At 65.9% G+C, this 56,007-nt stretch carries 55 protein-coding genes, 1 tRNA gene and 2 pseudogenes (2 of these 58 cut by a window edge); 28 read left to right on the forward strand and 30 right to left on the reverse strand.

From position 1 onward, the window contains the following. The 7 genes from KUH32_RS01960 to KUH32_RS01990 form a co-directional block, all read left to right on the forward strand. Positions 1-514, forward strand: partial view of a 2Fe-2S iron-sulfur cluster-binding protein gene (locus tag KUH32_RS01960; protein ID WP_217776383.1) — the 3' portion only. Its footprint begins 551 nt before the window's first position; the window shows 514 of its 1,065 coding nt (coding positions 552-1,065); the start codon falls outside the window, past its left edge; its stop codon occupies positions 512-514. Between the two features lie 67 nt (positions 515-581). After that, positions 582-1,751, forward strand: a complete 1,170-nt coding sequence (gene pobA, locus KUH32_RS01965) for a 4-hydroxybenzoate 3-monooxygenase (RefSeq protein ID WP_217776384.1) — start codon at positions 582-584, stop codon at positions 1,749-1,751. 10 nt (positions 1,752-1,761) lie between these two features. After that, the gene (gene pcaC, locus KUH32_RS01970) at positions 1,762-2,148 is read left to right on the forward strand and encodes a 4-carboxymuconolactone decarboxylase (protein ID WP_217776385.1); all 387 of its coding nucleotides are present in this window, start codon (positions 1,762-1,764) and stop codon (positions 2,146-2,148) included. Then, entirely contained in the window at positions 2,141-2,866 is a 726-nt protein-coding gene (gene pcaH / locus KUH32_RS01975) for a protocatechuate 3,4-dioxygenase subunit beta (protein ID WP_217776386.1), read from the forward strand. Before pcaC ends, pcaH begins: the two co-directional genes overlap by 8 nt. Beyond that, complete coding sequence (gene pcaG / locus KUH32_RS01980) at positions 2,866-3,465, forward strand: protocatechuate 3,4-dioxygenase subunit alpha (protein WP_217776387.1); 600 nt, start codon at positions 2,866-2,868, stop codon at positions 3,463-3,465. The genes pcaH and pcaG overlap by 1 nt, the downstream gene beginning before the upstream one ends. Positions 3,466-3,490: 25 nt before the next feature. Continuing rightward, positions 3,491-4,696 (forward strand): cytochrome P450, encoded by a 1,206-nt coding sequence (locus tag KUH32_RS01985; protein ID WP_217776388.1) that lies wholly within the window; start codon positions 3,491-3,493, stop codon positions 4,694-4,696. Between the two features lie 83 nt (positions 4,697-4,779). Next, positions 4,780-5,049: a DUF6455 family protein gene (locus tag KUH32_RS01990; RefSeq protein ID WP_217776389.1), complete on the forward strand. Its 270-nt coding sequence runs from the start codon at positions 4,780-4,782 to the stop codon at positions 5,047-5,049. On the opposite strand, the gene KUH32_RS01995 is transcribed toward KUH32_RS01990, so the two are convergent. From KUH32_RS01995 to paaZ, 5 genes are all read right to left on the reverse strand, one after another. Continuing rightward, positions 5,036-6,484 carry a TRAP transporter large permease gene (locus KUH32_RS01995; RefSeq protein ID WP_431358185.1) on the reverse strand — a complete coding sequence of 483 codons (1,449 nt, stop codon included), beginning with the start codon at positions 6,482-6,484 and terminating at the stop codon, positions 5,036-5,038. The two genes, KUH32_RS01990 and KUH32_RS01995, sit on opposite strands and share 14 nt — an antisense overlap. A 44-nt stretch (positions 6,485-6,528) precedes the next feature. After that, a complete protein-coding gene (locus KUH32_RS02000; protein ID WP_217776391.1) occupies positions 6,529-7,113 on the reverse strand; it encodes a TRAP transporter small permease in 585 nt (194 codons plus the stop codon). Positions 7,114-7,177: 64 nt separating this feature from the next. Continuing rightward, entirely contained in the window at positions 7,178-8,230 is a 1,053-nt protein-coding gene (locus tag KUH32_RS02005; protein WP_217776393.1) for a TRAP transporter substrate-binding protein, read from the reverse strand. A gap of 121 nt (positions 8,231-8,351) precedes the next feature. Beyond that, positions 8,352-9,152 (reverse strand): hypothetical protein, encoded by an 801-nt coding sequence (locus KUH32_RS02010; protein ID WP_217776394.1) that lies wholly within the window; start codon positions 9,150-9,152, stop codon positions 8,352-8,354. Between the two features lies 1 nt (position 9,153). After that, a complete protein-coding gene (gene paaZ, locus KUH32_RS02015; RefSeq protein WP_217776395.1) occupies positions 9,154-11,172 on the reverse strand; it encodes a phenylacetic acid degradation bifunctional protein PaaZ in 2,019 nt (672 codons plus the stop codon). Between the two features lie 132 nt (positions 11,173-11,304). Here paaZ and paaI point away from each other — a divergent pair, with 132 nt between their 5' ends. The 9 genes from paaI to KUH32_RS02060 all read left to right on the forward strand — a co-directional run bounded on the left by paaI (position 11,305) and on the right by KUH32_RS02060 (position 19,726). Beyond that, positions 11,305-11,739, forward strand: coding sequence for a hydroxyphenylacetyl-CoA thioesterase PaaI (paaI, locus tag KUH32_RS02020; protein WP_217776396.1), 435 nt, complete (start codon positions 11,305-11,307; stop codon positions 11,737-11,739). Then, positions 11,736-13,046, forward strand: a complete 1,311-nt coding sequence (gene paaK, locus KUH32_RS02025) for a phenylacetate--CoA ligase PaaK (RefSeq protein ID WP_217776397.1) — start codon at positions 11,736-11,738, stop codon at positions 13,044-13,046. Before paaI ends, paaK begins: the two co-directional genes overlap by 4 nt. Positions 13,047-13,050: 4 nt before the next feature. Then, positions 13,051-13,644 carry a TetR/AcrR family transcriptional regulator gene (locus tag KUH32_RS02030; protein ID WP_217776399.1) on the forward strand — a complete coding sequence of 198 codons (594 nt, stop codon included), beginning with the start codon at positions 13,051-13,053 and terminating at the stop codon, positions 13,642-13,644. A gap of 171 nt (positions 13,645-13,815) precedes the next feature. Beyond that, entirely contained in the window at positions 13,816-16,677 is a 2,862-nt protein-coding gene (locus KUH32_RS02035; RefSeq protein ID WP_348541069.1) for a monovalent cation/H+ antiporter subunit A, read from the forward strand. Position 16,678: 1 nt separating this feature from the next. After that, on the forward strand, positions 16,679-17,032 hold the full coding sequence (locus tag KUH32_RS02040; protein WP_217776400.1) for a Na+/H+ antiporter subunit C: 354 nt from the start codon (positions 16,679-16,681) through the stop codon (positions 17,030-17,032). After that, a complete protein-coding gene (locus tag KUH32_RS02045) occupies positions 17,029-18,579 on the forward strand; it encodes a monovalent cation/H+ antiporter subunit D (protein ID WP_217776401.1) in 1,551 nt (516 codons plus the stop codon). The genes KUH32_RS02040 and KUH32_RS02045 overlap by 4 nt, the downstream gene beginning before the upstream one ends. Positions 18,580-18,583: 4 nt before the next feature. Further along, a complete protein-coding gene (locus tag KUH32_RS02050; RefSeq protein ID WP_217776403.1) occupies positions 18,584-19,075 on the forward strand; it encodes a Na+/H+ antiporter subunit E in 492 nt (163 codons plus the stop codon). Next, positions 19,072-19,341, forward strand: a complete 270-nt coding sequence (locus tag KUH32_RS02055; protein WP_217776404.1) for a K+/H+ antiporter subunit F — start codon at positions 19,072-19,074, stop codon at positions 19,339-19,341. The genes KUH32_RS02050 and KUH32_RS02055 overlap by 4 nt, the downstream gene beginning before the upstream one ends. A gap of 10 nt (positions 19,342-19,351) precedes the next feature. Further along, complete coding sequence (locus KUH32_RS02060; protein WP_217776405.1) at positions 19,352-19,726, forward strand: Na+/H+ antiporter subunit G; 375 nt, start codon at positions 19,352-19,354, stop codon at positions 19,724-19,726. 495 nt (positions 19,727-20,221) lie between these two features. On the opposite strand, the gene KUH32_RS02065 is transcribed toward KUH32_RS02060, so the two are convergent. From KUH32_RS02065 to KUH32_RS02075, 3 genes are all read right to left on the reverse strand, one after another. Then, entirely contained in the window at positions 20,222-20,803 is a 582-nt protein-coding gene (locus KUH32_RS02065; RefSeq protein ID WP_217776407.1) for a ferric reductase-like transmembrane domain-containing protein, read from the reverse strand. After that, on the reverse strand, positions 20,803-21,303 hold the full coding sequence (locus KUH32_RS02070; RefSeq protein ID WP_217776408.1) for a twin-arginine translocation pathway signal: 501 nt from the start codon (positions 21,301-21,303) through the stop codon (positions 20,803-20,805). Before KUH32_RS02070 ends, KUH32_RS02065 begins: the two co-directional genes overlap by 1 nt. A 428-nt stretch (positions 21,304-21,731) precedes the next feature. Beyond that, the gene (locus tag KUH32_RS02075; protein ID WP_254899049.1) at positions 21,732-23,342 is read right to left on the reverse strand and encodes an inorganic phosphate transporter; all 1,611 of its coding nucleotides are present in this window, start codon (positions 23,340-23,342) and stop codon (positions 21,732-21,734) included. Positions 23,343-23,668: 326 nt separating this feature from the next. On the opposite strand from KUH32_RS02075, the gene KUH32_RS02080 reads away from it, so the two are divergent. After that, on the forward strand, positions 23,669-25,528 hold the full coding sequence (locus KUH32_RS02080) for a Na/Pi cotransporter family protein (RefSeq protein ID WP_217778239.1): 1,860 nt from the start codon (positions 23,669-23,671) through the stop codon (positions 25,526-25,528). 36 nt (positions 25,529-25,564) lie between these two features. Then, complete coding sequence (locus KUH32_RS02085; protein WP_217776411.1) at positions 25,565-25,813, forward strand: hypothetical protein; 249 nt, start codon at positions 25,565-25,567, stop codon at positions 25,811-25,813. A gap of 159 nt (positions 25,814-25,972) precedes the next feature. Here the strand turns inward: KUH32_RS02085 and KUH32_RS02090 are convergent, their stop codons facing one another. From KUH32_RS02090 to KUH32_RS02105, 4 genes are all read right to left on the reverse strand, one after another. After that, positions 25,973-26,527, reverse strand: coding sequence for a hypothetical protein (locus tag KUH32_RS02090; protein ID WP_217776412.1), 555 nt, complete (start codon positions 26,525-26,527; stop codon positions 25,973-25,975). 204 nt (positions 26,528-26,731) lie between these two features. Further along, positions 26,732-27,523, reverse strand: a complete 792-nt coding sequence (locus KUH32_RS02095; protein ID WP_217776414.1) for an outer membrane lipoprotein-sorting protein — start codon at positions 27,521-27,523, stop codon at positions 26,732-26,734. A 41-nt stretch (positions 27,524-27,564) separates the two neighbouring features. Beyond that, entirely contained in the window at positions 27,565-28,947 is a 1,383-nt protein-coding gene (locus KUH32_RS02100) for an ABC transporter permease (protein WP_217776415.1), read from the reverse strand. Next, complete coding sequence (locus KUH32_RS02105) at positions 28,944-29,687, reverse strand: ABC transporter ATP-binding protein (RefSeq protein WP_217776416.1); 744 nt, start codon at positions 29,685-29,687, stop codon at positions 28,944-28,946. The genes KUH32_RS02100 and KUH32_RS02105 overlap by 4 nt, the downstream gene beginning before the upstream one ends. 389 nt (positions 29,688-30,076) lie before the next feature. Here KUH32_RS02105 and KUH32_RS18610 point away from each other — a divergent pair, with 389 nt between their 5' ends. Then, complete coding sequence (locus KUH32_RS18610; RefSeq protein WP_348541070.1) at positions 30,077-30,277, forward strand: TniB family NTP-binding protein; 201 nt, start codon at positions 30,077-30,079, stop codon at positions 30,275-30,277. A 96-nt stretch (positions 30,278-30,373) separates the two neighbouring features. Here KUH32_RS18610 and KUH32_RS02115 read toward each other — a convergent pair whose 3' ends face one another. After that, complete coding sequence (locus KUH32_RS02115; protein WP_217776417.1) at positions 30,374-32,509, reverse strand: choice-of-anchor Q domain-containing protein; 2,136 nt, start codon at positions 32,507-32,509, stop codon at positions 30,374-30,376. A gap of 416 nt (positions 32,510-32,925) precedes the next feature. On the opposite strand from KUH32_RS02115, the gene KUH32_RS02120 reads away from it, so the two are divergent. Further along, complete coding sequence (locus tag KUH32_RS02120) at positions 32,926-33,768, forward strand: sulfotransferase family protein (RefSeq protein WP_217776418.1); 843 nt, start codon at positions 32,926-32,928, stop codon at positions 33,766-33,768. A gap of 93 nt (positions 33,769-33,861) precedes the next feature. Further along, a pseudogene (locus KUH32_RS18410) lies at positions 33,862-33,972 on the forward strand (IS5/IS1182 family transposase); the annotation flags it as partial. Positions 33,973-34,014: 42 nt separating this feature from the next. Here KUH32_RS18410 and KUH32_RS02125 read toward each other — a convergent pair. Continuing rightward, positions 34,015-34,869: a DUF6544 family protein gene (locus KUH32_RS02125; protein WP_217776419.1), complete on the reverse strand. Its 855-nt coding sequence runs from the start codon at positions 34,867-34,869 to the stop codon at positions 34,015-34,017. 843 nt (positions 34,870-35,712) lie between these two features. Here KUH32_RS02125 and KUH32_RS02130 point away from each other — a divergent pair. Further along, positions 35,713-35,866 (forward strand): annotated as a pseudogene (locus KUH32_RS02130) (IS3 family transposase); the annotation flags it as partial. A 102-nt stretch (positions 35,867-35,968) separates the two neighbouring features. On the opposite strand, the gene KUH32_RS18415 reads toward KUH32_RS02130, so the two are convergent. Genes KUH32_RS18415 through KUH32_RS02150 form a run of 4 tightly spaced genes read right to left on the reverse strand, consistent with a single transcriptional unit; the run spans position 35,969 to position 40,905 of the window. After that, a complete protein-coding gene (locus KUH32_RS18415) occupies positions 35,969-36,283 on the reverse strand; it encodes a SulP family inorganic anion transporter (protein ID WP_348541071.1) in 315 nt (104 codons plus the stop codon). 4 nt (positions 36,284-36,287) lie between these two features. Then, complete coding sequence (locus KUH32_RS02140) at positions 36,288-37,931, reverse strand: alkaline phosphatase family protein (RefSeq protein WP_217776421.1); 1,644 nt, start codon at positions 37,929-37,931, stop codon at positions 36,288-36,290. Positions 37,932-37,988: 57 nt separating this feature from the next. Then, positions 37,989-39,020, reverse strand: a complete 1,032-nt coding sequence (locus tag KUH32_RS02145) for a TAXI family TRAP transporter solute-binding subunit (RefSeq protein WP_217776422.1) — start codon at positions 39,018-39,020, stop codon at positions 37,989-37,991. 22 nt (positions 39,021-39,042) lie between these two features. Continuing rightward, positions 39,043-40,905 (reverse strand): TRAP transporter permease, encoded by a 1,863-nt coding sequence (locus KUH32_RS02150; RefSeq protein WP_217776423.1) that lies wholly within the window; start codon positions 40,903-40,905, stop codon positions 39,043-39,045. Between the two features lie 134 nt (positions 40,906-41,039). On the opposite strand from KUH32_RS02150, the gene KUH32_RS02155 reads away from it, so the two are divergent. Continuing rightward, the gene (locus tag KUH32_RS02155; RefSeq protein ID WP_217776424.1) at positions 41,040-41,819 is read left to right on the forward strand and encodes an IclR family transcriptional regulator; all 780 of its coding nucleotides are present in this window, start codon (positions 41,040-41,042) and stop codon (positions 41,817-41,819) included. Positions 41,820-41,922: 103 nt separating this feature from the next. Here the strand turns inward: KUH32_RS02155 and fahA are convergent, their stop codons facing one another. Continuing rightward, on the reverse strand, positions 41,923-43,167 hold the full coding sequence (gene fahA / locus KUH32_RS02160) for a fumarylacetoacetase (RefSeq protein WP_217776425.1): 1,245 nt from the start codon (positions 43,165-43,167) through the stop codon (positions 41,923-41,925). Between the two features lie 14 nt (positions 43,168-43,181). Then, positions 43,182-43,811, reverse strand: coding sequence for a maleylacetoacetate isomerase (gene maiA, locus KUH32_RS02165; RefSeq protein ID WP_217776426.1), 630 nt, complete (start codon positions 43,809-43,811; stop codon positions 43,182-43,184). A 258-nt stretch (positions 43,812-44,069) separates the two neighbouring features. Here maiA and KUH32_RS02170 point away from each other — a divergent pair, with 258 nt between their 5' ends. Continuing rightward, a complete protein-coding gene (locus tag KUH32_RS02170; protein ID WP_217776428.1) occupies positions 44,070-44,354 on the forward strand; it encodes a hypothetical protein in 285 nt (94 codons plus the stop codon). A 117-nt stretch (positions 44,355-44,471) separates the two neighbouring features. Next, positions 44,472-45,194 (forward strand): HNH endonuclease, encoded by a 723-nt coding sequence (locus tag KUH32_RS02175; protein WP_217776429.1) that lies wholly within the window; start codon positions 44,472-44,474, stop codon positions 45,192-45,194. Between the two features lie 160 nt (positions 45,195-45,354). On the opposite strand, the gene KUH32_RS02180 is transcribed toward KUH32_RS02175, so the two are convergent. The 5 genes from KUH32_RS02180 to KUH32_RS02200 all read right to left on the reverse strand — a co-directional run bounded on the left by KUH32_RS02180 (position 45,355) and on the right by KUH32_RS02200 (position 50,136). Continuing rightward, positions 45,355-45,429 (reverse strand) — tRNA-Glu (locus KUH32_RS02180). 135 nt (positions 45,430-45,564) lie between these two features. Then, complete coding sequence (gene recJ / locus KUH32_RS02185; RefSeq protein ID WP_217776430.1) at positions 45,565-47,316, reverse strand: single-stranded-DNA-specific exonuclease RecJ; 1,752 nt, start codon at positions 47,314-47,316, stop codon at positions 45,565-45,567. Between the two features lie 89 nt (positions 47,317-47,405). After that, positions 47,406-48,380, reverse strand: a complete 975-nt coding sequence (glpX, locus tag KUH32_RS02190; RefSeq protein WP_217776431.1) for a class II fructose-bisphosphatase — start codon at positions 48,378-48,380, stop codon at positions 47,406-47,408. An 83-nt stretch (positions 48,381-48,463) separates the two neighbouring features. Beyond that, positions 48,464-49,750, reverse strand: a complete 1,287-nt coding sequence (locus KUH32_RS02195; RefSeq protein ID WP_217776433.1) for a homoserine dehydrogenase — start codon at positions 49,748-49,750, stop codon at positions 48,464-48,466. Positions 49,751-49,830: 80 nt separating this feature from the next. Then, positions 49,831-50,136, reverse strand: coding sequence for a hypothetical protein (locus tag KUH32_RS02200; protein WP_217776434.1), 306 nt, complete (start codon positions 50,134-50,136; stop codon positions 49,831-49,833). Between the two features lie 110 nt (positions 50,137-50,246). On the opposite strand from KUH32_RS02200, the gene KUH32_RS02205 reads away from it, so the two are divergent. Then, complete coding sequence (locus tag KUH32_RS02205) at positions 50,247-50,828, forward strand: TetR/AcrR family transcriptional regulator (RefSeq protein ID WP_217776436.1); 582 nt, start codon at positions 50,247-50,249, stop codon at positions 50,826-50,828. A 266-nt stretch (positions 50,829-51,094) separates the two neighbouring features. Here KUH32_RS02205 and KUH32_RS02210 read toward each other — a convergent pair whose 3' ends face one another. Together KUH32_RS02210 and KUH32_RS02215 are read right to left on the reverse strand one after the other, a co-directional pair. Beyond that, positions 51,095-51,514: a c-type cytochrome gene (locus KUH32_RS02210; protein ID WP_217776438.1), complete on the reverse strand. Its 420-nt coding sequence runs from the start codon at positions 51,512-51,514 to the stop codon at positions 51,095-51,097. A gap of 51 nt (positions 51,515-51,565) precedes the next feature. After that, positions 51,566-51,961 (reverse strand): c-type cytochrome, encoded by a 396-nt coding sequence (locus tag KUH32_RS02215; RefSeq protein WP_217776440.1) that lies wholly within the window; start codon positions 51,959-51,961, stop codon positions 51,566-51,568. A 123-nt stretch (positions 51,962-52,084) separates the two neighbouring features. On the opposite strand from KUH32_RS02215, the gene KUH32_RS02220 reads away from it, so the two are divergent. After that, the gene (locus tag KUH32_RS02220; RefSeq protein ID WP_217776441.1) at positions 52,085-52,519 is read left to right on the forward strand and encodes a DMT family transporter; all 435 of its coding nucleotides are present in this window, start codon (positions 52,085-52,087) and stop codon (positions 52,517-52,519) included. Positions 52,520-52,590: 71 nt separating this feature from the next. After that, positions 52,591-53,535, forward strand: coding sequence for a hypothetical protein (locus tag KUH32_RS02225; RefSeq protein ID WP_217776443.1), 945 nt, complete (start codon positions 52,591-52,593; stop codon positions 53,533-53,535). A gap of 6 nt (positions 53,536-53,541) precedes the next feature. On the opposite strand, the gene KUH32_RS02230 is transcribed toward KUH32_RS02225, so the two are convergent. The 3 genes from KUH32_RS02230 to KUH32_RS02240 form a co-directional block, all read right to left on the reverse strand. Further along, positions 53,542-54,348, reverse strand: a complete 807-nt coding sequence (locus KUH32_RS02230; RefSeq protein WP_217776444.1) for a hypothetical protein — start codon at positions 54,346-54,348, stop codon at positions 53,542-53,544. A gap of 93 nt (positions 54,349-54,441) precedes the next feature. After that, a complete protein-coding gene (locus tag KUH32_RS02235; protein ID WP_217776445.1) occupies positions 54,442-55,125 on the reverse strand; it encodes an ABC transporter ATP-binding protein in 684 nt (227 codons plus the stop codon). Next, positions 55,118-56,007, reverse strand: the 3' portion of a protein-coding gene (locus KUH32_RS02240) for a lipoprotein-releasing ABC transporter permease subunit (protein WP_217776446.1). The gene runs 397 nt beyond the window's last position; 890 of the gene's 1,287 nt are visible here — the last part of the coding sequence; the start codon falls outside the window, past its right edge — the gene reads right to left on this strand; it ends in the stop codon at positions 55,118-55,120. Before KUH32_RS02240 ends, KUH32_RS02235 begins: the two co-directional genes overlap by 8 nt.

Here is a 56,007-nt window from a genome sequence, read left to right on the forward strand (position 1 = left end):
CCTGTTCACCGGGCTGGTCACGCAGGACAAGGTGGCGCAGCTATTCGAGCACTGGATCGCGCCGGACAGCATCGACACCGCCTTCATCTGCGGGCCCGAACCGATGATGAAGGGCATCCAGGCGGCCCTGCGCGCGGCCGGCATTCCCGACGACCGGATCAAGTTCGAACTGTTCGCCTCGGCCCAGACCGGACGGGCGAAAAAGCGCGCGGCAAGCAGGCGCGTGGATGCCTCGGACCGGACCGAACTGCGTGTCACGCTCGAAGGCACGACGCGCACGGTCAGCATGGCGCGCGATGTGACGCTGCTGGACGCCGCGCTGGAAAACGACCTCGAGGCACCGCATGCCTGCCGCGCCGGGGTCTGTTCGACCTGCGTCTGCAAGGTGATCGAAGGCGAGGTCGAGATGCAGACCAACCACGCGCTCGAGGATCACGAGGTCGCCGACGGGCTGGTGCTGTCCTGCCAATCCTACCCGGTCTCGGCGCGGGTGGTGATCGACTACGACCGCTGAGCGGACCGGCACGGATTTGCTTGGGCGCGCGATCGGGGTATCAAGACCACGGGGAGGACGGGACGCGGTGAAAACCCAGGTCGCCATCATCGGCGGCGGGCCATCGGGCCTGCTGTTGTCGCAATTGCTGCACCGCCACGGCATCGGCAGCGTCGTGCTGGAACGCCGCACCAAGGCGTATGTGCTGGGTCGCATCCGCGCGGGCGTGTTGGAACAGGGTCTGGTACACCTGTTGGAAGAGGCGGGTTGCGCCGACCGGCTGCACGCCGAGGGGTTCACCCATGACGGCGCGATCCTGGCCTGCGGCAAAGACGCGTTCCGGATCGATTTCCACCAGCGCGCGGGGGTTCCGGTGGTGGTCTATGGCCAGACCGAAGTCACCCGCGATCTCTATGCCGCGCGCGAGGCAACCGGCGGGTCGATCGAATACGAGGTCTCGGACGTCGCGATCCACGACGCGCAGACCGATGCACCCCATGTGACCTTCACGCAAAACGGCCAAAGCCGCCGCATCGACTGCGATTTCATCGCCGGCTGCGACGGCTTTCACGGCGTGTCCCGCCGGGCCATCCCGACCGATATCCGGCTGGAATACGAACGGGTCTACCCGTTCGGATGGCTGGGCATTCTCAGCGAAACGCCCCCCGTCAACCACGAACTGATCTACGCCAATTCGCCGCGCGGCTTTGCCTTGTGCTCGATGCGCAACGCCACGCTCAGCCGCTACTACATCCAGTGCCCGCTGTCGGACCGACCCGAAGACTGGTCCGACACCGCCTTCTGGGACGAGTTGCGCCGCCGCATTCCGCCCGCACAGGCCGAGACGCTGACAACCGGCCCGTCGATCGAGAAATCCATCGCGCCGCTGCGGTCCTTCGTCTGCGAACCGATGCAATGGGGCCGGCTGTTCCTGTGCGGCGACGCGGCTCATATCGTGCCGCCCACCGGCGCCAAGGGGCTGAACCTGGCCGCCTCGGACGTGTATTATCTCTACCACGCACTGCGGCGCTGGTATCATGATGACGACCGGACCGGAATCGACGGCTATTCCGAGAAGGCGCTTGCGCGGGTCTGGAAGGCCGAACGCTTCAGCTGGTGGTTCACCTCGCTGATGCACCGCTTTCCCGACCAGACCGATTTCGACCGCAAGATGCAGCAGGCCGAACTGGATTTCCTGCGCGATAACGAGGCCGCGCAGGTGGCGATGGCGCAGAATTACGTGGGCCTGCCCTATTGAGGAGAATGCGATGACCGACCGCTACGAAAAGGGTATGCGCATTCGTCGCGCGGTGCTGGGGGATGCCCATGTCGACCGTGCCGAGGCCGCGCGCGACGATCTCGACGACGCGTTCCAGACGCTGATCGCCGAAAGCGCCTGGGGCACGGTCTGGGCCTCGGACGGTATTTCCCTGCGCGAGAGGTCGATGCTGACCCTGGCGCTGCTGGCCGCGACCGGGAATTTCGACGAGATCCCGATGCATATCCGCGCCACCGCCCGCACCGGCGCCAGCAAGCGCGACGTGATCGAGGCGTTCCAGCACGTCGCCATCTATGCCGGCGTTCCGCGCGCCAACCAGGCTTTGAGGCTGGCCCGCGAGACCTTTGCCGAGATGGAGGAGTCGGGGCATGAATGACGGCCCGTTCCTGCCCCGTGACAGGTCGCGCCATCCGCCCGCCCTGGCGCCGGCCTACAAGACCAGCGTGGCGCGGTCGCCGCAGCGCGCGCTGCTGTCGATGCCGCAGACCCCGAGCGAACTGACCGGCCCGGTGTTCGGCCACGGGATGCTGGGCGCGCAGGACGACGACCTGATCCATAACTTCGCCGCCCCGGACCAGGCCGCGCTCGGCCCGCGGATCATCGTGCAGGGCCGCGTGCTGGACGAGGCCGGGCGCGGCGTGCCGGGCGCGTTGATCGAGGTCTGGCAAGCCAATGCCGGCGGGCGCTACCGCCACAAGAAGGACGGCTATCTTGCCCCGCTCGACCCCAATTTCGGCGGTTGCGGGCGGACGATCTCAGGCGCGGACGGCGCCTATCGCTTTCTCTCGATCCAGCCCGGCCCCTATCCCTGGCCCAACGGCCCCAACAGCTGGCGGCCCGCGCATATCCATTTCTCGGTTTTCGGACATGCCTTCGCGCAGCGACTGATCACCCAGATGTATTTCGAAGGCGACCCGCTGATCCCGCTTTGCCCCATCGTCAACGCCGTCCCGACGCCCCAAGGGATCGCCGCGCTGACCGCCCGGCTGGACATGGGCAAGACGGTCCCGATGGACGCCTGCGCCTGGCGCTTTGACATCGTGCTGCGCGGGCGCCGGTCGACACCGTTCGAAAACCGCCCGGAGGGCAACTGATGCCGCGTCGCCCGTACCAGGAAAGCCCCAGCCAGACCGCCGGACCCTATGTGCATATCGGCTGCATGCCCAACCTTTGCGGGATCGGCGGGATCTACCCGCACGATCTCGGCCACCGGATGTGCGGGCCCAAGGCCAGGGGCACGCCCATTACCGTGACCGGCCGCGTCATCGACGGCAGCGGCGCGCTGCTGCACGACGCGCTGGTCGAGGCCTGGCAAGCCGATGCCGCTGGACGCTACCCCGGAAACCCGGGCAGCGACCCCGATGTCACCGGTTTCGGCCGCGCCGCGGCGGATGACGACTCCGGTGACTGGCGGTTCGAGACGATCAAACCCGGCGCCGTGCCCTGCGGCGACGGTCAGGTGATGGCGCCGCATCTCACGCTATGGATCGTCGCGCGCGGCATCAACCTGGGCCTGCACACCCGGATGTATTTCCCCGAGGATACCGGCTTTCATGCCGCCGACCCCTGGCTGACCCGGATCGAGCCGCACGACCGGGTGTCGACCCTGATCGCCGAAAGAACCGGCGACGGCGTCTATCAATTCGATATCCACCTGCAGGGCGCCCTTGAGACGGTGTTCTTCGACGTCTGACCCGCGCCGGATGAGGAGCAGAAAAATGGCCGGAATCGCGGATTTCGACCTGAACCGGATCGGGCCGGAGTTCATCGAAAACCCGCACCCGACCCTGCATGCGCTACGCGAAAAGGCACCGGTTCACCGGAACCCGGACGGCTCGGTCTTCCTGACCCGCCACGCCGATTGCCGCGCGGTCTATCGCAGCGCCGCGATGTCGTCGGACAAGACCCGTGAATTCGGCGAGAAATTCGGCGCCTGCCCGCTGGGTCATCACCACACCACCAGTCTGGTGTTCAACGACCCGCCCTATCATACCACCGTGCGGCGTCTGATCGCCGGCGCCTTCACCCCGCGCAAGCTGGCCGAGATCGCGCCGTTGATCGGCACCATCGTCGATCGCCTGCTGGACGATATCGCCGGGGCCGGTGCGGTCGACCTGATCGATGCCTATGCGCGTGTCCTGCCGACCGAGATCATCAGCGCCATGCTGGGCGTTCCGCCGGCCCATCGCGCCAGGCTGCGTGGGTATTCGCTGGCCATTCTCGGCGCGCTCGACCCGGTGGTATCCGACGACCGGCTGGACGCGGGCAATCGGGCCGTGACCGAATTCGGCGCGCTGCTGGCCGACCTGATCGATTTCCGCCGCCGCCACCCCGACAAGGCGGGCCCGGGCGAGGTGCTCGACAGCCTGATCTTCGGCGAAGACGATGGCCGGCGGCTGACCGACGACGAACTGGTGCAGAACGGCATCTTCCTGCTCAATGCCGGGCACGAGACCACGACCAGCCTGGTCGGCAACTCCGTCGGACTGCTGCTGGCCAATCCGGGACAGCACCGCCTGTTGCTGGACGACCCTTCCCTGATCGCCGGCTGCATCGAGGAAAGCCTGCGGATGGACAGCCCGCTGCAGATCGGCAACCGCCGGGCGACGGCGGATGTGGCGCTAGGCGACACCGTGCTGCCCGGTGGCACCTATGTGCACACCTCCATCGCCGGGGCCAATCGCGACCCAAGCGTTTTCGACGACCCCGACCGCTTCGACATCACCCGCGATCCCAACCGGCACCTGGCTTTCATCACCGGCATCCATGTCTGCCTGGGCGCGTCGCTGGCGCGGATCGAGGGGCAGATCGCCGTGGGCCGGCTGGTGCGCCGGTTTCCAAGACTGCGCGCCGATGGCGCCGCCAAACGCCTGCCGCTGGCCCGGTTCCGCGGCTACGCCAGCCTGCCGGTGTCGCCAGGCTGAGCGAAGGCTTACTTGATACATATCAATTCCGACCTGCCCGGAATCCGACATATTGGTTGCAGTTGCAACCAATGAGGCCCGCCATGGACCTGTTCCGAACCCTGTCCCGCAGCGCCGGGCTGGCCACCGAGATGGCCGGCCGGATGGGAGACGATCCGGCGGGCGCGGTGGCCGCCGATCCCGAAACCCAGGCCGCGCACTATCGCAGCCTGGTGATGCGCTGTGCGTTCTGCACCCACCAGGCGGATTGCGCCGAAACCCTGTCCTCGGGCCGCGTTGTCAGCGCGGCACCGGATTATTGCCGCAACCGCCACCTCTGGCCCGACGGACGCCGCGCCACTACCACGGGATGAACATCAGCGTGATGACCGGGAACGCGACCAGCAGCGCCACGCGGACCAGGTCGGAGGCGACGAAGTAAAGCACCGCCTTGTAGGTCTCGACCATCGGCGTTTCGCGGTCCATCGCGTTGATGACGAACAGGTTCATCCCCACCGGCGGCGTGATCAAACCGACCTCGACCACGATCAGCACCAGGATACCGAACCAGATGGCGACCTGTTCGGTGTTCACCCGGTTCAACGCGCCCTGGTTGACCTGCCGCAGACCCAGTTCGCGGATCTGCTCGCGCGTCAGTTCGACCCCCGCCGCCAGTGCCGTGCGCGCCTCGTCCAGCGCCGCCTGCGACAGCTCGGCCCCGCTGGCCACCAGCGCGTCCAGCCGCGCGGTCTGCAATTCCACCATCGTGACCAGCCCGAAATCCAGTTCCAGCATCACCGGCCAGAAGATCGGGATCGTCAGCAGGATCATCGACAGGCTGTCCATCAGGCAGCCCAGAACCAGGTAGAAGGCCAGGATGAAGATCAGCACCAGCCAGGGGCTGAGGCCCTGGTCGACCACCCAGGCGGCGATTTCCTGCGGCACCTGTGTCAGCGCCAGGAATCCGTTGTAGAAGGCCGCGCCCAGCACGATGAAAAAGATCATCGCCGACGATCGCGCGGTGACCATGAAGCTTTCGCCCAGCGTCGCCCAGGTCAGCCCGCCGGCGAACCAGGCGATCACCCCGGTGCCGAGTGCACCGACCGCAGCGCCTTCGGTCGGCGTGAACCAGCCGCCATAGATGCCGCCCACCACCAGACCGAAGACCAGAAGCACCGGCCAGACCGCCAGCAGAGCACGCAGCCGGTCGCCATAGGACACGCGCGGCCGGATGCCCGCCGAGCCCGGGTTCAGACGGACATAGATGCCGATGGCGATCATGTAGCCGATGGCCGCGAGAATGCCGGGGATGAAGGCCGCGAGGAACAGCTTGGCGATGTTCTGCTCGGTCAGGATCGCGTAGATCACAAGCACCACCGAGGGCGGGATCAGGATGCCCAGAGTGCCTCCCGCCGCCAGCGTGGCGGTGGAAAAACCGCCGGCATAGCCATAGGCGCGCAGTTCCGGCAGGGCGACGCGGCTCATCGTGGCGGCGGTGGCCAGGGACGATCCGCAGATCGCGCCGAACCCCGCGCAGGCCCCCACGGCGGCCATCGCCACCCCGCCCTTGCGGTGGCCCAGCCAGCCCTCGGCGGCCTTGAACAGCGCCTGGCTCATCCCGCCCAGCGTCGCGAAATGGCCCATCAGCAGGAACATCGGCACGATCGACAGCGAGTAGTTGGAAAAGGTCGTGTAGGTTTCGGATTTCAGCCGCGCAAAGGGCACCGTGGTGTCGCCGGTGACGATCAGCAGCCCCGCCAGGCCGGCCAGGAACATCGCCAGCCCGATCGGCACCCGAAGGAAGATCATCAACAGCAGCGCCGGAAAGGACAGCACGCCGATCTGGATATCGGTCAATGCCCGGCCCCCTGAACATGCGGCAGCAGATCGCGCCCGGTCGCCATCTCGACGCTGCGCATCGCGGCCATGTAGACCGCGACGGCAGCGGCCGAAACCGCGCCGGACAGGCTCAGCGCGTAGGCCCACCAGACCGGGAATTCCAGCAGGAAGGTGGTTTGCCCGGTGCGCAGCTTGCCCATCATCCCGGCACCCAGCTGAACCGCGATCAGCACGAGAACGCCCGCGAACAGCATCTCGCTGATCCACAGCAGCACCCGGTTGGCGCGACGACCCAGCCGGGCGGTGAAGATGTCGACCGATGCGTGCGCGCCGCTGATCTGGCACAGCGGCAGAAAGGCGAAGATGGCAAAGGCCATGCCGGCCTCGACCAGTTCGAAATCCCCGTTCACCGGCCCGATGCCCAGGTCCAGCAGCGCCGCTGCAAGCGCAGGCGCGACAGACTCGGCCAGGTCTGAATGCAGCAATCCGTTCAGCGACCGGCCCGCGATGGACAGGCAGGTCAGCACGACCAGGGTCGCCAAAACCGCACCGCCCAGATAGGCCATCAGCCGCGACAGGCCGACAAAGAAGCCATGCATCGTCAGGGGTATCCGTTGCTTGGGTGGTCGCGACGCCGCTTCGGACGTCGCGACCGGGCCCGGCTCACATCCGGGCGTCGGCGCCCTTGCATTCGCCGCCCATCAGCCCGCGGGCCTGATCGATCAGCGCCTGGCCATCGGTGCCGCGGCCGTTCATCTCGGCGACCCAGTCGGCATAGATCGGCTGCACGACCTCGAGCCACTGGGCTGCGTCGGCCTCGGACACCGTGATGATGTTGTTGCCGGCATCCAGGGCCAGCTGCCGCGCCGGTCCGTCGGCATCGGCCTGGGTGCCGCCCGCGAAGATCGAAAACTCCAGCCCCGACTTGCTGTCAACGACCGCCTTCAGGTCATCCGGCAGGCTGTCATACTTGGCCTTGTTCATGGCCAGCACGAAGGTCAGCGTATAAAGCGCCGTGCCCGTGAACTCGGTGTGGTTCTCGACGAGTTCCGGCACCTTGAGCGCGGCGGTCACTTCCCAGGGAATGGTGGTGCCGTCGATCACGCCCTTGGACAGCGACTCCGGGATGGCGGGCACCGGCATGCCGACCGGCGTCGCACCCGTCAGTTCGAGCAGCTTGTTGACCAGGCGCGACCCGCCGCGGATCTTCATGCCTTCCAGGTCTCCGGGGGTCTCGACCGGATCGGCGGTGTGGAACATGCCCGGACCATGCACCCAGGTACCCAGGATCTTGACGTCCCGGAACTCGCCCTCTGCCATGTGCTCCTCGAACATCTTCCAATAGGCGCACGATGCCGCGCGGGCGTCATCGACCATGAAGGGCAGTTCGAAAACCTCGGTCGTCGGGAACCGGCCCGGGGTATAGCCGACCACCGTCCAGACCACGTCGGCCACCCCGTCGATGGCCTGATCGATCAGTTCCGGCGGCGTTCCGCCCAGTTGCATCGACGGATAGCGTTCGACCTTGATCCGGCCGCCCGACGCCTCTTCGACGCCGTCGGCCCAGACATCCAGAATGAGTTTCGGCACGTTTGCCTGGGCCGGCAGGAACTGGTGCAGCTTCAGCGTCACCTCCTGCGCACCGGCGCCCGCCGCGCCCAGTGCCGCCAGCGCCGCACCGCACAGCAGTGCCTTCATAGAAGCACGAAGTGTCATGGTTTGATCTCCCTTGGTTCGTTGCATCGGGCTTGTTCGCCCGCCTTTTTTCCGGCCCATCATCGGTCAAAGCCGGGAATGCGCAAGTCAACAATGCGACTTGACCGTTCGCCGGCAAGTCTCATGGCCAGGCCTCGTCGGTCTCCAGGACGCCGGGTGCAGGGCGCGGGTAGCGTTGCAGCAGGTCCGCGACCACCGCCCGGCACCGGACGGATTGCGCCGCGGGGCCAATCAGTGCCTCGGCGACGGGGTTGGCGCGCAGGACCAGCCGCCGCCAGCCATGCAGCGTCATCAGGCGCAGGGCCGCCGCCTCTCCGTCTGGGATCGATCCCGGCAGCGACCGCAACGGCTGCAAGGCGTTCGACAGTCGCGCGAATTGCGCCTCGCCGGCTTCGCGTGCCAGCAGGTCCGTCACCCAACCCGGCTGCGCAAGGGTGGCGTCGAACACCATCCAGTCGTCAGGCAAATCCGGTGCGGGCGCGGTCAGGATCATCGCGCCGCGCCCCAGCGAAAGCGCCTCGCCAGCCTCGAGCAGGGTCGCCGCCGATCCGTCGCCGGCCTGCGGGGCGATGGCCAGAACCAGACCCGACGGTGCCACCGGCGCGGCGCCGAACACCCGGTCGGCGACCCGAGCGGTCTGCGCACGTCCGGTCGCCGACAGCCGAAGATAGCCGGTGCGGCCAGCCTTGCGGCTGTCGATCCAGCCATCGCGGCGCAGCCGGTGCAGGGCCACCCGGATCGCCTCGGGCTGGATACCCAGCCGCGCCAGAAGCCGGGTCAGGACCGGGCCGGGCATCTCGGCCTTGGGGTCGCCCTGCGCCAGGTCGCCCAGGGCGGTGACGATCACCGACCAGACCTTGAGCCCGCCATCCTCGGCCAGCATGCGGGACAGTTCGGCCAGGGGGTCGGACGCGGGCGCCATGTCAGCACGCCACCATCGTCAGCAGTTCGTATTCCGCGACGGTTTCGTCGTCCTGGTTGGCCAGCCGGACATGCCAGCGCACCTCGCCATAGGCGTCGTTTCGCGGGGTCTTCTGCTTGACGGTCAGCGTCACGGCGATGCTGTCGCCCGGCACGACCGGCTTCATGAAGCGCAGGTTGTCCAGCCCGGTATTGGCCAGAACCGGGCCTTCGTTCGGTTCCACGAACAGCCCCGCGGCGAAGGACAGCAACAGGTAGCCATGCGCCACCCGGCCCGGAAAGAACGGGTTCCGCGCCGCCGCGTCCTCGTCCATATGGGCATAGAAGGTATCGCCGGTGAATTCGGCGAAATGCTCGATATCGGCCAGCGTGATTTCCCGCGCCGGGGTCTGCAGCGTCTCGCCCAAGTGCAACGCGCCGAAGCGGCGGGTGAACGGATGGGCGGGCACGGGCACCGGCGTGCCGCCGGGCTGCCAGGCCTCGCCGATGGCGCTCAGCAGGTCGGGGCTGCCCTGTACCGCGCTGCGCTGCATGAAATGCCTGACCGCGCGGATGCCGCCCAGTTCCTCGCCGCCGCCCGCCCGGCCCGGTCCGCCATGCACCATATGCGGCATCGGCGCGCCGTGGCCCGTGGCCTCGGCGGCGCTGTCGGCATTGTTGAAATAGAGCCGCCCGTGCCAGGCCCCGGCCCCCAGAACCACGTCGCGGGCAAAGGCCGGATCGCGGGTGACGACCGAAGCCACCAGGCTGCCGCGCCCGCGATTGGCCAGCGCGATGGCGTGACCGGCATCGCGGCAGGGAAGGATGGTCGCGACCGGACCGAAGGCCTCGGTCTCGTGCACCGCCCGGGCCGCGTCCGGGTCGGCGCACAGAAACAGCATCGGCGCGACAAAGGCGCCGTTCTCGACACCGTCGCCCAAAGGCGCGGCCGGCCCGGCGAACACCCGCTCGGCCTCGGCGCCGATCGCGGCCGCCTTGGCCAGCACGTCGGCCCTCTGTTCGGCCGAGACCAGCGCGCCCATGCGCACGTCCTCGCGCCGCGGATCGCCCACCGTCACCTTGGCCAGACCCGCCGATACCGCCTGGAGCACGGCCTGAACCTGCGGCTGCGGCACGATGATGCGGCGGATCGCGGTGCATTTCTGCCCCGCCTTGACGGTCATCTCGCGCAGCACTTCCTTGACGAACAGGTCGAACTCGGCCGAACCCGGCGCCACGTCCGGCCCCAGGATCGTGGCGTTTAGGCTGTCCTGCTCGGCGGTAAAGGACACGCCGCGCCGGATCAGGCCGGGGTCGGTGCGCAATTTCAGCGCGGTCGCCTCGGACCCGGTGAAGGTCACGCTGTCCTGGCAGTCCAGCAAATCCAGCGTGTCGCCCAGGCCGCCGGTGACCAGTTGCAGCGCGCCGTCGGGCAGATGCCCGCTGTCGATCATCAGCCGCACGCACAGTTCGGTCACATAACAGGTGGCGGTGGCCGGTTTCACCACCGACGGCACGCCCGCCAGCAGGCAGGGTGCGAGTTTCTCCAGCATCCCCCAGACCGGGAAATTGAAGGCGTTGATATGCACCGCCACGCCGCGCTTGGGCGTATAGACATGCTGGCCCAGGAACGTGCCGGTCTTGCCCAGTTGTTCCGCAGGCCCGTCGCGCAGCACATGCGCGTCGGGCAGTTCGCGCCGGCCTTTCGAGGCGTAGACGAACAGCGTGCCGATGCCGCCATCGACGTCGAACAGGTGATCCCTGGCGGTGGCCCCGGTGTCGAAAGACGCCTGATACAGCGCGTCCTTGTGCGCGTTGAGATGTTGCGCCAGCGCCTTGAGCATCTTGGCGCGCTGGTGAAAGGTCATCGCCCGCAGCGCAGCGCCGCCGCGTGACCGCGCGAAATCCAGCATGCCCGCGACGTCCAGCGCATCGTTGCCCGCCTGTGCGATCACCGCGCCGGTCACCGCGCTGGCGATCGGGCGCGCGCCCGCGCCGGGGCCGACCCACCGGCCGCAGACAAAGCTCTGGACATCTTGCATGGCCGCCCTCCCCAAGGACCCGGCTGAGTCCATTTCATTTATTGACCGTCCGGTTGGTTTATGCAAGCGTAACCCATCATCTGGCGGGGGAGGCAGGATGACCAGCACCCGGATTCGCGGCAGGGCCCGGCGATGACGCCGCAGGATCGCGCCAAACGCGCCGCACAGGCCATGTGGGACGGCGATGCGGCGTCCAAGTGGTTCGGCTTCGAAATCGCCGAGGTGACCGAAGGTCGCGCGGTGCTGACTCTCACCGTGCAGTCGCACCATTGCAACGGCCACGGCATGTGCCACGGCGGCGTGACCTTTGCGCTGGCCGACAGCGCCTTTGCCTTCGCCTGTAATTCCCGCAACCAGCGCACCGTCGCTCAGGCCAACACCATCCACTATCTGTCCCCGGCCCATACCGGCGACACCCTGACCGCCACCGCGCGCGAGGTGCGGCTGACCGGAAGGACCGGGCTTTACGACGTCACCGTCACCCGCGGCGACGGTACCGTGATCGCCGAGTTCCGGGGTCAGTCCCGCGCCATTTCGGGCCATCTGTTTGAGGAAGACGCGCCATGAAGGACCGCACCCCGCCACGATCCAGCCTCGACCCGATCGAAATCGCCAGCCGCGACGAGATCGCGGCGCTGCAATTGCAGCGGCTGAAATGGTCTCTGCGTCACGCCTATGACAACGTGCCGTTCTACCGGACGCAATTCGACAAGGCCGGCGTGCATCCCGACGACCTGCACGGCCTCGCCGACCTGGCGAGATTTCCCTTCACGGCCAAGGCCGATCTGCGCGACAACTACCCGTTCGGCCTGTTCGCCGTGCCGCAGGACCGGATTGCCCGGCTGCACGCGTCGTCGGGCACCACCGGCAAGCCCACCGTTGTGGGCTACACCGCCAAGGACATCGACACCTGGGCCGACCTGGTGGCGCGCTCGATGCGGGCCAGCGGCACCCGTCCCGGCGACAAGGTGCACGTGGCCTATGGCTACGGCCTGTTCACCGGCGGGCTGGGGGCGCATTACGGCGCCGAACGGCTGGGCTGCACGGTGATCCCGATCTCGGGCGGGATGACCGAACGCCAGGTCATGCTGATCGAGGATTTCAAGCCGTCCACGATCATGGTCACGCCGTCCTACATGCTGAACATCCTTGAACAATACCACCGCATGGGGATCGATCCGCGCGGCTCGTCGCTGGACGTGGGCATCTTCGGTGCCGAGCCCTGGACCAACGCCATGCGCGCCAAGGTCGAGGCGGCCTTCGACATGCACGCCGTCGACATCTACGGCCTGTCCGAGGTCATGGGGCCGGGCGTCGCCAACGAATGCGTCGAAACCAAGGACGGGCTGCATATCTGGGAAGATCACTTCTACCCCGAAATCATCGACCCTCAGACCGGCGCGGTGCTGCCCGATGGCGAGATGGGCGAACTGGTCTTCACCACGCTGACCAAGGAAGGGCTGCCGGTCATCCGCTACCGCACCCGCGACCTGACCCGCCTGCTGCCCGGCACCGCGCGCAGCATGCGGCGGATGGAAAAGATCACCGGGCGCAGCGACGACATGATCATCCTGCGCGGCGTCAACGTCTTTCCCACCCAGGTCGAGGAACAGGTGCTGCGCACCCCCGGCCTCGCCCCGCATTTCCAGATCGAGCTTTATTCCAAGGGCCCGATGGACGCGATGCGGGTGCATGTCGAAAGCCGCCCCGAAGCCGCCGAGGCACAGGCGCGCGCCGCCCAGGCCCGCGAACTGGCCAAGCATATCCATGACGTGATCGGCATCTCGGCCGAGGTCACGGTGGCCGAACCCGGCGGTGTCGAGCGCAGCCAGGGCAAGGCGCGCCGGGTGGTGGACAACCGGGTCAAGGAATAGCGCCTTGGCCCGCACCATCGCCAAGGATCACGACGACAAGCGCCACGCCATCCTGCGGACAGCGGCGCGCATCTTTGCCGCCGAAGGCTATGGCCGGGCGTCGATGGCCGCGGTCGCCAGGGCCTGCGGCATTTCCAAGGCCAACATCTATCACTACTACCCGGGCAAGGAAGCGCTGCTCTTCGACATCCTCGACAACCATTTGAGCGCCTTGCGCGACCGGGTGTGCGGCCTGGCCTTCTCCGGCGCCGACCCGGCCGCCCAATTGCGGGCGATCATGACCGAATTGCTGCTGGCCTACGAAGGCGCCGATGCCGAACATGCCGTGCAACTCAACGCCATCGCCGCCCTGCCCGAGAACCAGCAGGAGGTGCTGCGCGGCTATCAGCGCGATCTCGTGCGTTTCGTGCGCGCCCGCATTTCGGCACTGGTGCCCCCGGGCACCGACCGGACCGACGTGCACAGCCTGACCATGTCGGTCTTCGCGCTGGTCAACTGGCACTACCAGTGGGACGGCGACGCCGACGCCCGCGCCCGTGCCGCCTATGCCTCGCTGATGTGCCGCACGCTGATCGGCGGGATCGGCGCGGGGCGCTGAAACGCTCCGCCGCCGCCGAACCGCCCCTGTTAGCGCCCCAACTTGTGGAAAGTTGGTATTGGCGCGGGCGATTTCCGCCCTTTATCAGTGCCTGACAAGGCCTTTGTGGTTGCCAAACGCGGCCCGCTTACGGTTTATCGCTTGGAACTGGACGTTTGGGGGGACAGAACGGTGCAGCAGAATTTCCTGGTCCTGATCGCGGCCCTGCCGTTCCTGGGCGCGCTTCTGCCCGGGTTGATGATCCGCGCCGGCCGCAACTATTGCACCGCCTTCACTTTGGCGCCGACGCTGTTCGCACTGATCCTTCTGGGCCTGATGGCGCCTTCGGTGCTGGCCGGCGAGGTGATCCACGCCCGGATCGAGTGGCTGCCCGCGCTCGGACTGCACGCCAATTTCTTCCTCGACGGGCTGGGGCTGCTGTTCGCGGGCATGATCCTGGGCGTTGGCGCTCTGATCATCCTTTATGCCCGCTTCTACCTGTCGGGCGACGACCCGATGGGGCAGTTCTACACCTATCTGCTGCTGTTCCAGGGCGCGATGCTGGGCATCGTTTTGTCCGACAACATCCTGCTTCTGCTGGTTTTCTGGGAACTGACGTCGCTATCGTCCTTCCTGCTGATCGGCTATTGGAAACACCTGCCCGAAGGCCGCCAGGGCGCACGGATGGCGCTGGCGGTGACCGGCATGGGCGGGCTGGCGATGATCGGGGGCTTGCTGATCCTGGGAAATATCGCGGGCAGCTACGACCTGTCCGTGATCCTCACCAAAGGCGCGGAAATCCGCGCCTCGGAATACTATCTGCCGGCGTTGCTGCTGATCCTGCTGGGCGCCTTCACCAAGTCGGCACAATTCCCGTTCCACTTCTGGCTGCCGCATGCGATGGCCGCACCGACGCCGGTTTCGGCCTATCTGCATTCGGCCACGATGGTGAAAGCGGGTGTGTTCCTGTTGGCGCGGATGTGGCCGGTGCTGGCGGGCACGGCGGAATGGTTCTACATCGTTGCCACCACCGGCCTGGTCACCATGGTGATCGGCGCGGTGATCGCGCTGTTCAAGGACGATCTCAAGGCGCTGCTGGCCTTCTCGACCGTCAGTCACCTGGGTTTCCTGACCTTCCTGCTGGGCCTCGGCACCCCCATCGCCGCGGTGGTGGCGGTGTTCCACATCATCAACCACCTGACCTTCAAGGCCGCGCTGTTCATGGTCGCGGGCATCGTCGATCACGAGACCCACACCCGAGACATCAAGCGGCTGGGCGGGCTGATGGCGCTGATGCCGGTGACCGCGGTGATCGCCACGGTGGCGGCGCTGTCGATGGCCGGCCTGCCGCCCTTCAACGGCTTCATGTCCAAGGAAATGATGCTGGAGGAAGCGGCGCATACCGCGTGGCTGGGCAACGACTGGGTCATCCCGGCACTGGCAACCATGGGCGCGTTGTTCTCGGTCGCCTATTCCTTCCGCTTCGTGGTGCATGTCTTCCTCGGGCCCAAGCGCGACGATTATCCGTCCAAGCCGCATGATCCCGGCTTCGGCATGTGGGCGCCCCCGGCGCTGCTGGCGACGCTGGTGGTGCTGATCGGGCTGTTTCCAAAGACCATCGCCGGGCCAATCGTGGCCGCGGCGGGCGGGGCTGTCGTGGGGGACGAACTGCCCTATTACTCGCTCAAACTCTGGCACGGGGTGACCCCGGCGCTGTTCCTGTCCATCGCCGCGATCCTGGGCGGCGCGATCCTGCTGTGGCAGCATGGGCCGCTTATGCGCGCCTGGCTGGCCGCGCGGCGCCCCGAGGCCAAGGCGATCTTCGAGGCGCTGGTCGCCGCCTGCGTCCACCTGTCCGACCGCATCACCCGCACCCTGCATTCCGGCGCGATCAGCACCTACCTGGCCTGGTTCATCGCCTTTTCGGTGCTGATGGGTTTCGTCGCCTGGACCGGCGGCGCGCACACACCCGGCACCCGCGAATTGCTGCCGGTGCCGCCGACCGTGGGGCTGGGCTTTGTGATGCTGCTGGTGGCGACGATGTCGGTCGTCACGCTGCACCGGCACCGCTTTCTGTCGCTGATCGTGATCGGGGTGATCGGGCTGATGGTGTCGGCGGGCTTCGTCTATCTCTCGGCGCCCGATCTCGCCCTGACCCAGATCTCGGTGGAAACCGTCACGATCCTTCTGCTGCTGCTGGCGCTGAATTTCCTGCCCAAGGAAACCCCCGCCGAAAGCGGCGCCGGCCTGCGGGTGCGCGACGGCGCTCTGGCGGTGGCGGCGGGGCTTGCGGTGGCGGTCCTGGCCTACACCTTCATGACCCGCGACTTCAGCACCATCTCGGATTACCACCTGGCCAATTCCAAGACCGGCGGCGGCGGCACCAATGTCGTCAACGTGATCCTGGTGGATTTCCGCGGCTACGACACCTATGGCGAGATCATCGTGCTGGGCATCGCCGGGCTGACGATCTACGCGCTGCTGCAATCCATCCTGAACGGCGCCGGCGGGCGGCGGTTGCGCAACTGGCGCGACACCGCGATCCACAGTCGCGACCGCCACCCGATGATGATGGTCGTCGCCACCCGCGTGATGATGCCGATCGCCATCATGGTCGGCGTCTTCATCTTCCTGCGCGGTCACAACCAGCCCGGCGGCGGCTTCGTCGCGGGCCTGGTGGTCGCCATCGCGCTGCTGATGCAATACATGGCCTCGGGGTTTCTCTGGGCGCAGGAACGCCAGCGCACCGAATACCATGTGATGATCGGGCTTGGCGTCATCATCGCCGGACTGACCGGCGCCGGTTCGTGGCTGGCCGGGCGGCCTTTCCTGACCTCGAATTTCGGGTATTTCGAGTTTCCGCCGATCGAGGAGTTTGAACTGGCGACCGCGGCGCTGTTCGACCTGGGCGTTTTCCTGACCGTGCTCGGCGCGGTGATGCTGATGCTCTACAGCCTGTCGCGCATGGCCCGGATCGCGGGCGAAACCATCAATGTCGAGCCGATGGATGTGGACCCGTCCCATCCCGAACGCACCGGCACGGAGGACCGCTGAGATGGAACTGATCGTTGCCGCTTCGGTCGGCGTGCTGACCGCCGGAGGCGTCTACCTGGTGCTGCGCCTGCGCTCGTTCCCGGTGATCCTGGGACTGGCGTTGCTGTCCTATGCCGTGAACGTCTTTCTGTTCTCGACCGGGCGCCTGGCCACCGGCCTGCCGCCGATCCTGACCAAATACGCCGAGGGCTATACCGACCCGCTGCCGCAGGCGCTGGTGCTGACCGCCATCGTGATTTCCTTCGGCATGACCGCGGTGCTGGTGATGCTGGCGCTTGGCGCGTTCCTGGAATCCGATGACGACGCGGTGGACATCCCCGCCGAACCCGATGCCGATGCGGAGGACCGGGCATGAACCACTGGATCATCGCCCCCGTCATCCTGCCCGCGCTGCTGGCCCCGGTCATCGCCTTCGTGATGCGCCACGACATCGTGCTGGCGCGCAGCTTCTCGCTGGCGGGCACCGCGATCCTGGCAGTCATAGCACTTGGCCTGACGCTGCTGGCCGCGGGCGGCGCAACCCATGTCTACGAGCTGGGCAACTGGCCCGCGCCCTTCGGCATCGTGCTGGTGCTCGACCGGCTGTCGGCGATGATGGTGCTGCTGACCGCCGTGCTGGCGCTGATCGTGCAGGCCTATGCCGTCGGCACCGGCTGGGACCGGCGCGGACACCATTTCCACGCGCTGTTCCAGTTCCAGCTGATGGGCATCTGCGGCGCCTTCCTGACCGGCGACGCCTTCAACCTGTTCGTCTTCTTCGAAGTGCTGCTGATCGCCTCCTACGGGCTGATGATTCACGGCGGCGGCAAGGAACGGCTGCGCGCCGGGCTGCAATACGTGGTGATGAACCTCGCCGGCTCTACCCTGTTCCTGTTCGCGCTCGGCACGATCTACGCCACCACCGGCACGCTCAACATCGCCGACCTGGCGGTGCGGCTGCAGGAAATCCCGGCCGAGGACGCGGCGCTGGCGCGCGTCGCCGCGCTGCTGCTGATGATCGTCTTCGCGGTCAAGGCGGCGCTGTTTCCGGTGCAGTTCTGGCTGCCCGGCACCTATGCCAACGCACCCGGGCCGGTGGCGGCGCTGTTCGCGATCATGACCAAGGTCGGCGCCTACGCCATCCTGCGCTTCTACACCGTCGTCTTCCCGCCCGATACCGTGGCCACCGGCACCCTGCCCGGCGACGTGCTGCTGGTCATGGCGCTGGTGACGCTGGCGCTCGGCGCCTTCGGCGTGCTGGGTGCGCGGCGGCTGCTGCCGCTGGTGTCGTTCTCGGTGCTGGGATCGATGGGCACGCTGTTGCTGGCGATGTCGGCCTTCACACCGCAGGCCATCGTGGCCAGCCTCTACTACCTGCTGCATTCCACCTTCGCCGCGGCGATCCTGTTCCTGGTGGCCGACCTGGTGGTCAGCCAGCGCGGTGCCTCGCAGGACAGGCTGGCCGTCGCCCCGCCCGCGGCGCAGAACGGGCTGCTGGCGGCGTTGTTCTTTGCCGGGGCCATCGCCATGGCCGGCATGCCGCCGCTGTCGGGCTTCCTGGGCAAGCTCTTGATCCTCGACGCGGTGCGCGACAGCGACCAGGTCACCCTGATCTGGACCGCGATCCTGGCGGGGTCGCTGGTGACCATCGTCGGTTTTGCCCGCGCAGGCAGCCTGCTGTTCTGGAAATCCACCGAACTGGTACCGGCCGAGGTCGCCGAAACGCCCGTGCCGCCCGCCAAGGCACCGCCCCTGGCCTCGGGCGTCGGTCTGGCCGGGGTTGGCGCGATCCTGGCGGCGCTGCTGGCGCTGACCGTGCTGGCCGGCCCCGCCACCGCCTATTTCGAACAGGCAGCGGCCCAGCTGAACGATCCTTCGGACTACATCGCCACCGTGCTGGCCCGTGCCGCGGAAGGAAACTGAGCCGATGATGACCCGCCTCTTCCCGCACCCGCTTTTGACCCTCACGCTGACCGTCACCTGGCTGCTGCTGGTCAACAAGATCACCGTCGGCAACCTGCTGCTGGGCTTCGTGCTGGGTGTCGTCATCCCCAAGCTGACCGCGCCCTACTGGCCCGACCGCCCGAAACTCAGCCGGCCGCTAAAATCGGTGAGCTATTTCTTCCTCGTACTCTGGGACATCGTCATCGCCAACATCGCCGTGGCGCGGATCGTGCTGTTCATGCCGCGCGACAAGATCCGCTCGGCCTGGATCGCCGTCCCGCTGGAGCTGACCTCGGCCGAGGCGATCACCGTGCTGGCGGGCACCATCACCATGACCCCCGGCACGGTGTCCGCGATGCTGTCGGCCGACGGCCGCTCGATCCTGGTCCACTGCCTGCACACAACCGATCCCGAAGCCACAAGGGACGAGATCAAGGCCCGCTACGAGGCCCGCCTCAAGGAGATCTTCGAATGATCCACGCCGCGCTGATCTTTGCCACCGCCTGTTTCACGCTGGGCCTGATCCTGACGGTCTACCGCCTGGCCGCCGGGCCAAACGCCGCCGACCGTATCCTGGCGCTCGACACCATCGTCATCAACCTGATCGCGCTGGTGGTGCTTTACGGCATCTGGACCGGCAGCCAGACCTTCTTCGAAGCCTCGATGCTGATCGCCATGGTCGGCTTTGTCTCGACCGTCGCCTATTGCCGCTTCGTCCTTCGCGGCAACATCATCGAATAGGGGAAACGCCATGGAAAGCCTTGCCGAAATCCTCATCGCCGCCTGTCTCGTCATCTCGGGCATCTTCGGCATCGTCGGCTCCTGGGGGCTGGTGCGCCTGGGCGACTCGATGCAGCGCCTGCACGCGCCGACCAAGGCCACCACGCTGGGCATCGGCGCCGCGCTGATCGCCTCGATGCTCTATTTCGGCCTGCTCAAGGGCAACCTCAGCTTTCACGAGCTGATGATCACGCTGTTCCTGTTCCTCACCGCGCCGGTCACCGCGAACTTCATCGCCAAGGCCTATATGCTGCACCATGTCGCAAAGGGCGACCTGCCCGACACCGGACGCCAATGCGGCTGGGCCGGGTATGACGATCCGCCCGAGACGCACCCGCTGGATTGAGCGGGCACAAACCGGACCCCGCGCGACCACGCGGCGAACCAGATCGGCAGCCTGCGGCCCACGATCCTCGTCTCCGACCAAGCCGATATCGACCCTGTTTCGCTGCGGGCAAAAGTGCACGGCTTGCCGCCTGAGGCATGGCCGCTGAGGCGCTGGCCGGTCCCGGCTGGGTCTCGCCACGCCCGAGGATCGGGGCCCACGCATGAGCGCTCCCGCGACGCGACGGTCGACAGCGCAGGACCGCTACCGGTCCAGCCGTCCAGAACCGCACACTGCCCGGCGAACGTCACGACATCCCGTCCGTCGAAGGTGAAACCTCGGAAACCGCCCATGTCGTCGTTTTCGGGATCATACGTCGCGCCACGCCGGTTCCCGAAACCGGCGCCGTGCCATGCATGACGGTCCGGTGCAGCCATCGGACAGCGCACAGCCGCTCGGCTTTTGCCGAAGGCTCACGCCCAACAATCCGTTACGCAAGACGCTACCCGCCTTCGATCAGCGCAGCGCGCGCCAGACGCGCCGTTGCCGCAAGGCCCAAGCCCCCGCCCCCAGAATCATCAGGCAGAGCGCGCCTTTCGTCAGGTCCTCCATCGTTCCCTGGATCAGCCATGCGTGAACGACGGTCCCCGTCACGATGACGACCACCGCCACGGAATGCCCCAGCCGCCAGATGCGCACCCCGATTCTTCTTCGCATGACGGCAAGACCAGCCGCGGCAAATACCGCCCACATCGCCACTGCGCCCCAAACGGAAAAGGGCGTCGGTGACCGGAACAGCAAGACATCCACCACGTCCGGCGGGCTGGTGATCCACAAACCCGTGACATGAAGGATCACCGCAAGAACCAGGCCCGCGCCGGTCCAGACATGGACCCGACGCGCCGGGATGCCCGGAAGGATGCCGGCAATCAACAGGGGCTGCACCAGCAACAGCGCCAGCCCGACGATACCGGCATATCCGGCGGCGATATAGATCGGCTCACGCCACGCCAGAAGCGGGCTTTGCGCGGCCGCGATCAAGGGAACCGCGATGGCCAGGGCCAAGGCAGTCCAGACCAACGCGCCGCGCAAATTCATCAGAGCGGGCGAAGAACGAACTCGACATGAAGGCTCGTGTCCGACGCGCGCGACATCACGGGCCGCAGGAACACCGTCTCGAAGCCGCCATCGTCGTAATCGGCGTCATAGGCCAGATGGCCGTGCGGCTGACCGAAAGCGGGTACGATCTGAGGCATCTCGATGCGGAACACGCCGTTCGCATCCGTAAGCGTCGCCCCGTGGGACCGCGCGTCGCGTTCGTGGCCTTCGGTGGTATGGGCCCAGACCTGGATGCGCCGCCCTGCCAGCGGCGCCCCGTCGCCCGCCCGTCGAACGGTACCGGTGGTCAAGAACCCGCCGCCGCCGATACGCTCAACGATCGGCGCGCCGGGACGGTAATTGTTCGCGCCGCCCCGCATCGTCGGCGTCGGCGCAAGCGTTTGGGCGCGGGCGGGTACCGCCAGGCCAGCGGCGCCGATGAAAAGTGCAGTCGCAGCGTGGGAAATAACAGTTCGGCGGTTCGGGGTCGATGTCACCATGACCGTCTCTCCTTTCTGCCCTGTCAAACACGTCCAGCGCGCGCGATTTCGGCTACGCGCACCCATTTACGTTTAATGATATGAAGCGACAACAACGCCTGTCACATCACAAATTCTCGACACGCCACGAAGGCCGGCGTGTTTGCGGTGCAACCTCGGCGCAACCGGCGCGATCCGTGCGGAACCATCCTCGACCTGCTGTGCCGTCGCGCAACCGGCTGCACGCTGCCGAGGATTGCGCCCCGACTTGCGATCCCCCACAGCCGTCGCGCGGAACGAGGCACGGCCCGGATGCCGTGTCCGCGTTGCCATTAGGCCTTGCACAAAGGCGTGCCGCGACGCCGGTTTTCGTCATGCACCGGCAACCGAGCGTTGCCGACACCCGACCTGGTCGCTCGGTCGCTCCATTTTGCTGCCGACACCGCAGATCAAGGCAACAGCATGCCGCGGATCATGAAGTAGAACATGGCCGCGAGAAGCGCGGCGAGCGGCACGGTGATCACCCATGCGGCCGCGATCCGGAGCAGGATATTCCTTTTGACAAGCTCTACCCGGTGCACACGGCCCAGACCTTTTCTTTCCCGCTTTCCAAGCAGACGGTCCGATCCCGCCTGCGCCTTCATCTCGCGCAGCATCTCGCCCTTTGCGATGACATCCGCAGCCTCGAAACGCGCCAACAGGGCCTCCACGGCCTCGGGGTCTTTGTCGGCGTGGTGATCGCGGATATCGTCCAGCATCCTTGCGTAATTCGACTTGATATACTCGCGAAGGAACCCGACGCCGAACACACCACCGACCGCGATGTGGGTCGAACTGACCGGCAGGCCCAGCTGCGAAGCGACGATAACGGTGATCGCGGCCGCCATCGCGATGCAATAGGCGCGCATCTTGTCCAGTTCCGTGATCTCGCTGCCGACGGTACGAATGAGTTTCGGTCCATAGAGCGCCAGTCCGAGGGAAATGCCGATCGCACCCACCGCCATGACCCAAAGCGGGATCGATGCCTTGGCGGCGACGCCGCCCTGCAGGATGGCCTCGTTGATGCCGGCCAGCGGGCCGACCGCGTTCGCCACATCATTTGCGCCATGGGCAAAACTCAGAAGCGCGGCGGCAAAGATCAGCGGCACCGTGAAAAGGTCGTTGACGCTCGACTTGTGGTTTTGCAACTGCGCGGTCTGACGCCGGATATACGGCCGCATCAGAAAGAAGACCGCGATGGCGATCGCAAGTCCGATCACGGCCGCTGTCGGAAAGCTGACCGCCACCAGTTTCTTGACGCCTTTCAGCATCAGATAGGTGCCAAAGGCCCAGGCCATCACGGCCACCAGGAACGGTACCATCCGGTTTGCCGCCGACAGAACGTCGGGCTTGTAGGTGATCGAGCGCTTGATGAGATACAAGAAACCTGCCGCGATCAGCCCGCCGAGCAATGGCGAAATCACCCAGCTCGCCGCGATCATGCCCACCTGGGTCCAGTCCGCGATGTCCCAGCCCGCTGCGGCGATACCGGCGCCCAGCACGCCGCCGACGATCGAATGCGTCGTCGAGACCGGCGCACCCATGACGGTTGCGAAATTCAACCAGACCGCCGCTGCCAACAGCGCCGCGATCATCAGCCAGATGAACGTATCGCGGTTGGCCACCAGATCGGGGTCGATGATGCCGTTCTTGATGGTGCCGACGACATCGCCACCGGCAATCAGCGCGCCCCCCGCTTCGAAACACGCCGCGATCAGGATCGCGCCGGTCAGCGTTATCGCGTGCGAGCCAACAGCCGGGCCGACGTTGTTGGCCACGTCGTTGGCACCGATGTTCATCGCCATGTAGCCGCCGATCATCGCGGCCACGACCAGCAATATGCCGTCGATCCCGCCATCGGTGCGGACGATGGTGAACAGCATGATCCCGACGATGAAGATCAACGCCGTTCCGAAACGGAACAACTCATCGCGGTTCAACTGAACAGCGGATTCAAGATTTTCGGTTTTCAGCAATGCAATTCCCCCCAAGGCTCGCGCCGTTGAATGCAACTCGCCCATGTGCTCGAAAGTCGACATCTCTCATTTCAAGCTTCGCCGGTCCGCGTCGTTGACGCAGGTCATAGACAAGGCGCCCCAGGCTGGTGTGTGGTATGCGGGCAACCCTTTTCGAAGGGGCGGGACAGGTGCTCGCGCGGTCGCGGGCATCACTTGAACACAGGGAAGGACATACTGGCGCGCATGACACCAGATGCCTGCACCATGCATATCGCTGCACCATGCGCCATCAGCTCGGTTCGGACAGTGACGTGTCGGATGCCCGTCAACCTGCGCCGCGGCCGCCGCGCGGGCGCGTTGCGCACCGATGAACCGGCGCTTCGATGGACATGAAAAGGTATCTCGTCCCGGTCGCCATCGCCGCGCTGTTGCTCGGCTTCTGGCTCAGCCCCGAGTCGCAAGAGATCGCCGCCGGGGTCGCGATATTTCTGTTCGGCATGCTGATGCTGGAGGATGGCTTCAGGCTGTTCAGTGGCGGCACGCTGGAACGATTGCTGCAGCGGGCAACGGGCTCGACCTTTCGTGCTGTCAGCTTCGGCATCGTCTCGACCACCGTCCTGCAATCAAGCTCGCTGGTGTCGGTGATCACGATCTCGTTCCTCAGCGCCGGCCTGATATCGCTGCTGGGCGGTGTCGGGATCATCTTCGGCGCGAATATCGGGACGACGACCGGGGCCTGGCTGGTCGCCGGGTTGGGCCTGAAGGTGAACATCGCCGCCTACGCGATGCCGATGATCGCGGTAAGCATCATCCTCGTTTTTCAAAAGGCCAAGCCCATGCGGGGGTTCGGATACGCGCTTGGCGGCCTGGGGTTCCTGTTCCTCGGCATCTACCACATGAAGGAAGGCTTTGAGACCTTCCGGGATCAGATCGACCTGCTCCGTTTTGCGCTGCCAGGAATTCTCGGACTGGTCGTGTATACGGTTCTCGGCACGGCGGCGACCGTGATCATGCAGTCGAGCCACGCAACGATGGTTCTGATCCTGACCGCGCTGGCTGCAGGCCAAATCACCTACGAAAACGCCCTCGCGCTTGCGATCGGCGCGAATATCGGCACGACGATCACGGCGATCATCGGCTCGCTCAGCGCGAATTTCCAGGGCAAGCGGCTTGCCCTGGCGCACCTGATTTTCAACGCATTGACAGCGGCGGTTGCACTGGTCTTCATCGCCCCGCTGCGCGACATCGTCGATCAGATCAGTGCCGTCATGGGCATTGCCGCCGATGACTTCGCGCTGAAACTCGCCGTCTTCCACACGGTGTTCAACGTGCTCGGCGTCGTGCTCATGCTGCCGCTTCTGACCCGGCTCATCGCCTTTCTGGAACGGCGTATCGTTGAGCCGACACCGGATGTGAGCCGCCCGAAATATCTCAACGCAGCCGTCGATGCGTTTCCGCAAACCATCGAAAGCGCGCTGCGAAACGAGGTTCTGCACCTTTACGACAATGCCATGGAACTGATCCTCCACGGGCTGAACCTTCACCGGCACGAGATCTTCGAGACCGAGAGCATTGCCCGAACCGTCAGCAACAGCCGGGTCCCGACGGATCTTGATATCGATGAAAGCTACGAGCGCCGCGTAAAGACGCTCTACTCGGCCATCGTCGAGTTCACGACGCGCGTCGGCGAAAAACGCCTCGCCCCCGAGATCAACGAACAGGTCTACGCGTTGCGCGACGTGGCCAGCGACATAGTGCGGGCGGTCAAGGCGGTGAAACATCTGCGAAAGAACATTCTGCGCTACACTGTTCGCTCCCAGGGTGTCGTGACCGGGCTTTACGACAACCTGCGCACCGAAATCGCGCGTATCATCGTCGAAATCCGCAAGCTGGACCTCGCCGAACCCGAAGATCGCAGCGCGTTGTGGCTGGACCACGAGCGCGCCCAGATCGAAGAGGACGCGCAGTCGAACACGCGCCGCATCGACGCCCTCATCCGCACGGGAGGACTGACAGCGGACGCGGCGACGTCATTCCTGAACGACTCCGCCTACGCCTACGAAGCGATGCGCGCCCTCATCGAAGCCGCGCGCAGCGTCTATATCGAACGCGATAGCGCGATGGCGGAAGTGGAACGCTTGCTGACGCTGGAAGAAGACGAACTGCACGAAGACATGACGATTTCCGGTACGGTCGCGGAACCGACGGCCGAACCCGAGCGTCAAAAAGGTGTTGCCGAAGGGCGCTAGAATGCACCCTTACCGCCGGCAGATGGAGAAACCGGGATGGGACTGAAAAAGCTCGCCGAAAAGATCGCCGACTACAATGAGCGCTTTGAACAAGGCAAAGCGAGCAAGATCAAACCGGAGCATGTCGAAAAGGTTCTGGCCAAGCTTCGGAAGAAGTCTGCCGAACTCCAGGTCGACATCGCGTCCGCGACCACTTCGGAAAAGAAGGCGCGCCTCGAGAAGAAACTGGGCGTCGCGACCGCACAGATCGAACGCGCCGAATGGCTGCTGAAGGAAATCACCTAAGGAACCGCCCGGTGTCGCGAGGGTCGAAATGACCCCGGAACGCGCCGTTCGACCCAGGGCTGCAGACCGGTGCTGACCTGCGCGTCGCGGAACACACGGTCGCAGGGCAAGGCTTGCGTGACGATCAAGTCGCGGTCCGGCCGCTGCCAGATCCGAGCCCTAGGCTGCGGCGAGCGCGTCGATCTCGTCCCCTGACAGCCCGCCGGTATTGCAGTGGTCCTCGAAAACGAGCGACATGCGCTCATTCCCCACCAGCGCCCCGGGCAGCGCCCAGTTGGCGCCAAAGGCCGACTGAACCTGCGTCTTGCGCCCCTGATCGGCACCGATCCCGCGGCGCAAAGCGGCAGACCCGCCGCCATCCTCCAACGCCTCGGCAGCGAGCGGCCTGCGCCGCTGCGCCATCGCTTCGAAGTGGCGCACCAGGCTGTCACCCACCGTCTCGCTCAAATCAAAGCCGAGCCCCGGGTCGCCGTCCGGCACCAGTGCATTGGCGGTCAGCGGCAGCTTGCCCCCGACGTTGGGCGTGACCTTGATATCGGCCGCGTCCGATGCATTGCTGCGGTCGCGTTGCAGGCCCAGGTTGTCGGCGCCCGCCCGGATGGAGCGCGCGCTTGCCTTGATCCGGGGGCGGATGCCCGCCTGCACCGGCGTACTGCCGAAGGTGGTGGCGCCGGTGAGCGCAAAGACCCCCAGACGCTCGCGCCCGCCGATCAACGGGCGTTGGCGCCTCGCCCGCGGCAGCGGCCTCCGGCACGGGCGCGTCGGGCACGGTGGGGCAGCTCGGCGACATCCCGTGCAGGATCCGTGGGCCCCGCCTCTGCCGGTGCGGCCGGTGCAGGTGTCGGATCGACAGGCAGCAGCGGAACGGCGGGGCAAGGGGCGGTGCGGGGCACAGGACTGGCTTCTTGCCGGAAAGGATCACGAGGCCTGGAAATTGGGCAACCATTCCTTGCTGAACCAACTTGCGGGGATCTCTTTTGCGCGGAAGTTGCTCATGGTCATGGTCGTGACGCTGTTGGGGTTGAACCCATCCGCAATCACCACCTCGGTAGGCCGCAGCGCGCCCATCTCGTTGCGCAGCTTGCGGTACCAGGCGACCTTGATCAGCTTGCCGCTCTTGGTGAAATACTTGCCCTTCACCGGCTGGCTGTTGGCCGCGTCCACCCAGAACTCGATGCTGTTATACGGTGCGGAGGAACGCGTCTGCGTCAACGTCAGCTTGTGGCAATTGCGGTTTTTCCGGTCGCCATCGACGACGGCCTCCGTGCCCGCGAGCGTCGCACTGTAATCCCCCACCAGGTTGGAGCTGACCACATCGCCGTTGGACGCATTGCCCAAAAGGCGTTGACGCGGCGAGATGCGCACCGACGCGCGCGAGGCCGGATCGTATAGCCACAGGCTGTTGTCGTTGCGCAGCATGATCTTGCCGCGATCCCGCGCGGGGCTTTCCATGTGCACCAGAGTCTGAAACTGGCTGACCTGAGGGCGGGCGTAGACCGTGACGATGGTCGTCTCCTTGACCTTGCCACGGTCGTAATCGACCAGTTTCACGTCGACGGCAAAGGTGGTCTGCGGATTTCGGATGCGGTCCGCTTCGGACAGGATCGCCGTGGCATTGGCGGCCAGCGCCGGCAGGGCGCCGAACCCGAGCCCCGCAGTGGCGACAGATCCGAAGAGCAGGGTGTTGAAAACGCGGCGGTCGATGGACATGGCAAGGTTCCTTTCAGCAGGATTGGAGAGGGCAGCGCGACTCAGGCGCGCTGCAGGCTTTCGACGATGTTGAACCGGGCCGCCCGGAAGGTCGGCGTGAGGGCGGCCAAGAAGGCCAGCACCACAAGCATGACGAAGACACCGATGGCAAAGAGCGGATTATCCAGCACCATCAGCTGCACCGTGAGCGGTGTCGCATTCGAGGGTGGCGTCCACTGCACGCCCGCGCTGTTGACGAGGTTGGCGATGATCAGCGCCGAGACCAGCGCCAGCACCGCCCCGATGAGCCCGATCAACACGCTCTCGGTCAGAAACAGCGCCCGGACGAAGCTTTTGCGGAAGCCGAGCGCGCGGATCGTGCCGATCTCCTTCACCCGCTCCATCACGGTCATGGAGATCGTGTTGACGATGGTAAAGACGATGACGATCGACAGCACCAGCGACACCACGATGAACATAAAGGTAAACATGCCGAAGATGCGGTTGAATGTCGGGTCCACCTCGGTGAAGTGATAGACGCTGAGGTCAAGACCTTCTGCGGCGAGCACCTCTGCGACACGGGTCTTTACTGCCTCGACATTGCCCGGGTTGGCGACCTGCAGCATCAGAGCCGTCGCCTCCTGGCTGTCGCCGTAGAGCAGCGCGCGCGCCTCGTCGAAGTTCATCATGACAAAGGCGTTGTCGATGGCGCTGACCGATTGGGTCTGCGCCGCCGTCACCGACACCCGCGCGATGTTGGGCACGCCGGCGGAGGTCGCCGCCATCACGTTGAGTTGCGGCAACTGGGCACCGGGATCGCTGGTGGCAAGCTCGGACTCCCCGGCGACAAGAGAGGAGAAGTCCTGCTCTTCCACCGCGCGGTCGGCGGCACTCACCGGCGGGTCCTGGCAATCGGGGACCGACAGCGCACCGCACAGGCCCATCATCCGCGCCATACCGACGCCCACGACGATGTCTTCCGAACTGCGCCCGGCCAGGCCGGTTTCCGGTGTGGTCTGGTTGATCTGCCAGCCGTCCCAGCGGCGCATCGCGTCGATTTCCGCCGGCACGATGCCGGTGCCGATGAAGGTCTTGGAATTGCCGGTCTCGGCATTGCCCGCGACCCCCACGAGATCGATGCGCGGGGTGATCGTCGTCAGTTCCTCGGCCAGCACCGGATCGGCGGCAAGCGCTGCAACCACCTGGTCCCAGTCCTTGATCGTATAGGCATCGGGATCGGCCGCGCCGAATTCGAGATAACCGTTGCGGTAGATCTGCAGGTTCCCCTGTTCTTGAATCATCGAGGTCTGCACCCCGAACCAGATCGAGGTGACGAAGCCGCCGAAAAGCAGCGCCGCCAGACCGCCGATGCCGATGGCAAGGGCCGTTGTCAGCGAGCGGCGGCTGTTCTTGAGAATATTGCGAAGGGCGATTTTCCAGATCATTGCGCTTGCTCCTGACGGGTCTTGCCGTCGATGATGTTGATCACGGTGCTGGTGGGAGAGATCAGGTCGGTATCGTGGGTGCAGATGAGCACGCTGGTCGCGTGTTCGCGCTGCATGCGTTCCATCAGCGCCACGATGTCGCGTGAGGTCTTGCTGTCGAGGTTGGCGGTTGGCTCATCGGCGATGAGCAGCGTCGGCCGGCTCACAAGCGCTCGGGCGATAGCCACGCGCTGGCGTTGACCGCCGGAGATTTCGCCTGGGCGGCGGTCCACCATGTCGCCCAGGCCCACCGCCTCGAGATATTCCATGCTCCGCTCGCGCCGGGCGGCAGCACTCATCTTTTGATTGAGCAGCGGGAACTCCACGTTCTCGCGCACGCTCAGCACCGGAATGAGGTTAAAGCTCTGAAAGACAAAGCCGATGTGGCGCGACCGGAAATCCGCAGCCGCCCGGTCGGAAAGCTGCGTGACGTCCTCGCCCAGAAAATCGACCGTGCCACTGGTGGCCCGGTCAAGCAGGCCGAGGATGTTCAGAAGTGTGGATTTTCCGCTCCCCGATGGCCCGGTGATAAAGGTGCTTCGGGCCCGCGCGATGCTGCCGCTGACCCCTTGCAGGGCGGGCACTTCCACATGATCCATCTTGTAGTTGCGGCTGATGTTCTCAAAGCGCACGACCGGATCCGGAGCAAGCAGCGCGGTGCTGCCTTCCTCGAACGCTTGTGGCGTATAGGCGGTGTTCACAGTCCCATCCTTGCGTATCAGGTTGATCTGACACCAGTTTAGGGGCCGGACCCCTCTCAGCTCAAACAACAAAGGATGGAGTTTCGACACACAAATCGCAGGCAGATTTTGGCGAAGTGTTGAAATATGATACGGCGGTGACAGAGCGTGTCGCGCCTGTTCGACAGACCTGCACCGAACGCCGGCGCGTGCGGCGGCAGAGCGGATCAGCACGCGAGACCGGTCAGGCGGTGATCGAAACCGGCGCGTCTTGCACACCCCCGACAGCGGCCAGGCAACGCATTGCCAGCGCGGATCGTGTTCCAGCATGTCCAGGGGCCGTGATATTCCGCCTAAACCGCCGGCACCTCGGCCACCGCGATCCGCGTGCGGTCCTGCGCCTCGCGTGTGTGGTCGGGATCTTTCGCCGACAGCGCGTCTTTCTCAACACGATCGGGTCTCTGGCCCATGATCTGCGGATCCCGCTCGTTTGCGCCGGAACCGATCTCGCGCGCCTGGTGCTGCTGACCGGCGCGCAGCTGGCGGAACAGTTCGAGGCGTTCTGCCTTGCGCCCGGGCAAGACGACGCCGCTCTTGCAGGCCTTCTGTAGAGTTTCGAGCGCATCCCAACCTCGGATGGCCCGCATACCCCAGCGGGGCAGGCCAGGATGCTGCCCCGGGAAAACCCCGGGACAGCATCGCGCGCGTCAGGCGAAGAGGAAGTCGTCTGCGCCCAGATCGTGGGAGCTCGTCACCGGATCGTCGAAGAAGACAACCGCGCGCTCGCCGTTCTGTCCGACCAGCACCGCACGGTCGTCACGGTGGATGATCGAGATGTCGGACAGCGCCGTCGCCCCCCATTCCGACACGTCCAGCAGATCCACGCCGTCCTGGAAGTCGAGCACCCGGTCAATCGCATCTTTGCCAAGCACGAACTGATCCGCGCCGCCATTGCCAAGGTACCTGTCGATCCCTTCCTTGCCGACGAAGCGCTCGTTGTCGCTCGTCCCGGTCAGCCGGTCGCGGTCCGAAGTACCCTCGATGGTGACCAGACCCGGTGCAGCGATACCGTCGTCAAAGATGAAATCGCTCGCGTCCAGATCGGTGAAATCGACGCCCTCGTCGGCAAACTTGATATTCGCCCGCTCACCGTTCTGACCCTTGATGATCGCGCGGCCGTTCTTGTCGACGATCTCCACATCCTGGAGCGAGGTGACCCCCCATGCGGAGATGTCGAGCTTGTCGACCCCGTCTTCGAAATCGCGCACCCGGTCCGTCGCATCGTTGCCGAGCACGAATTCGTCCTGACCGCCGCGGCCCAGATAGATGTCGCGCCCAGCACCGCCCTCGAAACGGTCTGCTTCTTCGGTACCGATCAACCGGTCGCGCGCATCTGTGCCCTTGATCACGTTGATGCTGGGCCCGCCGTCGAGCTCATAGGCGCCGGCGTCAGGCGCATCGTCGCGCTCCACGCCGCGCTGGTCGGTATCGGGTGTGGTCGCGGGATCCGACTGGCCGATGGCCGGATTGTTCGGGTCGTCCTTGAGCGCCACGGTCTTGGTCGGCCCGCCGTTGTCCTTCAGCACGCCGGCAAAGACACCGGTGTTGTTGATCTCGTAGGTCTCGGCGAAGACGTCGCGCGCATCCACGCCCGTGATGTCGCCATTGAGGTCGCGCACATCGGTCTGCTGGAACACGTTCTTGCCGTTCAGCGCATTGTTGGTGAAGAGGAACACATCCGTGCCGCTGCCGAACTGCGGAAACTCGTTGAAGCCCACGGCGTTGCCGACAAAGAGGTTGTTCTCCAGCGTCGTGAGGCCGATGCCGTAGACCGCGATGCCGCCGCCGCCACCGTCGGCCACGTAGTTGCCGGTGAAAGTGGAGTTGGTGATGGTCAAATTGGCTGCCCGCCCGGGGATGGTGCCGCCATTCGCGATGCCCGCACCAAAGGAGCTTTTGCCCAGGATCTGGTTGCCGGCGATGGTCGTATTGTCGATGTTGAGGTTGATCGACACCGACGCGATGCCGCCGCCATCCGCATCGGCGCCGGTGGTGATGTTGTTGGTGATGGCACTGTCGCTGATGGTGAAGTTGCCGAACTCGATGGCGATGCCGGCGCCGTCCGCGTTCACCCCGTGCGCGATGTTATTGTCGATCGTGCTGCGCTCGACCACGGTGTCGGACCGCAGCACGAGCATACCCGCACCCACGCCGAAATAGCCGAAGGTGGTGTTGTCGCTGATCGAGCTGTCGCCGATGTAGAGCGTGCCTTCGTTGACCGCGATGCCGCCGCCATAGCCGTAATCGCCGGAAGCCACGTTATTCACGATCTTGCTGCCGGTAATCACCACGTCCGAGTGAATGGTGTGCAGCCCGCCGCCCTGGGCGAAGGGCGTGTTGGCCGTGGAGCCCGAGGCGCTGTCGCCAATGGTGCGGTTGTCGGTGATGATCGAGTTGGTGATCGTCAGCTCCGCCCAATCCGCGTTGATGCCGCCGCCGTTCTCGGTCGTGGTCTCGGTCTGCCCGCCGGTGATGATCAGACCTTCGAGTGTCACGTCGGTCTTGTCGCCGGGCTTTCCGGTGATTTCCAGCACGCGGCTTTGGCCGTCCGCGTCGATGGTGATATCGGCCATACCGTCGTCATCGAGGTCTCCGTCGATCACCAGATCCGCCGCTTCATGGCCGATTTCAAGCTGCCCGGTCGCCAGCGCAAGTGTCTGGCCCGAGAGGCTTTCATCAAAGGTGATGGTCACGGCGCCTTCACCCTTGGCCAGTGCCAACGCCTCGCGAAGCGAGGTCACACCGTCGGTATCCGAAACGATGTCGAGCGCGGTATCGACCACGATCGTCTGTGTAGCTGTACTCATCTTTCTCTTCCTCGCTTGAACGGCGCCGCAGCTCCGGCCGCCTGGCCGCGCGCGACTTACCGTGTCTTTTGCAATTGGCGGAACGCCGATCCGGTGAATCAGCGCCGATGATCGCCGGAGCCTGTCCGGTACCGCCAAATAACCAGCGGGGCGCGCGGTTTTGGGTCGAATAATCTGACCTTGGAAGGGGATTTTTGATGGATTATCCGCTTGCGTGGACGGCCTTGCGCTGCCCGTCCATAGAGTTGACCGCGGGTGAAGAAATGTGACGACAGATCACCCTTTTTGGAAATTCATCACAGGCGCGGCTTTGGTCTTGGGCATCGTGGCCGCGCCGTGCGAGGGTCTCGCCGCAAGGGGGCCCGCGCGCCTCATGGACACGGGAGAACGACATGGACGCGAAGCTGCATTTCATTTCCGGGCTGCCAAGATCCGGCTCGACCCTGCTGGCCGGTATCCTGCGCCAGAACCCTCGGTTTCACGCGGCGATGACCGGCCCCGTCGGCGCACTTTTCGGCTCGATGTACAACACCATGGGCGCCACGAACGAGACGGCCGTGTTTCTCGACGAAGAGATGCGCAAAGCGCTGCTGACAGGCCTCTTTTCCACCTATTACGCCCGGCAGACCGATTGCGAGGTGATCTTTGACACCAACCGGGTCTGGTGTTCGCGCGTACCCAGCATCAGCGCGCTTTTCCCGCGATCAAAGGTGATCTGTTGCGTGCGCGACGTGGGCTGGATCATGGACAGCATCGAATGCCTGGTGCGCAAGAACGCCTTTGAGCCGTCCAAGCTCTTTGCCACGACCGAGGAACGCGCGACGGTCTTCAGCCGGGTGGAGGCGCTCGCGCATCGCGACCGGCTGGTGGGCTTTTCGTGGTCGGCCCTCAAGGAGGCGTATTACGGGCCGCAGTCGGATCGGCTCTTGCTGGTGGAATACGACATCCTGTGTCAGCGGCCCGAAGAGGTGCTGCGCCTGATCTACGAGTTCATCGAGGAGCCCTATTTCGAGCACGACTTCGACAATGTGGAATACTCCGAGGAGAATTTCGACGCGCAACTGGCGACCCGCGGGCTCCATGATGTGCGGCGCAAGGTCGAGCATCGGCCCCGCGCCACGATCCTGCCGCCGGATCTGTTCGCGCGCTACGACAACCACGGATTCTGGCGCGACCCGAAAGGGTCTTCGGCCTACCGCATCGTGTCGAAACCGCCGGCGGCGGCAGCGGCCTAACGTTCGTACTCAATCGGCAGGTTCCCCACGCGTCGTTGTCGTGAATCGCTTCCGTCAGAAACAGGCGGGAAATCGCGATGGCAAAGACGCTTTTTTTGGCTCAATGACGAGGGATCGGCATCGGTCCAGCCTCACTGGCCGACAGGGCGGTGCGGTGCGCGACGGGTCGATGACCGACGGGTCATCTCGGGTATCCTTCACTTGCCGGCAAAACTGTCATTCGTTGCGATTGCGCCAAGGTCGGCTTTAGCGAAGAATGCGAATATCACTGATTTCAGACTGAAAGTGGCTGATCAGAACGTCCGATTTGTCGTACCAGCGATATTCCAGCCGTGTCGGCACCATGAAGCCCCCGATCTCGCGGTATTCCGATTTCAGGCCAACCTCGCGCTGCATCGCCTCATTTCCTTCCATCAAGAGCCTGTCGCCGTTCATAGAGACGATTTCCCCGTCAGAACCAAAACCGACAAGGTAGGCCCCTTCAAGATCATCATGGGTTATTCGCAAATAGGCCGATGTTTCGTCATTGGCTTGCCATGCAACGAAGTCGTTCGGAAGAAGCGCCCACGGCATAAGCGGCGCTTGCCCATAGTACCGCAACACAAGGTAGCTGTAGAGGGAATTGATCTGCTCCGGGGATTGGTAATCGGTGTGCATGACTTTCATCCACCCAAGCAGTTTGGCGCGCATGTCATGATCATCCACGAAAAACGCATCGCGACTCTCGATGAGTGGCAGCCCGTATCGCCAGAACCATCCTGTGAAGGCATAAACAGGCTTGTTGGGATGGCTTACCTGTCGTCCATCTGCCCGGAACTTTCCGACCACTGGTAGTTTGAAGTCCCCTCCCTGGTTCCACTCCACACCACGAAGCGAGATAGATTTCCGGCCGTTGAAGGCATAATCAAAGTATCGTCGAACGGGGTCTGGGAGATCGGCATAGGTTTCCGGGCTGAGATCTACCGTGACCGAGGCATCCGCGATGACCTGAGAGCGGATGATACGGGCGTTCTCGCGATGCGCCCGATAAAGGCCCAGACCCGCAAAAAGACCGATGCCAAGGGCGAGACAGGCAAGTACGATCAGAGTGTTGAGAAGCATGGTTCTGTTCCTTCATGGTCATTCAAAGGCAATGCTTGTCGGTCGCGCATCGAAGAACGGGCAGATCTCGCCGCCGGCCATCCCCGAGATGACAAAGGCATGCGGGACAACAACTCCACCAACGTCCCGGTAGTCGCTTCGGGTCACGTGTTCCCCTGACCCATGATCGGTGACTTGAGCCTGGACATTCCTCCGATCATTCGGAGAAGCCACGAGTTGATTTCTGGGGCCACGCAGCGCGCATTTCCAGCCTTTTCTCGGCCATGATCTCGGCTGGCGGGATGTTGCCCGGGCCGGAATGCGGGCGGTGGTGGTCGAGCCTTCACCCATTGAAGCGGCGCGAGTTCCGGAAGACGATTCCACGGCTGGCTGCGGACAACCAGACGATCTATTCGACCCACTCGCCATTCCTTGTCGGCCCGGATGAGCTTGATCTCGTCCGCGTCGTCGAGATGGCAAACAGGCAAACGGGAACCAAAGTCCACACGTCCGTCACCGCGAACGATCCTGCGGCTCCTCTGCCCTTGCGGTAAGCGCCCGGTTACGATCTCGATCAGAGCCTCTTCACGCGGAAAAAGACTCTCGTCCTCGGGGGACTGACAGACCACTGGCTGTTGACGCGGTTGCCGCTCTTTTGCGGGACCCGGGCGATGTGAACCTCAACGACAAGATTGATCTTGTTCCGTAGAACACCGCAGGCAAGGTCGTGTACCTCACGACGAGCCTTCACGCGCAGGGCGTCAAGGTAGCGGCGCTTCTGGTTTCCGACAGCGCAGGCGACCAGGCGGCCATGAATCGCCCCGAGTTTTTCGGAGACCATCAACTTGGTTAAGGATTATGGTTATGACGAAAAGAAAAATGGCAAATCGCTGCGCGCCTGAGGTCCGCGCGCGCGGTCCGGATGGTGTTTGCGCATCAAGGCTCCTATGAGACGCAGGCGGGCGCGATCGCGGCCATTGCACCGAGGATTGGCCGCATTCCCCGGTCTCTGCGTGAAACCGCCGATGACCGAGTGTGAGATGAAGGCGATCAACCCGCCCAGCCCCGCCATGAGCTGCAGCACGCCGACGAGGAAGGTCAGCACCAGGGCCAGCGCGATTTAGGTCTCGCTGCCGGTCACGGCCAATCCGCTCAACGAGGCAAAAAGTACGGCGGAAATCGCCGTGGTCGGCCCCGAAACCATGACGCGCGATGATCCCCAGAGCGCGGCGACGACGGTCACGATGATTGCGGTGGACAGCCCGTATTCCGGTGGCAACCCGGCGATGATACCAAGGGCGACGCCCTGCGGCAGCATGATGGCGGCACCCGTCGACCCGGCAAGCGCGTCGGCTTTCCACGACGCTGGCGACCGGTCGCGCAACCATGGCCTGACAGGCGACAGGCGTTTGAGGACCGTGCGGGTCCGGGCCACGGGTTCAGGAGGCCTTGTCGGTTTTCGTGTCGCAGCCTGCTCCGGTCCCCAGAACCTCGCGCAGCTCGGCTTCGTTGCGATAGCCGATCAGGATACCCACCTTGGCTTCCCCCAGGCTGGGATCGCGTTCGGCAATCCAGGCATCCGACCGGGTGGTGCGTTGCGACGTGCGGCGCGCCCAGGCAAAGAACATCTGTTCCATGCGGGCACATTCCGTCGCATGCGCAGGATCGGCGCCGAGGTCGGTCAATTCGTCCGGGTCGTTCTGCAGGTCGAAGAGCATCGGGCGGAACCCTTCGGCAAAGATATACTTCCAGCGCCCGTCGAACAGCATGGTCAGCTTGGCGTCCTTGACCTCGACACCCAGTCGCCGCCGGACGTCGCGCATGGAATAGTCGTATTCCGATACCGCGACGTCACGCAGGCGGTCGGTCTGCCCGTGCAGCAGCGGCATCAGCGAATGCCCTTCGATGATGTGTGGCACTGCCTCGCCGCCGAAATAGTCGAGGATCGTCGGTACGACGTCGATGGCTTCGACCAGCGCCGAGGATTTCAGCCCGCGGGTGGCATCGGCCTCTGCGCGCGGGTCGACGACGATCAGGGGGATGCGCGCCGAGGCGTCGTGAAACAGTTCCTTCTCTCCCATCCAGTGATCGCCGAGGTAATCGCCGTGATCGGAGGTGAAGACGATCATCGTCTCCTCGGTCAGACCCTGCTCATCAAGGAACGCCATCAACCGGCCCATCTGGTCGTCGATCTGCTTGATCAGGCCCATGTAGGCGGTCAGCACGCGGGTACGGGTGCCATCGTCACAGAAGGCGCGGCTGACGCGTTCCTCCATGAAGGCGCCGTAGACGGGATGGGGGGTGTCGCGCTCGGCCTCGCTGCGCACCGGGTCTAGATGCGTCTCGGGGCCGTACATGTCGTGATAGGGCGCGGGCACGATATAGGGCCAGTGCGGCTTGATATAGCTCAGATGCAGGCACCAGGGCGTGTCGCCGGCTTCTTGGATGAAGTCCATCGCACGCGAGGTGATATAGGGGGTCTCGCTTTCCTCATCGGCGGCGCGGGCGGGTTTGTCCGCGTTGTCCATGAACCAGCCGCTGAGAATGTTGCCGTCCTCGTCCTCGGCGCTGTTGGCCACCGTCTCCCAGGGGTTTTCGTCGGGCCAGCCGCGCTTCTTCATGAACTGGTCATAGGCTGTGTTGCGCGGATAGCGCGGGCCGTCGGGGTGCAAACCGTCCTCGCGCTCGTAAGGCTCAAAGCCGCATTCCGACACGAGCGCGCCGATCTCGCTGTCCGGTGACAGGCCGAGGCGCTTCATCCCCTCGACATCGGCGGTCATGTGGGTCTTGCCGCACAGGGCCGTGCGCACCCCCAGGGGCCGCAGATGGTCGCCCAGCGTCATCTCTCCCACCTTGAGCGGAATGCCGTTCCAGGTGGACCCGTGCGACGCGACGTAGCGCCCGGTGTAGAAGGACATCCGCGACGGGCCGCAGATCGGCGATTGCACGTAGGCCCGGTCGAACAGCACCCCGCGTGCCGCCAAGGCATCGATGTTCGGCGTATGCAGATGCGGATGCCCGGTGCAGGACAGGTAATCCCAACGCAACTGGTCGCACATGATGAATAGAACGTTCTTGGTCATGATCGGGGCCCGCCTGTCCGTCGGACCGGGGCGATGCCGCCCCGGCCATTTGCCTGTTTACCCGCGTGCGATATCGGGGATCGTGACGCCAAGCTCTTCGAGCGCACGCAGCGCGCCCGGGTGCAGCGGCATGTTGAGATCCGCCACCGCGCCTTCCGGCGTAATCGCCTTGAGCCAGGGTGCACTGTCGCGCATCTCGGCCACGCCTTCGAAGAAGGTCTTGGTCATCTCGTAGATCATCGCCTCATCGGCGGTCTCGCTCGTGACGATGCCGACGGTGACGCGCAGGGTGGTGGTGTCCGCTTCGTTGACCTGGTTTTCGCCGTAGACCCCCGCCGGAAGCGTGCCGAGGCCGAAGCCGGGGCGGTTGGCCAACGCCTTGATTGCGTCGGTGTCCAGCTGGTCGGCGGGAATGCCGAGAAAGCGGATCGGGTTGGTTACCGCGATCTGGGTCAGCACCGGGCTGGGCGCGTTGGTCGGGTTGCAGTAGATATCGAGGTTGCCGTCCTGGAACGACGCGGCGGCAGCGTCCCATCCCAGTTTCACCGCTTCATAGTCGGTGCCCGCCTTCAGGCCGGTGACCGCCTCGAACAGGCGTTCCATGGTCGCATAGGCCGCACCGCCCGGCGGTCCAAGAAAGACCCGCTTGCCCTTGGCCTGATCCAGCGAGGTGATGCCCGACGAGTCGTAGACCGCGATGTGATAGACACCCATCGGGAAGTTCAGCACGGTACGCAGCTTCTTGGACAGTTCCGGCGCCTCGTCCATCTTCTCGAACATGGCACGCTGGTTCGCCATCAGCGCATGCAGCGCCGGCGAGGACATGCAGAAAGCGGTCTTGCCCATCGCCACTTCCAACACGTGACGGGTGGCGGCGCCGGTGGCGTTGATCTGGATCTCGTAGTCCGGCAATTCGCGGTTAACGATATTGGCAAATGTGGTCATCACCAGGTTCGGGCTGGTGCCCGGCCCCAGCGTCGACATGCGCAGCAATTCCTTGGCCGAAGCGGCGCGTGGCAGCATGGCCACCGTCGCGGCGGCGGCGGTGCCGGCCAACAGGCTCCGGCGATTCAGGGTGGTGGTCTTCATGATTGGGTTCTCCTCATTGCGATCATGAAACTTGGTTCTTGTCGGTCAGCTCCAGACGGTCGACATACATCAGCCCGATCGCGGCAGCGGCGGCGATCCACGCGACCAGTGGCCCGAAAAAGATCAGCGCAACGGCCAGTCCCAGCCCCACCGGCACCATGTAGGCCTTGCCGCGGCGTGGATAGCAGGCGCGCGAGATCAGGATCGTGGCGAGCAGGACAAAGACGATTGCCTGCGCCGACTCCGCGAGCGGGAACCCGGTCCCCAGCAGCAACGCGGGCTGGTAGATGAAGGCAAAGGGGATTGCGAAGCCCGGCAATGCCAGCCGCGAGGCCTCAAGCGCCGTTGCCATCGGGCTGGAGCCCGCGATGGGTGCCGCCGCAAAGGCCGCCAACGCAACCGGGGGCGTGATCGCCGACAAGACGCCGAAATAGAGCACGAACATGTGCGTGTGGACGATCGGCACGCCGAGTTTCTGCAACGACGGGCCCATGACCAGCACGATGATCAGGTAGGCCGGCACGGTCGGCATTCCCATGCCAAGCAGCAGGCAGGCAATGGCCATCAGGATCAGCGATACGATCAGCTGGTCTTCGGCAAGGCTCGACAGCAGCGAGGCAAAACGCAGCCCCACGCCGGTCAGGTTCAGCACTCCGATGACGATCCCGACGGCGCCAACGATGACCACGAGCTGCGCCGAGATCAGACCGGCTGAGCGGATGAATTTCACCCAGGCGGCCCCGTTGAACAGCAGGTCAGGTCGCACGGCAAAGCCCAGCAGCGCGGCCAACGCGACCCCGACAAATCCGGCATAGGCGGGCGAGGAGCCGCCGACCATGGTCACGACGATCCCCGCGAGCGCGAGGACAAAGATGCCCATCTGCAAAAGCTCGCGCCAGTTGAACGAGATGTCGGGCCGCGGTTCCTCGGCCAAATCCATGTTGCGGGCAGCGCTGGAGATGGCAACGAAGAGACCGCCGTAGTACAGCAATGCGGGCACGGCGGCAGCGGCGCAGATCGTCAGATACGGCACGCTGGTGACATCGGCCATGATGAAGGCCACGGCACCCATGATCGGCGGCGTGATCTGACCGCCGCTCGAGGCCGCGGATTCCACCGCCGCCGCGAACCGGGGCGAGAACCCGCGTTTCTTGATCAGCGGAATGGTGATGACCCCGGTGCCCACGACGTTGGCCACAGCAGAGCCCGAAATCGTGCCGAACAGGCCGCTGGCCACGGTGGCCGCAGCGGCGGGGCCGGACCGCATCCGCCCGGTGGCGGCCAAAGCAAGCCGCACGAGCACGAGGTCGATGGCCAGAAGTTCAAGCAGCGCGCCGAAGACGATGAAGATCAGGATGGTCGAGACGACCGTCGCCATCGGACGCCCGAAGACACCGTCGAAGGAATACCACAGCACGGTCATCAACTCTTCGGTCGAGATCCCGGCATGCCTCAGGAAGCCGGGTGCCAGATGGCCGAAAGCGCCGTAGGCCAGCAGCAGACCGGCGACCACCGCCATCACCAGACCGACCGAGCGACGGGTCAGTTCGATTACCGCGACAAGCCCGAGAAACCCCATCCAGATGTCGGTTGACGTCAGAAAATAGAGCCCGGTCTCGATCTCTTCGGCGGCGCGGAAATACTGATAGACGCTCAGTGACAAGGCAATGGCAACCGCCGCCAGAAGCCCGCGGTCCAGGACCGTGTCTGAGCGGCCAATGGCAGACAGGATGATCAGCAGACCGCCCATGAGCAACATGCCGACCCGCAAGTAGGAATCGGAGAACACTCCGAAGACCGACACGTAGAACACAACCCCGAGGACCACGAGCGACAACCCGGTCACGGCATGATCCAGATAGGCGTTCGTCCTGACTTCCGACACGGTATCCTCCCAGATGCGATGCCCGTCGGTCGGTTCTTGCTTCGCGATTCTTTGCGTGGCGGGCTTGCAGAAGAACCTACTGCACTGCTGATTTTCTGGCGAAGTTGCGTTACACTAGGTGAAACGGAGTGCCGGTGAAACTGAACAGATCCATCGAACGCGGGTTAGCTGTACTAGAGGTCATCCATACCTCCGGTGCCAGTTCGCTCGCGTTTCTCGCAAAGCAAACGGGGCTGTCCAAACCGACGCTTTTGCGGATCTGTGCTACATTGGAACATCGTCGCTGGCTGACCCGCAGAAGCAGTGACGGATGTTTTCAGCTCGGCTCCGCATTCCCGCAGGCCGGGGGCATGCCGGACCTGGTCGACAGGCTTGTTTCCGTCAGCAAGACAGAAATCGTCCGGCTTTCCGAAGAAACCGGACTGGGCGTCGATCTTGCCGCCGCGATCGGCGGGGGCCGGACCGAGATCGTCGATACCACCCGAACGTTCAGGAAGCATGGGGTCTACCCGGATTCGGTCGGGTTTCGGCCCTCGCCGATCCTTTCGGCGCTTGGGGCCGCGTATCTCTCGGGCCTCACGGACGCCGGACGGGCAGAGGCATTGAAAGAACTGGTGAGACGACTGCCGCGGGAAGAAGCCGCGGCGTTGCCGCAACTGCCGAAGATTCTGGAATCAATTCACCAGAACGGCTATGCCGCCCGTGCCTGCGGCCACTGGGGCCGGGCGGTGGATTACGGCGAGCTTCCGGCTGCGATTGCGGTTCCGATCCTGTCTGGCGCGGAGGCGGTTGGCGCAGTCAACCTGGTCTGGAACGCGGGCGATCAAACGGTCGAGGCCGTCGCGAACATCCACCTCGCACGGCTTCAGGCGACCGCGAATACCATCGGGCAGAACTACGTCGACCTTGGCTGACCGCACGGTCCGTCAAGCTGCAGAGCGGCGATGTCTGCCGCAAAGCCGGTGATTGCCGACCCCGCAATGCCTGCCGTGGACGCCTGCGAGGCGACGCCGGTCGCTACGGCCGATCACGCTGCGCGGGCAAAACGGTCCCGACGCAAGGACCGAACCCGATGCGGTAGCCGTCGCCCTGCGCGTGGCCGTGCAAAGCCAGGGTGTCGCCGTCCTCGATGAAGGTGCGGGCTGCACCGCCCTTCAGCGCGATCGGGTCCTTGCCGCCCCATGTCATCTCCAGGAGCGAGCCGAACATGCCCTTTTCTGGGCCCGAGATCGTGCCGGAACCCAGCAGGTCGCCGGTCCGCATCGCGCAGCCCGACGAGGCGTGATGCGCAAGCTGCTGCGCGGCCGAATAGTACAGGGTGTTGTAATTGGTGCGGCAGATTTCGGTGTGGTCCGAGCCGGGCGCCGCCATGGTGACCGACAGGTCGATGTCATAGAGCATCGGCCCGGTATCCTTGATATGCGGCAGCAGCTCCTTTTCCCGGAGCGGCGTGTCACAGCGGAACGGCTCGAGCGCGGCCTTGGTGACCACCCAGGGGCTGATCGTCGTGGCGAAGGCCTTGGCCTGGAACGGTCCCAGCGGCTGATACTCCCAGGCCTGGATGTCGCGAGCCGACCAATCGTTAAGCAACACGTAGCCGAAAATCATGTCGTCGGCCTCGTCGACGCTGACGCGCTTGCCCATCTCCGATGGTGTACCCACGACCGCGCCCATCTCCAGCTCGATATCGAGCCGCCTGCTGGGGCCGAAGCCGGGCACCTCGTCCTGTGGGCCCTTGATCTGCCCCATGGGGCGGTGGAACTCCGTGCCGGACACAACCACGGTCGAGGCGCGTCCGTTATAGCCGATCGGGATGTGCAGCCAGTTGGGCGGCAGGGCATTGGCAGGGTCGCGGAACAGCGAGCCCACATTGAAGGCGTGCTGGCGGCCTGCGTAAAAATCGGTGTATTCCGTCACCGTGAACGGCAGGTGCATCGTGACGGCGTCCATGTCATGCAGCATGCCCCGCATCGCGGCGGTTTCGCGCCCCTCACGCAGCAGGTCGGTCAGCGTCTGCCGAACCTCCTGCCACGCCGCCTTGCCCTTGCTCATGAAAGTATTGAGCGCAGGGGCATCGAAGCCGTAATCGGGCAGCAAACCGGCGGATTGCAGGGCGGCGAGGTCGAGCACGCTGTTGCCGATGGCCACAGCACAACGCGGGGCGTCGCCCTTGGAGAAGACGCCGAACGGCAGATTGTTCAGCGGAAAGGGGCTTTCGGGGTCGTTCGCGGTCTCGACCCAGGATCGGACAAGCTCAGTCATCGGGATATCTTTCGTCAGTTTGCGTGGGGTTGGTTTTCGGGCCGGGCCGCGTCGAAGGCGGCAAGGTCCGGGCTATGCGTTTCGATTTCGGTGAGCCGCGACAAGGCCGACAGGTCGCATCTCCGGCGACGGGTGTTGTAGAGCTGCGGCACGAGGCAATGGTCGGCCAGCCCCGGCGCGACGCCGAAGCAGAAGGGCGTGTCGGGGTCGATCGTTTGGTCGAAGCCCGACAGGCCGCGCAGCATCCAGTCATTCATCCAGGCAGTCGCCTCTTGCTGGCCGTGCCCCAATGCCTTGAGCCATGCAATCACCTGCAAATCGTTCATCGGATGAATATCGGTGGCGATGGTCAAGGCGGCGGCGCGGACCTTGGCACATGCCACGGCCCCCCCGGGCAAAAGCGCCGGCTCGGGATGGGTTTCCTCCAGCCAGTCGAGGATGGCCATCGACCGGGTCAGGACCGTGCCATCGTCCGGCACCAGGGTCGGAACGCCCTGCCCCGGGTTCAGCCTGGCATGCCCCGGCGCCAACGGGTCTTCTTCGACGAGGTTGACCGGAACTGGCTCGTAGGCCAGCCCCTCGAGGTTCAATGCGATCCGCACCCGGCAGGAGGTGGTCGACCGCCGGCAAGCATAGAGCCTCATTTCTTGCCTGGCGTGCCGTCGAACTTCTTCTCGATTTCCTTCCAGCAGTCGATGTAGTCGTCCTGAAGCGGCGCTTCATCGACCGCGATATCGCCGGGAACCTAGGTTTTCGGGATGGAGGGGTCGAGAATGCGTTTCACCAAGTGAAATGCTCAAGGCGCGCGACCAGGGAGTCCCTTGCAGGAAGGCGATTGGAGCGGACTAGGGGAGCGCCAGTTGCCCCTGTGCGTGCCCACAGTGGCCCTAGCCGCCCCGGTGATGGATCAGCGCCTAGGCTGGTCCTGCGCGGCCCTGCCAGCCGTTTCCGAGCGCCTGCACCACATCCTGCATCATGTGCCGGAAAGCCGGTGGGACGTGCCCGCCTGCCTAGCTGTGGGCATCGCTTCGCCCGCGACCACGATCAACGCCGCTCTTGCCGCCGAAGGCTTGTCCGTAGACCTGACCGAAACCGCCTTGCTTGCCGTGCCGCTCTACACCGTCACCGCGTCGGATCGTGCCCGCACCCTTGAAGTTTGCCGCAGCACCTACGCCGTCGCCGCCTGACGACCCTTCCCTTAAGTGCCAAGGGCAACTGCCGTCCCTACGGGGGCGGCTTTTTTCTTGCGGCACGACACTTCGCAATCGTCTAGCTTCAAGGTTGGAAGAAGGCAGGAGAAGAATATGCGGCTAACAGACCCGCGCAACGGCAAGCAGTTAACTATCGACATGGATTTGGCCCAACGATGGGCGAAAGAGTTTTCGGACCATTCACAACAGGAATGCGACCACGAACGCCAAGAACTGCGGCATGGCACGAATAAGGGCGGGCACCCCGTCACACGAATGCAATGCTTGGATTGCGGGCTTCGTGTGGGCAACGCCTTGAAAGCGCCGCCGAACGCCGACGAACTGCCCGGCTTCGATGATGCTATGCACGACGCCTACTTGGCTACTCGGAAAGCGGCTAAGGAAAAGATTGACCTGAAATACGTCGAAATTCAGTTGCGGCGATGGAAGGCCAAGGAAAAGGGCGACAGCTACTACAGCCAAGCCCACAACGCCTATCTTGCGTCGCCGGAATGGCGCGACCGACGCCAACGCGTGATGGAACGCGCGAACGGGCTTTGCGAAGGTTGCAGGCTGGCCCCCGCGAAGGAAGTGCATCACCTAAGCTACGAGCATTGGGGCCATGAATTCCTGTTTGAACTTGTCGCCCTGTGTGATGACTGTCACGACCGCATTCATGCCAAGGGCGACCACGAAGCCTTGGTGGCCGGTTGCAGCGGTTGCCTTCACGCTAGCCGGGGCCATTACTGCCGCCTCTACGACGTGCCCATGGTCACGGCGCTAGAAGCTGACGAACTCTGCACGTTGGACCGCGACGGTTTTGAGCCTGCGAACTGACCCGCAGTCCGTAGCCGGGTGCGACATGCGGTCACGTCTTCGTGAGCGGTTGCAGGTGCTTTCCGGGCCGTTCGGAGCCGCCTGACAATCAAGGCAATGCTTAGGCAGAGAAAGTGGCGCTGAATTTTCAACAGCAAAAACAGTCACTTATAGGGATAAGTGGCAGCCCGTAGGGGAATCGAACCCCTCTTTCCAGGTTGAAAACCTGGCGTCCTAACCGATAGACGAACGGGCCTTACCGTGACGTGAGGCGCTTTCTAGGCAAAGCGCGGCGGGCTTGCAAGCGGAAATTTCGCGTTCAGGCGGCGGCGGCCGCGGATTTCAGCGCCCACGGAACGCTCGACAAAAGTCCAGCCTTTTCATAGCCTTGTCAGGCCTCACCGCCCGCAGGCGCGGCGTCGTCCAGCAGCAGTTGCACCGTCTGTCGGCCGTTCCAGCTGTTGATGTCCAGTCGGCCCGCGACGTGGAATCGCCGCCCGCCGTGATCGCGCAGTGCGGCGCCCAGCGGCCCGTCGAAGGCGCCGAAGGCGATGGCGTCCAGCCGCCCGCCCAACCCGTCGGTCAAGCCCAGCTTGAGATGCCCGGTGCCGACCTCGCGGGCCTGGGCGATGCGCAGGTCCGGCAGGGCGAAACGCGGCCCCGGCGCGCCGGCGCCATAGGGTCCGGCCTCGTCCAGGCGGCGCACCAGCTCGACGCTGGCCGCGCCCGGCATCAGCACCCCGTCCAGGCGCAGATCGCGCGCCCCGCCCTGGCCCGCGCCCTGTCGCGCCAGCAACTCGGCCAGCTGCGCCATCGCCGGCTCCAGCCGGTCGCGCGCCACGGTCAGACCCGCGGCCATCCGGTGCCCGCCGCCCTTGAGCAACAGCCCCTCGGCCGCCAGCCGCTGCACCGACGCACCCAGGTCGACCCCCGCCACCGACCGGCCCGATCCCTTGCCTTCGTCGCCGTCCAGCCCGATCACCACCGCGGGGCGGTTGGTCAACTCCTTCAGCCGCGACGCCACGATCCCCACCACGCCGGGATGCCAGCCCTCGCCCGCCGCCCAGACCAGCGGCGCGTCCAGCCCGCGGTCCTCGGCCTGGGCCAGCGCGGCCATCCGCACCGCCTCCTCGACCTCACGGCGTTCCCGGTTCAGATCGTCCAGCCGCTCGGCCAGCGATGCCGCCTCGGCCGGATCGGCACAAGACAGCAGCCGCGCGCCCAGATCGGCGCGGCCCACCCGGCCGCCGGCATTGATCCGCGGACCCAGCACGTAGCCCAGGTGATAGGCCTCGGGCGCGCGGTCCAGCCTCGCCACGTCCGACAGGGCCACAAGCCCCGGCCGCCCGCGGCCCGCCATCACCTTCAACCCCTGCCGCACCAGCGCCCGGTTGACACCCTTCAGCGGCGCCACGTCGGCCACCGTGGCCAGCGCCACCAGGTCCAGCATCGCCATCAGGTCGGGCCCTTGCCGGCCGGCCTCGCGCATCTGCCGCCCGGCCTCGACCAGCACCAGGAACACCACGGCCGCGGCGCACAGATGCGCCAGCGCGCCGTCCTCGTCCTGCCGGTTGGGGTTCACCACCGCCAGGCAATCGGGCAGCGTCTCGCCGCCCAGATGGTGGTCCAGCACCAGCACATCCGCGCCCCGCGCCGCCGCGATGGGCCCGTGCGACAGCGTCCCGCAATCGACGCAGACGATCAGGTCGTGATCCGCCGCCAGCGCCGCCATGGCCTCGTCGTTGGGCCCATAGCCCTCGTCGATCCGGTCCGGCACATACAGCGTCGCGTCGCGCCCCTGCACGCGCAGCCAGTCCAGCAGCAACGCCGCCGACGCGCCGCCATCGACATCGTAATCCGCGAACACCGCCACCCGCTGACGCCCCGCCACCGCCGCGATCAGGCGCGCCGCCGCCACCTCGCAATCGCGCATCGACCGCGGATCGGGCAGCAGGTCGCGCAGTTTCGGATCGAGATAGCCCGCCACCTCGCCCGGGCCGACGCCCAGCCGCGCCAGCACCGCGCACAACGCCGGGTCCAGCCCGCTCGACTGCGCCAGCGCCTCGGCCTGGCGCAACGCATCCGGCATCGGGCCGACCCATCGCCGCCCGGTCAACGAATGCTCAACGCCGAGATAGCTCACCCGATCCCCTGCTTCATCTGGCCGAAAATATCCCGGGGGAGTCCCGGACACCGTCCGGGACGGGGGCAGCGCCCCCCGACCCCCACCCGTCACACCCTGTGCTGGTAGGGGTTGCGATACACCATCCGCCGCACCGACCCGGTCTTGGACCGCATCAGCAGCGTCTCGGTGGTGATCCAGCCGACCTCGCGCTTGATCCCCGGCAGGATCGAGCCGCTGGTCACACCGGTCGCGGCAAAGATCACGTGCTCGGTCACCATTTCGTCGCGGGTATAGACCTTGTCCAGGTCGGTGATCCCGGCCTTGGCGGCGCGCGCCTTTTCGTCGTCGTTGCGGAACACCAGACGGCCCTGCATCTGCCCGCCCATGCATTTCAGCGCCGCCGCCGCCAGAACGCCCTCGGGCGCACCACCCTGGCCCATATACATGTCGATGCCGGTGACCTGCGGCTCGGCGCAATGCATGACACCCGCCACGTCGCCATCGGTGATCAGCCGGATGCCGGCACCGGTGGCACGCACCTCGGCGATCATGGCCTCGTGGCGGGGACGTTCCAGGATGCAGACGGTGATGTCGGCGGCGGAACAGCCCTTGGCGCGCGCCAGCGCCTCGACCCGTTCCTTCGGCGTCATGTCCATGTCCACCACGCCGGCCGGATAGCCCGGCCCGATCGCCAGCTTGTCCATGTAGGTATCGGGCGCATGCAGCATCGAGCCGCGCGGGCCCATGGCGATCACCGTCAGCGCGTTGGGCATGTCCTTGGCGGTCAGCGTGGTGCCTTCCAGCGGGTCCAGCGCGATATCCACGCCGGGGCCCTCGCCGCTGCCGACCTCCTCGCCGATATACAGCATCGGCGCTTCGTCGCGCTCACCCTCGCCGATCACCACCACACCCTTGATGTCCAGCAGGTTCAACTGCTGGCGCATGGCGTTGACCGCGGCCTGGTCGGCGGATTTCTCGTCGCCGCGGCCGATCCAGTCGGCGCTGGCGATGGCGGCCTGTTCGGCGACCCGGGCCAGGCCCAGAGACAACATGCGGTCGTTGAAATCCTTGGGCGCGGTCATCGGGGCTTCCTTCCGTGTCTGGTGCCGCCGACTTAGCCCGAGAGCCGTGACAGGGGCAAGACTGGTGGCGCTAGCGGCCCGGCTCAGACTTCCTCGATGCGCAACGCCACCGGATCGCCGGTGACCACGCCGGTGCCGGGCAGCGCCGCCAGCGCCGCGTCCAAAGCCGCGCGGGTGGTCTTGTGGGTGACGATCAGCACCGGGGCGGTGTCGGTCGTGTGGTCGTATTGCCGCATCCGGTGGATCGAAACGCCGGCCTCGCCCAGGGCGGCGGCGACCCGGGCCAGCGCGCCGGGCTTGTCCTGCAATTCCATCCGCAGGTAATAGGCGGCGGGCGTCACCGCGCGCGCCGGGCGCGCCTGCTTCAGCGCCGTCGCGGGCATGCCGAAGGTCGACACGCGAAAGCCGCGCGCGATGTCCATCACGTCGCCCATCACCGCGCTGGCGGTCGGGCCCTCGCCGGCGCCGGCGCCGCGCAGCACCACCTGGCCCACCGCGTCGCCGTCGATCACCACCATGTTGGTGCCGCCTTCCAGTTGTCCCAGCGGGCTGGCATCGGGCACCAGGCAGGGCGACATGCGCTGCTCCAGCCCCCGGCCGGTCATCTGCGCCACGCCCAGCAGCTTGATGCGATAGCCCATGTCGGCGGCCTGGCGGATATCCTCCAGCGTGATCGACTGGATGCCCTCCAGTTCGACCGCGTCGAAATCCACCTGCGTGCCGAAGGCGATCGACGACAGCAGCGCCAGCTTGTGGCCCGCATCGATCCCGCCCACGTCCAGGTTCGGATCGGCCTCCAGGTAGCCCAGCCGCGCGCATTCGTCGAACAGCACGTCGTAACCCTGCCCGGTGGCCTGCATCCGCGTCAGGATGTAGTTGCAGGTGCCGTTCATCACGCCCATGACGCGGGTGATCTCGTTGCCCGCCAGCCCCTCGGTCAGCGCCTTGATGACCGGAATGCCGCCCGCCACGGCGGCCTCGAAGCGCAGCACCCGATCCTTGTCCTCGGCCTGTTCGGCCAGCGCCTGGCCGTGATGGGCCAGCATCGCCTTGTTGGCGGTCACCACGTCCTTGCCGGCGGCCAGCGCCGCCTCGGTCGCGGCCTTGGCCGGGCCGTCCGACCCGCCCATCAGCTCGACGAAGATGTCGACATCGTCGCGCTTGGCCAGCGCCACCGGGTCGTCCTCCCAGGCATAGCCTTTCAGCGACACGCCGCGATCCTTGTCGCGGCTGCGCGCCGACACCGCGGTGATGACCACGTCGCGCCCCGCCCGCGCCGACAGCAGCGCCGCCTTCTGCCGGACGATCTTGACCACGCCGACACCGACCGTGCCCAGCCCGGCAATTCCAAGACGCAAGGGGGTGGACATGGGGCATTCTCCTGACAGGCGGTTCACTGCCGCCCCGCATAACCCGCCGCGCCGCGGCCTGCAACGGCGCTTGGACCGCGCTACAGCGGCGCCGCCTTCAGCGCCTCGGCCCGGGCCTGCAGCCGCGCCGCCCGCGCCTGCATCGCGGCGCGCGGCACCGTCACGCCGCGCAGCGCCTCGGCCCGCGCCCGCAGCCGCGCCGCGTCGCCCTGCACCGCCGCGGTCCCGGCCTCGGTGGCGCGGCGCGGCGGCTCGGCCAGCAGCGTCTCGAGCGGCAACAGGCGGGGATAGGGCGCATCGTCCACACCCGGCGCACCGCCGTCTTCCAGTTCCGGGAACTGGGCGCAGGCCGACAGGACGGCAAGGCAGACAAGCAGACGGCGCATGGCAGGCTCCGGAACCGACCCCCCCGTCATGCCGCACGGACGCGCCCGGGGCAAGCGCGGCCGTCGCGCCGGGGCTTGTTCTGAACGTCCGTTCAGTTATCCTGCCCGCCATGGCGCGCACCCAGGGATCGCATGCAGACATCACCGGCCCCCGCATCCGCGATGCGGCGCTGCGGCTGTTCGCCAAGCACGGCTATGCCGCCGTGTCGATGCGCCAGATCGCGGCCGAGGTCGGCGTGCAGGCCGGCGCGCTGTACAACTACACCCCCGACAAGCAGGCGCTGCTGGTCTCTCTGCTGCAGGGCCACATGGAGGAATTGCTGGCCGCCCGCCCCGATCCTTCGGGCGATCCGATGCAGCGGCTGCGCGCCTTCACCGATTTCCACATCGCCTTCCACCTCGACCGGCCCGAGGCGATGTTCATCTCCTACATGGAGCTGCGCAATCTCGAGAAACCGCATTTCGACGCGGTGGAAAGGCTGCGCCGCGCCTACGAGGACGGGCTGGAACAGATCCTGCGCGCCGGCCGCGAGGCAGGCGTGTTCGCCCTGCCCGACACCCGCATCGCGGCCTTTGCCCTGATCGCCATGCTGAACGGCGTCAACACCTGGTACCGCGCCGGCGGCCGGCTGTCGCTGCCGCAGGTGCAGGACCTGTATTGGGACATGGTGCGCAAGGCGGTGGCGGCCTGAGAGCTGCGCTCACTCGAACAAGAGCCGTGCCAGCGCTGGACCGGGGGACGGCGCCACTTTGGTTCGATCAACCGCGATTTATGGAATCCAAACACATCATCGATCCGAGCAAGGCGCAAGCTTCGACAAAGCGCCGGCCCGTGGGGCCGGTCCGGCGCTGGCGCGGCGGGCCTGCAGCCCTTGATTCCGCGCCATTGGCGCTCTGTTCCAAAGCAGCGATTTCCGCTTCCCAGATCTCCCGGATACTCTCGCCCCGCAGCCCGCCCTTACCGGCTTTCCTGGATGCTCTCGATGTATTCCAGCAGCGCCACCAGCTTGCGCGGCGTCGGCGTCATCACCCCGTCGCCGGTATCCAGCGGCACCAGGTCGCCTCTCAGCAAGTCGCCGAATTCCGGCATGCCGGGGCCGCTCAGGTCCGACCGCGCATAGCCGTCAATGGTCGACAGCACCCTGGCGCGCGGAAAGCTGTCGCCGTTGCGCACCCGGATCAGCGTCAGGTCGCGCGGCGCCCTGGCCATCGCCCGCGCCATCGGACCATCGCCCTTGCCGGTCTCGCCGTGACAGACCGCGCAATTCTCGACGAACAGCGCCCGGCCATCCGACGGCCCCGGCATTTCGGGTTCCACGCAGGCCGCCAGGCCGGCAAGCCCGGCCAGCGCGGCGACGATCACGAAACGGTTTGCCATGCTCGGTCCTCCTGAGCTGTTGGTGGCCGATGCGCGCCTGCCGCGCAAGCCCTATCGCTGCAGCGATTCCAAATAGGCGGAAAGGTCCAGCAACGCGCGCGGCGTTTCGACGATTTCGCCCGACGGCGCCCGCCACGGCACCATGGCCGGGCCCAGCAAGGGCCCGAATTCCGGCATGATCGCCTGGTGATAACGCCCGGGATAGCCGTGGATCTGCGCCATCACGTCTTCGGCCGGGAACGCCCCGCCATTGCGCGCCGCCAGGCCCGTCAGATCGGCGGGCGGCACCGGCAGATCGGCGGCCAGAGGCCCGCCGCCGCGCGCATCCGCGCCGTGGCAGACCGCGCACATCTCGGAAAAGGCGCGCGCACCGCGGGTTTCGGGCGCGGGCGCGGCGCAGGCCGCCACGGCCACGAGACCCAGCACGAAAGGGATGATCCTGCCCATGACATCCTCCTTGTTTTGACCCAGACTGCGCCGGGCCGGCCGCTTCGCCCTTGATCCAGGTCAGCCCAGACCCGACAAGGGGCCGTCGCGGCCGGCCCGCCACGACACCATCCGGAGTTGCCCATGCCGATCTATGCCCTGACCATGCTCGCCGCCGGGATCGGCATCCCGCTGCTGGCCGCGCTGAACGCCGCGCTCGGGCTGCGGCTGGGCACGCCCGTGGCGGCGGCGACGATCCTGTTCTGCGTGGCGCTGCTGGCCACCGCGTCGCTGTGGCTGGCAACCGGCGCGCAGGGGCTGGCGCGGCTGCCCGGCACGCCGAAACACCTGTTCCTCGCCGGGCTTCTGGTGGCCTTCTACGTGTTGTCGATCACCTTCATCGCGCCGCGCTTCGGGGTCGGCAACGCGGTGTTCTTCGTGCTGCTGGGGCAACTGATCTCGGCCGCCGCCATCGACCATTTCGGCCTGTTCGGCGCCCGCATCAGCCCGCTGTCCGTGACCCGCGCGACCGGCATCGCGGTCATGGCGCTCGGCGTCTGGATCACGCAGCGCGCCTGACGCTGTGCGGCGCGGCGGATTTCGGCTATACTGGTTGCATTGAACCCAATGCATTCAACCAGGAGGCAGCCATGCGTGCCCTGATCCTGTCCGCCGTCATCCTTGCCACGGCCGGTCCGGCCCTGTCCCAGGACAGCACCCGCCAGACGATCACCCGCGAAAACCCGACGCTTCAGCGCGCGCCCCAGACGCTGCAACCGCTGCAACAGACCGAAACGCCGCTGCAACGCACCGAAACGCCGCCGGTGCAAAGCCAGACGCCAACCCGCCAGCTGGAAACCGCCCCGCAGCGCAGCATCCGCCCCCCGCAGCGCGGCGTGATCGTCGCGCAAGAACCGGCGGCCGCCGATGCGCCGCGTGTCCTGCCCGTCGAAACGACCCTGTCCGAGGACCGCATCCAGTCGCTAATGCAGGCCGTCGCGGCGACCGATCTGCAATGGTACCAGCCCGCCGCCACGGACCTGACCGTCGCCCGGCCTGGCGCCGTGCTGCAGATGGACGCGCTGGAATCCGGCGCGCTGATCCCGCTCGGCAGTCTCAGCAGCGCGCTGCCCAAGGCCGAGCTTGACGGTCTGGCCCTGGGCGGCCGCAACGCGCTGGACCTGCAGGCGCTCGGCATCACCGGCACCCCGTCGGGGCCGGTCAATCCCTTCGCGCTCTACGACAAGGACGGCCAGTTCGGCGGCATCGTCACACCGCCCGCCGGCGTCACGTCCGAGGCCTTCATCCGCAGCGCCGCGCGCAAGGGCCAGCGCGCGCGCCCCATCGTGGCGCTGTCGGGCGACAGGGACGTCTCGACCCTGAACCACAAGATCCTGACCGTGCTGACCGATTTCTGCGCGGCCGCGATCCGGCCGGTCGAGTTTTCCGTTCAGGCCTCGGGCGGCTGGGATCTGGGCTTCGAGGCCAAGGCGCAGGTGTCCGCCAAGATCGACGTCGACCGCAGTTGCGCGGTGCTGGAAACCGAACTGGCGGACGTGCCCGAAACCGAAACCGAAACCGGCGAAACCGAATGACGCCGCTCAGGCGGCGCAGGCGCGGCGGGCGACAAAGACGATCCGGTTCGCGGCCAGCCGCTGCTCCATCCCGTCGATCTCGACGATCGTGCCGTCGCTCAGCGTCACCGTCAGGCCTTCGGCCGACAGCTGCTGGCTGGTGACCCGGGGCGCCTGCGGGCCGGAATACTCGACCACCAGCAGATCGTGTTCGCCGTCGAAGGCATCGATCGCCACACGCCCATCGCCGTCGGCAGCGGGACCGGCAGCGGGATCGTCCTCGGGATCGTCCTCGGGATCGGCGGCCATCGTCTCTGCGTCGGACAGGTCGTCGTCCAGCGCACATCCGGCGGGTGGCGCGTCGCCGGCGCCACCGGTCAGCAGGTCGGCATCGTCGTCATGGTCGTCTTCCATGTCGACATCGTCGGCGTCTCCCTCGCCGTCCTCGGCCAGTTGCGATCGGGCCAGCGCGATGATGTCATCCGGATCGGGTCCGTCATCGTCTTCCCCGAACAGGTCCGCATCGGCATCGTCGTCTTCGTCCCACAGATCAGCCTCGTTGCCGGGCGCGTGGGCAAAGGCGGCCTGTTCCGGTTCCGCCATACCGCAGGGCCGCGCGGCCGTGGCGCCGTTTCGCGCCGTTCGTGCCATTTCCCAATGGCCGCCGGTTTCGGCGACGCTTTCGTTCAGCGCAGCCCGGTATTCGTCCAGAACCGCCGACATTTCCAGTTCGTCATGCGGGTGTCCGTCGGCGGGCAGGGTCGTGGTGCCGCCCCTGCGGCCCGCCGTGAAGGGCAATAGCGATTTCAACGGACGCAGCAATCCCAGTTGCATGATCGGTCCTCACCTTCTGGTTCGGACATTCATCTACCGGTAGAATTTGTTAAGAATTTGACCAACCAGAGGCAGCGCGGCGCCACAATCGGCTCAGATCGCCCGCAATTGTCCCGCATCCAGCCGCAATTGCCGGTCCATCCGTGCCGCCAGCTCCAGGTTGTGCGTCGCGATCAGCGCCGCCAGCCCGGTGTCGCGGACCAGCCCCAGCAGCGCCGCGAACACCCGGTCCGAGGTTTCGGGGTCCAGGTTGCCGGTCGGCTCGTCGGCCAGCAGCACCTGCGGATCGTTGGCCATCGCCCGGCAGAAGGCCACGCGCTGCTGCTCGCCGCCCGACAGCTCGGCCGGCCGGTGCGCCGCGCGCCCCGCCAGCCCGACGCTGTCCAGCAACCCCTGTGCCCGCGCATCGGCCTCGCGCCGCGCCACGCCATTGGCCAGTTGCGGCAGCACGACGTTTTCCAGCGCGGTGAATTCCGGCAACAGGTGGTGGAACTGATAGACGAATCCCAGCCGGTCGCGCCGCACCGCCGTGCGCCGCCGGTCCGACCGGCCCTGCATCGGCTCGCCGCAAATCTCGACGCTGCCCGCATCGGCGCTGTCCAGCAGCCCCGCGATATGCAGCAGCGTCGACTTGCCCGCCCCCGACGGCGCCACCAGCGCCACGATCTCGCCCGGCATCAGGGTCAGGTCCACCCCGCGCAGCACCCGGATTTCCGAGGCCAGCCCGCGGTTGTAGGTCTTCTCGATCCCGCTCAGCCGCAGCGCCGCCTCACTCATAACGCAACGCCTCGACCGGGTTCATCCGCGCCGCCCGCCGGGCCGGAAAGATCGTCACCACGAAAGACAGCCCCAGCGACAGCGCCACCGCCGACAGCACGTCGCCCAGCTTCAGTTCCGCCGGCAGGTAATAGATGCCGCGGATCGACGGATCCCACACCCCGCCGCCCGACAGCGCGTTCACCGCGGCGAAGATCGGGTCGATATAGATCGCGAACAGGCATCCCAGGATCACGCCGGCCACCGTGCCGATGATCCCGGTGAACGCCCCGCAGATGAAGAACACCCGCAGCACCGATCCCTCGGTCAGCCCCATCGTGCGCAGGATGCCGATATCCCGGCCCTTGTTCTTGACCAGCATGATCAGCCCCGAGACGATGTTCATCGCCGCGATCAGCACCAGCACCGACAGGATCACGAACATCACGTTGTCCTCGACCTCGAGCGCGCGCAGGAACCCGCCGCTGGCATCCTTCCAGGTCCAGATCAGCGCGCCGGCGCCCGCCGCCGCCTGGATCGGCCCGGCCATCGCCTCGGCCTGTTCCGGCTCGGCCAGGATCACCTCCAGTTCATCCGCCACGCCCTCGCGGTTGAAATACAGCTGCGCTTCCTCGAACGGCATGTAGACCCGCACCCGGTCGATGTCGTAGCGCCCGGCGCTGAAGATATAGGTGACGTCGTAGGACTTGACCCTTGGCGAGGTGCCGAACGCCGTCTTGACCCCGTCGGGCGAGATCAGCTTGACCCGGTCGCCCACGCCGACGCCCAGTTCCAGCGCCACGCCCGACCCGATGGCGATGCCCTCGGAAAACCGCGCGATGTCGCCGCGCCCGGTTTCGGGGTCGGCCACGCGCGGGATCTTGGCCAGGTCCGCGGCGTCGA

Origin of the sequence: Thalassococcus arenae (genome assembly GCF_019104745.1) — a bacterium.
Lineage (GTDB): Bacteria > Pseudomonadota > Alphaproteobacteria > Rhodobacterales > Rhodobacteraceae > Thalassococcus_B > Thalassococcus_B arenae.

Coding starts and splice junctions, on each gene's coding strand:
- KUH32_RS02215 (WP_217776440.1), bottom strand. CDS start 51,961: ATGGGCAGGATCATCCCTTTCGTGCTGGGTCTCGTGGCCGTGGCGGCC.
- KUH32_RS02010 (WP_217776394.1), bottom strand. CDS start 9,152: ATGGCGCCCGCGTCCGACCCCCTGGCCGAACTGTCCCGCATGCTGGCC.
- KUH32_RS02230 (WP_217776444.1), bottom strand. CDS start 54,348: ATGCAACTGGGATTGCTGCGTCCGTTGAAATCGCTATTGCCCTTCACG.
- KUH32_RS01990 (WP_217776389.1), top strand. CDS start 4,780: ATGGACCTGTTCCGAACCCTGTCCCGCAGCGCCGGGCTGGCCACCGAG.
- KUH32_RS02125 (WP_217776419.1), bottom strand. CDS start 34,869: ATGCTTCTCAACACTCTGATCGTACTTGCCTGTCTCGCCCTTGGCATC.
- KUH32_RS02095 (WP_217776414.1), bottom strand. CDS start 27,523: ATGTCCATCGACCGCCGCGTTTTCAACACCCTGCTCTTCGGATCTGTC.
- paaZ (WP_217776395.1), bottom strand. CDS start 11,172: ATGCAAGATGTCCAGAGCTTTGTCTGCGGCCGGTGGGTCGGCCCCGGC.
- KUH32_RS02175 (WP_217776429.1), top strand. CDS start 44,472: ATGCGGCTAACAGACCCGCGCAACGGCAAGCAGTTAACTATCGACATG.
- KUH32_RS02170 (WP_217776428.1), top strand. CDS start 44,070: ATGGATCAGCGCCTAGGCTGGTCCTGCGCGGCCCTGCCAGCCGTTTCC.
- KUH32_RS02055 (WP_217776404.1), top strand. CDS start 19,072: ATGATCCACGCCGCGCTGATCTTTGCCACCGCCTGTTTCACGCTGGGC.
- KUH32_RS02145 (WP_217776422.1), bottom strand. CDS start 39,020: ATGAAGACCACCACCCTGAATCGCCGGAGCCTGTTGGCCGGCACCGCC.
- KUH32_RS02225 (WP_217776443.1), top strand. CDS start 52,591: ATGCGTGCCCTGATCCTGTCCGCCGTCATCCTTGCCACGGCCGGTCCG.
- fahA (WP_217776425.1), bottom strand. CDS start 43,167: ATGACTGAGCTTGTCCGATCCTGGGTCGAGACCGCGAACGACCCCGAA.
- KUH32_RS01985 (WP_217776388.1), top strand. CDS start 3,491: ATGGCCGGAATCGCGGATTTCGACCTGAACCGGATCGGGCCGGAGTTC.
- KUH32_RS02140 (WP_217776421.1), bottom strand. CDS start 37,931: ATGACCAAGAACGTTCTATTCATCATGTGCGACCAGTTGCGTTGGGAT.
- KUH32_RS02210 (WP_217776438.1), bottom strand. CDS start 51,514: ATGGCAAACCGTTTCGTGATCGTCGCCGCGCTGGCCGGGCTTGCCGGC.
- paaK (WP_217776397.1), top strand. CDS start 11,736: ATGAAGGACCGCACCCCGCCACGATCCAGCCTCGACCCGATCGAAATC.
- KUH32_RS02195 (WP_217776433.1), bottom strand. CDS start 49,750: ATGTCCACCCCCTTGCGTCTTGGAATTGCCGGGCTGGGCACGGTCGGT.
- KUH32_RS02045 (WP_217776401.1), top strand. CDS start 17,029: ATGAACCACTGGATCATCGCCCCCGTCATCCTGCCCGCGCTGCTGGCC.
- KUH32_RS01995 (WP_431358185.1), bottom strand. CDS start 6,484: ATGATCTTCCTTCGGGTGCCGATCGGGCTGGCGATGTTCCTGGCCGGC.
- KUH32_RS02080 (WP_217778239.1), top strand. CDS start 23,669: ATGAAAAGGTATCTCGTCCCGGTCGCCATCGCCGCGCTGTTGCTCGGC.
- KUH32_RS02235 (WP_217776445.1), bottom strand. CDS start 55,125: ATGAGTGAGGCGGCGCTGCGGCTGAGCGGGATCGAGAAGACCTACAAC.
- KUH32_RS02050 (WP_217776403.1), top strand. CDS start 18,584: ATGATGACCCGCCTCTTCCCGCACCCGCTTTTGACCCTCACGCTGACC.
- KUH32_RS02085 (WP_217776411.1), top strand. CDS start 25,565: ATGGGACTGAAAAAGCTCGCCGAAAAGATCGCCGACTACAATGAGCGC.
- KUH32_RS02075 (WP_254899049.1), bottom strand. CDS start 23,342: ATGGGCGAGTTGCATTCAACGGCGCGAGCCTTGGGGGGAATTGCATTG.
- KUH32_RS02000 (WP_217776391.1), bottom strand. CDS start 7,113: ATGCATGGCTTCTTTGTCGGCCTGTCGCGGCTGATGGCCTATCTGGGC.
- pcaH (WP_217776386.1), top strand. CDS start 2,141: ATGAATGACGGCCCGTTCCTGCCCCGTGACAGGTCGCGCCATCCGCCC.
- glpX (WP_217776431.1), bottom strand. CDS start 48,380: ATGACCGCGCCCAAGGATTTCAACGACCGCATGTTGTCTCTGGGCCTG.
- pcaG (WP_217776387.1), top strand. CDS start 2,866: ATGCCGCGTCGCCCGTACCAGGAAAGCCCCAGCCAGACCGCCGGACCC.
- KUH32_RS02120 (WP_217776418.1), top strand. CDS start 32,926: ATGGACGCGAAGCTGCATTTCATTTCCGGGCTGCCAAGATCCGGCTCG.
- paaI (WP_217776396.1), top strand. CDS start 11,305: ATGACGCCGCAGGATCGCGCCAAACGCGCCGCACAGGCCATGTGGGAC.
- KUH32_RS02220 (WP_217776441.1), top strand. CDS start 52,085: ATGCCGATCTATGCCCTGACCATGCTCGCCGCCGGGATCGGCATCCCG.
- KUH32_RS02100 (WP_217776415.1), bottom strand. CDS start 28,947: ATGATCTGGAAAATCGCCCTTCGCAATATTCTCAAGAACAGCCGCCGC.
- pcaC (WP_217776385.1), top strand. CDS start 1,762: ATGACCGACCGCTACGAAAAGGGTATGCGCATTCGTCGCGCGGTGCTG.
- KUH32_RS02065 (WP_217776407.1), bottom strand. CDS start 20,803: ATGAATTTGCGCGGCGCGTTGGTCTGGACTGCCTTGGCCCTGGCCATC.
- KUH32_RS02060 (WP_217776405.1), top strand. CDS start 19,352: ATGGAAAGCCTTGCCGAAATCCTCATCGCCGCCTGTCTCGTCATCTCG.
- KUH32_RS02205 (WP_217776436.1), top strand. CDS start 50,247: ATGGCGCGCACCCAGGGATCGCATGCAGACATCACCGGCCCCCGCATC.
- KUH32_RS02040 (WP_217776400.1), top strand. CDS start 16,679: ATGGAACTGATCGTTGCCGCTTCGGTCGGCGTGCTGACCGCCGGAGGC.
- KUH32_RS02070 (WP_217776408.1), bottom strand. CDS start 21,303: ATGGTGACATCGACCCCGAACCGCCGAACTGTTATTTCCCACGCTGCG.
- maiA (WP_217776426.1), bottom strand. CDS start 43,811: ATGAGGCTCTATGCTTGCCGGCGGTCGACCACCTCCTGCCGGGTGCGG.
- KUH32_RS02200 (WP_217776434.1), bottom strand. CDS start 50,136: ATGCGCCGTCTGCTTGTCTGCCTTGCCGTCCTGTCGGCCTGCGCCCAG.
- KUH32_RS02005 (WP_217776393.1), bottom strand. CDS start 8,230: ATGACACTTCGTGCTTCTATGAAGGCACTGCTGTGCGGTGCGGCGCTG.